The sequence below is a fragment of the Thalassolituus sp. UBA675 genome (assembly GCF_002297765.1).
Lineage (GTDB): Bacteria > Pseudomonadota > Gammaproteobacteria > Pseudomonadales > Oceanobacteraceae > Thalassolituus.
The window spans coordinates 1-57,671 of sequence record NZ_DBNJ01000033.1 but is presented as its reverse complement, the minus strand read 5'-3'; the positions used below and the strand labels follow the sequence as shown (position 1 = coordinate 57,671).

The 57,671-nt window shown below is 52.3% G+C and carries 47 protein-coding genes and 1 tRNA gene (1 of these 48 running past the window's edge); 29 read left to right on the top strand and 19 right to left on the bottom strand.

The window, feature by feature from the left end:
* The 3 genes in view from djlA to B3007_RS15015 are tightly spaced (at most 5 nt apart) and all read right to left on the bottom strand, a layout consistent with a single transcriptional unit that may run on beyond the window.
* Positions 1-840 carry the 5' portion of a co-chaperone DjlA gene (djlA, locus tag B3007_RS15025; RefSeq protein ID WP_301378667.1) on the bottom strand. 3 nt of this gene lie to the left of the window's left edge, so the window shows 840 of its 843 coding nt (coding positions 1-840); its start codon is at positions 838-840; its stop codon lies beyond the left edge, outside the window.
* Positions 837-1,508: an N-acetylmuramate alpha-1-phosphate uridylyltransferase MurU gene (gene murU, locus B3007_RS15020; protein ID WP_349676352.1), complete on the bottom strand. Its 672-nt coding sequence runs from the start codon at positions 1,506-1,508 to the stop codon at positions 837-839. Before murU ends, djlA begins: the two co-directional genes overlap by 4 nt.
* A 5-nt stretch (positions 1,509-1,513) precedes the next feature.
* Positions 1,514-2,530: an aminoglycoside phosphotransferase family protein gene (locus tag B3007_RS15015; protein WP_301378671.1), complete on the bottom strand. Its 1,017-nt coding sequence runs from the start codon at positions 2,528-2,530 to the stop codon at positions 1,514-1,516.
* Positions 2,531-2,637: 107 nt separating this feature from the next.
* On the opposite strand from B3007_RS15015, the gene B3007_RS15010 reads away from it, so the two are divergent.
* The 10 genes from B3007_RS15010 to B3007_RS14965 all read left to right on the top strand — a co-directional run bounded on the left by B3007_RS15010 (position 2,638) and on the right by B3007_RS14965 (position 14,755).
* Positions 2,638-5,100, top strand: a complete 2,463-nt coding sequence (locus B3007_RS15010; protein ID WP_297531134.1) for an LPS-assembly protein LptD — start codon at positions 2,638-2,640, stop codon at positions 5,098-5,100.
* Entirely contained in the window at positions 5,066-6,370 is a 1,305-nt protein-coding gene (locus tag B3007_RS15005; protein WP_301378673.1) for a peptidylprolyl isomerase, read from the top strand. Before B3007_RS15010 ends, B3007_RS15005 begins: the two co-directional genes overlap by 35 nt.
* The gene (gene pdxA, locus B3007_RS15000; RefSeq protein WP_068441642.1) at positions 6,367-7,359 is read left to right on the top strand and encodes a 4-hydroxythreonine-4-phosphate dehydrogenase PdxA; all 993 of its coding nucleotides are present in this window, start codon (positions 6,367-6,369) and stop codon (positions 7,357-7,359) included. The genes B3007_RS15005 and pdxA overlap by 4 nt, the downstream gene beginning before the upstream one ends.
* On the top strand, positions 7,356-8,186 hold the full coding sequence (gene rsmA / locus B3007_RS14995) for a 16S rRNA (adenine(1518)-N(6)/adenine(1519)-N(6))-dimethyltransferase RsmA (protein ID WP_068441639.1): 831 nt from the start codon (positions 7,356-7,358) through the stop codon (positions 8,184-8,186). The genes pdxA and rsmA overlap by 4 nt, the downstream gene beginning before the upstream one ends.
* The gene (apaG, locus tag B3007_RS14990) at positions 8,176-8,553 is read left to right on the top strand and encodes a Co2+/Mg2+ efflux protein ApaG (protein ID WP_068441638.1); all 378 of its coding nucleotides are present in this window, start codon (positions 8,176-8,178) and stop codon (positions 8,551-8,553) included. Before rsmA ends, apaG begins: the two co-directional genes overlap by 11 nt.
* A complete protein-coding gene (locus B3007_RS14985; protein ID WP_068441637.1) occupies positions 8,553-9,368 on the top strand; it encodes a symmetrical bis(5'-nucleosyl)-tetraphosphatase in 816 nt (271 codons plus the stop codon). The genes apaG and B3007_RS14985 overlap by 1 nt, the downstream gene beginning before the upstream one ends.
* Positions 9,369-9,379: 11 nt before the next feature.
* Entirely contained in the window at positions 9,380-9,697 is a 318-nt protein-coding gene (glpE, locus tag B3007_RS14980) for a thiosulfate sulfurtransferase GlpE (protein ID WP_068441635.1), read from the top strand.
* Positions 9,698-10,008: 311 nt separating this feature from the next.
* Positions 10,009-11,931, top strand: coding sequence for a PrkA family serine protein kinase (locus tag B3007_RS14975; protein WP_068441632.1), 1,923 nt, complete (start codon positions 10,009-10,011; stop codon positions 11,929-11,931).
* A gap of 47 nt (positions 11,932-11,978) precedes the next feature.
* Complete coding sequence (locus B3007_RS14970) at positions 11,979-13,253, top strand: YeaH/YhbH family protein (protein ID WP_068441629.1); 1,275 nt, start codon at positions 11,979-11,981, stop codon at positions 13,251-13,253.
* Entirely contained in the window at positions 13,250-14,755 is a 1,506-nt protein-coding gene (locus B3007_RS14965; protein ID WP_273091709.1) for a SpoVR family protein, read from the top strand. The genes B3007_RS14970 and B3007_RS14965 overlap by 4 nt, the downstream gene beginning before the upstream one ends.
* A gap of 34 nt (positions 14,756-14,789) precedes the next feature.
* On the opposite strand, the gene B3007_RS14960 is transcribed toward B3007_RS14965, so the two are convergent.
* The 3 genes from B3007_RS14960 to B3007_RS14950 form a co-directional block, all read right to left on the bottom strand.
* The gene (locus tag B3007_RS14960) at positions 14,790-15,977 is read right to left on the bottom strand and encodes a flagellar assembly protein FlgT (RefSeq protein ID WP_301378679.1); all 1,188 of its coding nucleotides are present in this window, start codon (positions 15,975-15,977) and stop codon (positions 14,790-14,792) included.
* Between the two features lie 11 nt (positions 15,978-15,988).
* Positions 15,989-16,594 (bottom strand): LPP20 family lipoprotein, encoded by a 606-nt coding sequence (locus B3007_RS14955; protein WP_068441647.1) that lies wholly within the window; start codon positions 16,592-16,594, stop codon positions 15,989-15,991.
* 88 nt (positions 16,595-16,682) lie between these two features.
* On the bottom strand, positions 16,683-17,627 hold the full coding sequence (locus B3007_RS14950; protein WP_068441618.1) for a DMT family transporter: 945 nt from the start codon (positions 17,625-17,627) through the stop codon (positions 16,683-16,685).
* A gap of 368 nt (positions 17,628-17,995) precedes the next feature.
* Between B3007_RS14950 and traF the strand changes: the two genes are divergently transcribed.
* On the top strand, positions 17,996-19,609 hold the full coding sequence (traF, locus tag B3007_RS14945) for a conjugal transfer protein TraF (protein ID WP_301378682.1): 1,614 nt from the start codon (positions 17,996-17,998) through the stop codon (positions 19,607-19,609).
* Between the two features lie 69 nt (positions 19,610-19,678).
* A complete protein-coding gene (locus B3007_RS14940; protein ID WP_301378684.1) occupies positions 19,679-20,908 on the top strand; it encodes a multifunctional CCA addition/repair protein in 1,230 nt (409 codons plus the stop codon).
* Here B3007_RS14940 and folK read toward each other — a convergent pair.
* The 3 genes from folK to tsaD are packed head-to-tail and all read right to left on the bottom strand — an operon-like array spanning position 20,877 to position 22,805.
* Positions 20,877-21,404 (bottom strand): 2-amino-4-hydroxy-6-hydroxymethyldihydropteridine diphosphokinase, encoded by a 528-nt coding sequence (folK, locus tag B3007_RS14935; protein ID WP_068441611.1) that lies wholly within the window; start codon positions 21,402-21,404, stop codon positions 20,877-20,879. The genes B3007_RS14940 and folK overlap by 32 nt on opposite strands.
* Positions 21,404-21,757, bottom strand: coding sequence for a dihydroneopterin aldolase (folB, locus tag B3007_RS14930; protein ID WP_068437521.1), 354 nt, complete (start codon positions 21,755-21,757; stop codon positions 21,404-21,406). Before folB ends, folK begins: the two co-directional genes overlap by 1 nt.
* Before the next feature lie 10 nt (positions 21,758-21,767).
* Positions 21,768-22,805 (bottom strand): tRNA (adenosine(37)-N6)-threonylcarbamoyltransferase complex transferase subunit TsaD, encoded by a 1,038-nt coding sequence (tsaD, locus tag B3007_RS14925; protein WP_297531118.1) that lies wholly within the window; start codon positions 22,803-22,805, stop codon positions 21,768-21,770.
* Positions 22,806-23,047: 242 nt separating this feature from the next.
* Here tsaD and rpsU point away from each other — a divergent pair, with 242 nt between their 5' ends.
* From rpsU to B3007_RS14900, 5 genes are all read left to right on the top strand, one after another.
* On the top strand, positions 23,048-23,263 hold the full coding sequence (gene rpsU / locus B3007_RS14920; protein ID WP_068441605.1) for a 30S ribosomal protein S21: 216 nt from the start codon (positions 23,048-23,050) through the stop codon (positions 23,261-23,263).
* Positions 23,264-23,292: 29 nt separating this feature from the next.
* Positions 23,293-23,733 (top strand): GatB/YqeY domain-containing protein, encoded by a 441-nt coding sequence (locus B3007_RS14915; protein WP_068441602.1) that lies wholly within the window; start codon positions 23,293-23,295, stop codon positions 23,731-23,733.
* A gap of 108 nt (positions 23,734-23,841) precedes the next feature.
* Positions 23,842-25,677, top strand: coding sequence for a DNA primase (gene dnaG, locus B3007_RS14910; protein WP_068441600.1), 1,836 nt, complete (start codon positions 23,842-23,844; stop codon positions 25,675-25,677).
* Positions 25,678-25,865: 188 nt separating this feature from the next.
* Positions 25,866-27,680 carry an RNA polymerase sigma factor RpoD gene (rpoD, locus tag B3007_RS14905; RefSeq protein WP_297531114.1) on the top strand — a complete coding sequence of 605 codons (1,815 nt, stop codon included), beginning with the start codon at positions 25,866-25,868 and terminating at the stop codon, positions 27,678-27,680.
* A 427-nt stretch (positions 27,681-28,107) separates the two neighbouring features.
* Positions 28,108-28,184, top strand: a tRNA-Ile gene (locus B3007_RS14900).
* A 437-nt stretch (positions 28,185-28,621) separates the two neighbouring features.
* Here B3007_RS14900 and B3007_RS14895 read toward each other — a convergent pair.
* Positions 28,622-29,929 (bottom strand): MFS transporter, encoded by a 1,308-nt coding sequence (locus B3007_RS14895; RefSeq protein ID WP_301378687.1) that lies wholly within the window; start codon positions 29,927-29,929, stop codon positions 28,622-28,624.
* A gap of 95 nt (positions 29,930-30,024) precedes the next feature.
* Here B3007_RS14895 and B3007_RS14890 point away from each other — a divergent pair, with 95 nt between their 5' ends.
* The 10 genes from B3007_RS14890 (at position 30,025) to B3007_RS14845 (ending at position 42,361) form a co-directional block, all read left to right on the top strand.
* Entirely contained in the window at positions 30,025-30,408 is a 384-nt protein-coding gene (locus B3007_RS14890; RefSeq protein WP_286716653.1) for a BlaI/MecI/CopY family transcriptional regulator, read from the top strand.
* Positions 30,405-31,361, top strand: coding sequence for a M56 family metallopeptidase (locus B3007_RS14885; RefSeq protein ID WP_301378689.1), 957 nt, complete (start codon positions 30,405-30,407; stop codon positions 31,359-31,361). The genes B3007_RS14890 and B3007_RS14885 overlap by 4 nt, the downstream gene beginning before the upstream one ends.
* A gap of 76 nt (positions 31,362-31,437) precedes the next feature.
* Positions 31,438-32,646, top strand: a complete 1,209-nt coding sequence (locus tag B3007_RS14880; protein ID WP_301378691.1) for a TolC family protein — start codon at positions 31,438-31,440, stop codon at positions 32,644-32,646.
* 9 nt (positions 32,647-32,655) lie between these two features.
* Positions 32,656-33,894 (top strand): efflux RND transporter periplasmic adaptor subunit, encoded by a 1,239-nt coding sequence (locus tag B3007_RS14875; RefSeq protein WP_301378692.1) that lies wholly within the window; start codon positions 32,656-32,658, stop codon positions 33,892-33,894.
* 14 nt (positions 33,895-33,908) lie between these two features.
* Positions 33,909-37,016 carry an efflux RND transporter permease subunit gene (locus B3007_RS14870; protein ID WP_301378694.1) on the top strand — a complete coding sequence of 1,036 codons (3,108 nt, stop codon included), beginning with the start codon at positions 33,909-33,911 and terminating at the stop codon, positions 37,014-37,016.
* A 35-nt stretch (positions 37,017-37,051) separates the two neighbouring features.
* A complete protein-coding gene (locus tag B3007_RS14865) occupies positions 37,052-37,699 on the top strand; it encodes a HupE/UreJ family protein (RefSeq protein WP_374047321.1) in 648 nt (215 codons plus the stop codon).
* 12 nt (positions 37,700-37,711) lie between these two features.
* Positions 37,712-38,251 carry a hypothetical protein gene (locus tag B3007_RS14860; protein ID WP_068436985.1) on the top strand — a complete coding sequence of 180 codons (540 nt, stop codon included), beginning with the start codon at positions 37,712-37,714 and terminating at the stop codon, positions 38,249-38,251.
* Positions 38,252-38,273: 22 nt separating this feature from the next.
* Positions 38,274-38,609: a DUF6488 family protein gene (locus B3007_RS14855; protein ID WP_297531050.1), complete on the top strand. Its 336-nt coding sequence runs from the start codon at positions 38,274-38,276 to the stop codon at positions 38,607-38,609.
* Between the two features lie 200 nt (positions 38,610-38,809).
* Positions 38,810-40,150, top strand: a complete 1,341-nt coding sequence (locus B3007_RS14850; protein ID WP_297531048.1) for a hypothetical protein — start codon at positions 38,810-38,812, stop codon at positions 40,148-40,150.
* Between the two features lie 99 nt (positions 40,151-40,249).
* On the top strand, positions 40,250-42,361 hold the full coding sequence (locus B3007_RS14845) for a TonB-dependent receptor (RefSeq protein ID WP_301378697.1): 2,112 nt from the start codon (positions 40,250-40,252) through the stop codon (positions 42,359-42,361).
* A 22-nt stretch (positions 42,362-42,383) separates the two neighbouring features.
* Here B3007_RS14845 and B3007_RS14840 read toward each other — a convergent pair whose 3' ends face one another.
* On the bottom strand, positions 42,384-43,571 hold the full coding sequence (locus B3007_RS14840) for an ABC transporter permease (protein WP_301378700.1): 1,188 nt from the start codon (positions 43,569-43,571) through the stop codon (positions 42,384-42,386).
* The gene (locus B3007_RS14835; protein ID WP_301378703.1) at positions 43,562-44,239 is read right to left on the bottom strand and encodes an ABC transporter ATP-binding protein; all 678 of its coding nucleotides are present in this window, start codon (positions 44,237-44,239) and stop codon (positions 43,562-43,564) included. The genes B3007_RS14840 and B3007_RS14835 overlap by 10 nt, the downstream gene beginning before the upstream one ends.
* A 134-nt stretch (positions 44,240-44,373) precedes the next feature.
* Here B3007_RS14835 and B3007_RS14830 point away from each other — a divergent pair, with 134 nt between their 5' ends.
* Entirely contained in the window at positions 44,374-45,078 is a 705-nt protein-coding gene (locus tag B3007_RS14830; protein ID WP_301378704.1) for a DUF3299 domain-containing protein, read from the top strand.
* A gap of 14 nt (positions 45,079-45,092) precedes the next feature.
* Here the strand turns inward: B3007_RS14830 and B3007_RS14825 are convergent, their stop codons facing one another.
* The 3 genes from B3007_RS14825 to B3007_RS14815 form a co-directional block, all read right to left on the bottom strand.
* Positions 45,093-45,770 (bottom strand): ZrgA family zinc uptake protein, encoded by a 678-nt coding sequence (locus B3007_RS14825; protein WP_301378706.1) that lies wholly within the window; start codon positions 45,768-45,770, stop codon positions 45,093-45,095.
* Positions 45,767-47,032, bottom strand: a complete 1,266-nt coding sequence (zigA, locus tag B3007_RS14820) for a zinc metallochaperone GTPase ZigA (protein WP_301378707.1) — start codon at positions 47,030-47,032, stop codon at positions 45,767-45,769. Before zigA ends, B3007_RS14825 begins: the two co-directional genes overlap by 4 nt.
* Positions 47,033-47,411: 379 nt before the next feature.
* The gene (locus B3007_RS14815) at positions 47,412-48,518 is read right to left on the bottom strand and encodes an AraC family transcriptional regulator (RefSeq protein WP_068434788.1); all 1,107 of its coding nucleotides are present in this window, start codon (positions 48,516-48,518) and stop codon (positions 47,412-47,414) included.
* Positions 48,519-48,725: 207 nt separating this feature from the next.
* Between B3007_RS14815 and B3007_RS14810 the strand changes: the two genes are divergently transcribed.
* Positions 48,726-50,150 (top strand): DUF1254 domain-containing protein, encoded by a 1,425-nt coding sequence (locus tag B3007_RS14810; protein ID WP_301378710.1) that lies wholly within the window; start codon positions 48,726-48,728, stop codon positions 50,148-50,150.
* A 27-nt stretch (positions 50,151-50,177) separates the two neighbouring features.
* On the opposite strand, the gene B3007_RS14805 is transcribed toward B3007_RS14810, so the two are convergent.
* The 4 genes from B3007_RS14805 to B3007_RS14790 form a co-directional block, all read right to left on the bottom strand.
* Positions 50,178-52,010, bottom strand: a complete 1,833-nt coding sequence (locus B3007_RS14805; protein WP_301378712.1) for a sensor domain-containing diguanylate cyclase — start codon at positions 52,008-52,010, stop codon at positions 50,178-50,180.
* A gap of 191 nt (positions 52,011-52,201) precedes the next feature.
* Entirely contained in the window at positions 52,202-55,321 is a 3,120-nt protein-coding gene (locus B3007_RS14800; RefSeq protein ID WP_301378714.1) for an efflux RND transporter permease subunit, read from the bottom strand.
* A complete protein-coding gene (locus B3007_RS14795) occupies positions 55,314-56,855 on the bottom strand; it encodes an efflux RND transporter periplasmic adaptor subunit (RefSeq protein WP_301378716.1) in 1,542 nt (513 codons plus the stop codon). The genes B3007_RS14800 and B3007_RS14795 overlap by 8 nt, the downstream gene beginning before the upstream one ends.
* The coding region (locus B3007_RS14790) for a TolC family protein (RefSeq protein ID WP_301392234.1) at positions 56,845-57,671 on the bottom strand (827 nt) is incomplete at its 5' end. The genes B3007_RS14790 and B3007_RS14795, both read right to left, overlap by 11 nt.

Sequence of the window (57,671 nt, the reverse complement as noted above, 5' to 3'; positions counted from 1 at the left end):
CTTACTGGCTCGCCGGTGCTTACGAATAATCGCATAGGCGCTCTGGATCTCCTGCGCTTTCGACTTAGCACGCTCAAGCTCTGCCGCCGATACTCCACGAGCGACAAGCTTATCAGGGTGGTACTCACTCATCAGGCGGCGGAACGTCTGCTTCAATTCTTCGTCAGAAACATCCGGCGCTAATCCGAGTACATTGAATGCACGCCGTACCTCACGACTCATCATCAATTCAGGACGACGCGGTTGAGATGTCTGTTGCGCGCGCTCCTGAGGCCGCGCTTTTTTCTCCCAGTCTGTCGAACCCTCGCCCCGGCTCAACCACCAGTAAAAACGGAACGGGGGAATGCCAAACGCTCTGCCAACCTGCTTCAGTACCTTGCGCTGCGCACGTTTTACCCGGCCATCTGCACGCGCTACCTTGACCAGTAACGAGAAGAAGACCTCGTGCTGGTTCGGCGGTAATCCAGCTTCCAGCGCTTTCAGATCACGCTCCAGTCGATAACTGCTCTGCTTACCCTCACCAAACAAACGAATGGCCAATGCACGACGGTCACCGGTCATTCCCAAGGCTTCGATCACGGCTTCGGCGGCGGCAATTTCTTTTTCGCTGATGCGACCATCCGCTTTAGCAAGATGCCCCATCACACGGAACAGAGCACTCATATGCTCCTGAGCCATTGGGCCTGCCGGACCACTGCGCGCCTTTTCAGCCAACCTGTCTAACAGGTGTCCGGCAATCGCACCAATCACCAGCCCGAACGGTCCGCCAGACAACAAACCAATGGCTGCACCCGACGCTTTTCCTACCCAGATACGATTGCTATTCGCCAACGGTTTCAATCGTCACCACCGTCTTGGTTAAGTAAATCGTTCTCCAAAGTCTTCAGTCGCTCGGGGGTGCCGACATCGACCCATCGGCCATTCATCAACTGACCTGCAAGCCGGTCCGTCGTCATGGCCTCTCGCAACATGGGTGCTAGTGGATAGGCGCCCGCCGACGCGGATGCCCATAATTCAGGTTTGAGGACGCTGACCCCACTGAACGTCAGTTGCTGCTCATTGACCACCCGCCCGGCCTGCAACGCAAAATCGCCCTTCGGATTATGATCCGGGTTATTGACCAGCCAGAGGCAACCAAGGTCAGTTTCATTCAGCTCATACTGAGCAGCCTCGGTGTAATCCCAGTCGGTCCAGACATCACCATTAATAAGCAGAAAAGGCGCTGCGCCAAGAAGCGGTAATGCCTGATAGACACCACCACCGGTTTCGAGTGCGTCGGCTTCTGCGGAGTAGCGAATAGTCAGCCCCCACGCGCTGCCATCCCCCAGGTGCTGTTCAATCTGTTCTCCCAACCAGGCGTGATTAATCACCACCTCTTTAATACCTGCCGCAGCAAGCTTCTCAAGATGGTGCACGATCAGGGGTTTACCACACAGAGGAATAAGCGGCTTAGGACATGTGTCCGTAAGCGGGGCCATTCTGGTACCTCGACCTGCCGCCAGAATCATTGCCTTCATGACAGGCCTTTCTCCATCGCTGGCAGAAATCGTTCGTCGAGCCACTGACAGAAAGCCGAGAATTCATAATACCGCCCTGCGACTTCGCGCAGATACACGCAGGTATTAGGGATATCCGCCAGATAACCTGCCTTACCATCACGAATATTAAGGCGGGCAAAGATACCCGCAGCTTTGAGGTGTCTCTGCATACCCATAAGGTCAAACGCTCTGGAGAAGGCGTCGTACGGCATATCCAGCACGCCCGCCAATGAGGCTTTCTCGTAGTAGTAGGCGGTCAACTCGTCAACGATCTGGTGTGGCCAACGCACATAGCAGTCACGTAATAGCGACACGAGATCGTAGGTGACAGCCCCCTGAACAGCATCCTGAAAGTCGATAACACCCAGGGCACCATCTGCACAAAGCATCAGATTCCGTGAGTGGTAATCACGATGCACGACCACCTGCGGCTGAGCCAGCGCTGAATCAACCAGAATATCCGTAACATCAGCCATCAGTCTGTGTTCATCGGCCGACAGAGACAGCGAAATCTGACGTTCGCACAGCCAGTCGGTGAACAGAGAAATCTCCTGACGCAGCAGTGCGGCATCATATACTGGCAACTCACCGGCCTTGAGTTTCTGGATGTTGATCAGCTCATCGATAGCGAGTTTGTACAACGCAAGTACGCGTTCATGGTCGGCACCATCGTGAAGCGCCGGCCAAAGCAGTTTATCGCCGAAGTCCTGTAGTAACATGAATCCCTGAGCGATATCTTCGCCTAAAACTGCGGGCACATTCACACCCTGCTCTGACCAGCTGCGAGCGATCGCAATAAACTTAGGGTTATCTTCTTTCTCTGGAGGTGCATCCACACAGATCCAGCTGGAATCGGCGCCCGTCAGTCGAAAATATCGACGAAAACTGGCATCGCCCGAAACTACTGACAATTCTGCGGTCAGATCTTCACCGGTAAGTTGCTGAATCTGATTTACTGCCCAATGCGCAAGGTTGTCCCTTCGCTGATCCATGCTGGCCTCTCGGTGTCAGTCGTTCTAGAATTGGACCCCAGAATTGGCGCCCTGATAAGCCGCTAAAGATAACACACTTCATTCCGGAATCGCGCCTGCTGCCCTACATGACTGACCTGAACCGAACATCTCAGTATCTACTCCTGTACTTTCGCCTGTACCTGCGCCCGCGCTTGCATCTCCCGTGCCTGTATCTATTGCTACCTGCGCTCGCCACCGGCCTGAGCCACCACGCATTGGCCGACTCTGCTGGGCAGTTCAACTATGAAGCCCTCGGCTGGACTCCAAGATCGCAGCTCCCGGCGGAACAGGCTGAAGCGCTCCCGGAGTTCTGCACAGGTGCCTACGTTGTCACCACACCTGTGGCTCTCGATACCGACCGGATTGAAGCAGAAGCCGATCAGGGTACTTTAACCCGTGCCGGTGAAATTGAACTGAACGGCGATGTTGTATTTCAGCGACGCGATCAGCTTCTCAAAGCTGACTACGCGCATTGGTTTCCTGAGCAACAGGTGGCTAATTTCACGGGCAATGTGTCCATTACCTCACCGGGCATGACGCTAGGCGGCGACAACGCTCGTATCGACGACGCACAGGGCGACATAGAACTGAACCACAGCGCCTGGGTCATTGCCGACCGTCACCTGCGAGGAACCGCTGAACAACTGGGATCCCCCCAGGATCAGGTACTGGAAATGAAAGGGGCGACTCTGACCTTCTGCGAACCCGGCCACAACGACTGGGACATCGCAGCCAGCGAACTGCGACTGGATCAGAACGAAGGATTTGGTACGGCGTGGCACACTCGACTCAGGGTCGCCGAGGTACCGATTCTGTACATACCGTATTATCGCTTCCCGATTGATGACCGGCGCCTCACCGGCTTCCTCGACCCGTCACTGTCTGTGAACGGCATGGGTCAGGCGGAAGATATTCAGATTCCTTTTTATCTCAATATCGCACCCAATCTGGATGCCACCATCACCGCCCACCACGTGCTTGACCATGGTTTGTTGTGGGAGAACCAACTACGACACAAAACGGCGCTTTTCGGTGATGGCGAGCTGAATTACGGCATCCTCGCAGACGACGAAGAAACCGGCGAAGAACGTTCTCTGGTGAATTACTCACAAACGGGTCGCTGGGGCCGTCACTGGAGCCACGAATTTCTCTACAATAATGTCAGCGATGAGGACTACTTCTCCGACATGAACCCGAGTGCCTCTGTGTACCGGGCTTCCCACCTGCCTAGAAGGGGCCTGGTTCGCTACGATACAACACCGGTAAAGGCGACTTTCCTGGCTGAGAGCTTCCAGACGACGGACGAAGACATCTCGCTCAGCAACCGTCCGTATCGCCGCCTGCCTCAGGTCGGCCTGACACTCACGCCAACACTAGAGTCAGGTTGGACGCTGAAGCAAACCGTGCAGGCCACCCGCTTTAACCGTGAAAGCTCCGCCGTGATCGACGGTAATCAGCAGACGCTCAGTGGTCGCGCCGCTCTTAACGGTGATCGTTTTCTGTCGGACACCCGCATCGCCTACCCGATGACACAGCCATACGGTTTCTTAACGCCTGCACTGGATTACCGCTATCGCAGCTACCGGCTTTACGATGCAGAGCCTACCGACGACGATGAAACGCCAACGTTCGGAGCACCGCGCGTGACCCTCGACGGCGGCCTCTTCTTTGAACGTGAAACCAGCGCCTTCAACACTGACTACATTCAGACTCTGGAACCTCGCGTGCTGTATGCGTACAGCCCCTACCGGGGCGGTCAGGAAGATATTCCGGCCTTCGATACCAAAGCCACCAGCGTCACCTACTCAAGTTTATTCAACGGCGACCGCTTTACTGGCGGTGACCGCCTGGCCGACCTGAATCAGATCAGCACCGGTGTCACAACACGCTATATACGCGACGATGGTCTGGAGCAGTTCAGGGCTGGCGTAGGTCAGATCTGGTATTTCCGCGATCGTGAAGTGAACATCAACGAGACCGAAAGCGACTACCTTGAGCGCCATACATCCAGCACCCTGGGCGAAGCGGAATGGAACCCAAACAACGACTGGACAGTCTTCTCTTTTCTCGAGTGGGATTCGCATCAGGACTACTTCCGTCAGCAACGCTACGGTGTCCGCTTCCGTGATGAAGCGAATCATATGTTAAGCCTCAGCAATACACGCACCGAGAGCCGCGACCCTGACACTGAAACTAGCTACAATACGCACCAACTTGATGCCAGTGCGTTCTGGTCTCTGAACGATCGTTGGGCGCTATTTGCAAGGCAGCTTCGTGATCTGAAACACTATGAGACGGGAGAACGTCGCCCGGAAGACCCGGTTCTGGAGTCTCTGGCCGGATTCGAATATCAGAATTGTTGCTGGCGAGCACAATTCACCTATCGGGAAAGTTCACCCCGCAGCTCAGGGGAGTTCTCAACCGAAAAACGTTACGGCTTTATGCTGAGCATTCAGTTAAAAGGTCTTACCACACTGGGCAGCGGCACCGACAGCCTCTTGTCTGAAAGCATTTATGGATACTCAAGACGCCAATACCATGACTATTAAGCACCTGATTTTTTCTCTTCTGGCAATGACTGTCAGCGCCTTACTCCATGCAGAGCCTCAGTTGATCGATCGAGTGGTGGCTGTTGTCGATGACGACATCATCATGGAAAGCGAGCTAGAACAACGCATCAAAACGGTGGGTGTTCAGAGTAATCAGAACGAATTACCAGAAGCAGACACCCTGCGCGAACAGGTACTCGAGCGCATGATCACCGAAAGCGTGCAATTGCAGGTGGCGGATCGTGCCGGCATCCGCATCAGTGAGTCGCAGCTGGATGACGCGATGGGACGCATCGCAGCGCAGAACGGTATGAGCCTGGCCGAGTTTCAACAGGCCATGACCAGCGAAGGCGTATCTTTCGCCTATGCCCGTGAACAGATCCGCAATGAAATGCGCATCAGCCGGGTACAGCAGTATCAGGTGGGTGAGCGCATCCAGATTACAGATCAGGACATAGATTACTTTCTGGCCTCTGATATCGGTCGTATCGCCTCGGCCGCAGAATACAAACTTCGCCACATTCTGATTTCAGTTCGTTCTGGTGCCGCACCACAGGAATACAAAGAAGCTGAAAGCAAAGCAGACAAGCTTGTGGCAGCGCTACGCGATGGCGCTGATTTCGGCAAAACTGCCATGGCCGAATCCCAGGGACGTACAGCCTTGAATGGCGGCGACATGGGCTGGCGTAAAGACGCTCAGCTACCATCCATTTTCGCGGACATCGCGCCTGAAATGAGCGTCGGCGATATCTCAGATCCAATCCGCACCGCCAGTGGTTTCCACATTATCAAGCTTGAAGACAAGCGCGGCGGCAACTCTCAGCTGATTCAACAGGCTGAAGTAAGACATATTCTGATTACCCCGAATGAAGTGCGCGATCAGGATCAGGCCCGTGAACTTATTAATCAGATTTATGAGCGCCTGAAGGCCGGTGCAGATTTCGCAGAGCTGGCTCGTGAATACAGTGATGACCCCGGCAGCGGTGCCAGTGGCGGTGACCTTGGTTGGGTCTCTCCCGGCGACATGGTGCCGGAATTTGAGCAAGCGATGGACGTAACACCAACCGGTGAGTTAAGTACGCCAGTGCGCAGTCAGTTTGGCTGGCATGTGCTTCAGGTGACCGACCGTCGTGAAGCCGACATCGGTGAAGAAGTGCAGCGTAACCAGGTGCGCCAGATGCTCTATGGGCGCCGCTTCGAAGAAGAACTTCCTATCTGGCTGCGTAAAATCCGCTCAGAAGCCTACGTCGATATCAAGGAACAGCCGTGAGTCTGCGCCTTGCCGTAACGGCGGGAGAGCCGGCCGGTATCGGGCCGGACCTCTGTGTTCAGATTGCCCAGGCTAAGCTGTCGACCGATCTTGTCGTTATCACAGACCCGGCCGTACTGGCCGACCGCGCAGATTCGCTGGGTCTGCCCCTGACTCTGCATACCTTTGGTGATGCCGGAGCGCAGTCGGGTAATGGTCACCTGACCGTCTTTCCTGTCACGGTCAATGCACCAGTCAGCGCAGGCGTTCTCAACAAAAAGAATGGTGCCTTCGTGCTAGAAACCCTGCGCATCGCAGCGGAAGGATGCCTTGATGGTCGCTGGGATGGCATAGTGACAGCACCGGTTCACAAAGGGGTTATTAACGAATCCGGCGTTCTTTTCAGTGGCCATACTGAGTATTTCCGTGATTACTGCGGCGTTGAAGAAGTCGTTATGATGCTCGCCACAGAAGACCTACGGGTCGCTCTTGTTACCACCCATCTACCGTTAAAAGATGTCGCCGATGCCTGCACTGGTGATCGCATTCAACGTGTCAGCCGGATTCTCAACAACGACCTGCAGCAATTCTTTGGTGTGGCTGCACCGCATATTCTGGTAGCAGGCCTGAACCCGCACGCGGGTGAAGACGGCCACCTGGGTCGCGAAGAAATCGATACCATCATTCCTGCCCTGAATGCACTGCGGGAAGAAGGGCTCAACCTGACAGGCCCTCTGCCTGCAGACACTCTGTTTACCCCCAAGTATCTGGATAACGCCGACGCGGCGCTGGCGATGTATCACGATCAGGGGCTGCCTGTTCTTAAATTTCACGGCTTTGGCCGGGCTGCCAATATCACCTTGGGGCTGCCCATCGTCCGTACCTCTGTTGATCACGGCACCGCGTTAGATCTTGCTGGCACAGGTAAGGCTGACAGCGGTAGCCTGCACACCGCTATTCAGGTCGCCACTCAGATGGCAGCCAACCGCAGAAAGGAAATAACCCAATGAGTAAACACACACCCAAAGCCCATGGCCACAAGGCCCGGAAGCGCTTTGGCCAGAACTTTCTGCACGATCAGCACGTAATCGGAAAAATCGTAAAAGCGATCAGCCCGAAACCGACGGATTGTCTGGTAGAAATCGGGCCAGGGATGGGCGCACTGACTGAGCCGCTGCTGGAAACCTCTGGCAAGCTGGACGTGGTCGAGCTCGACCGCGATCTGATTCCGATTCTGCGTACTAAGTTCTTTAATTATCCGGATTTTCGTATCCACGAAGGCGACGCCCTTAAGTTCGACTTCAATACAATTCTGGAGCCGGGCCAACGCCTGCGTATTGTGGGCAACCTGCCCTATAACATTTCGACGCCGCTGATTTTTCATTTCCTGAGCCACCATAAAATGGTTCAGGACATGCACTTCATGCTGCAGAAAGAAGTCGTCGAGCGACTAGGCGCAGTGCCGGGCAACGGTGACTACGGTCGCCTGAGCATCATGGCGCAGTACTACTGCAAAGTAGAACCTCTGTTTATTGTCGGGCCGGGCGCATTTAACCCGCCACCTAAGGTCGAATCTGCCATTGTGCGCATGGAGCCATACGAAGAGCTGCCGTTTCCGGCAAAAAACCACAAGATACTTGAGCGCGTAGTGCGTGAAGCCTTCAGTATGCGACGCAAAACTATCCGCAATACATTGAAAAATCTCATTGATGCCGCCACCCTTGAAAGTATTGGTATTGATACTGGCCTGCGCCCAGAGAATCTGACACTGGAGCAATACGTCACCATTGCAGACAAGGTTGCAGAGCTACTGAAGGAGTCATCCGATGAAGCTTGAAGACACCGTCAATGTTGAGGTGGAAACCGAATACCTCGAAGAGCAGTCACTGCCAGAAGATGACCGCTTTGTATTCGCTTACCACATCAGCATCACCAACCGCGGTGATCAGGGAGCAACACTGCGGACGCGCCATTGGTTCATCGCCGACGGCAATGCCGATGTTCAGGAAGTAAAAGGTGAAGGCGTTATTGGCGAACAGCCTACCATTGAGCCCGGTGAGACCTATCGCTACTCATCAGGATCAGTCCTGCAGACACGCGTCGGTAGCATGCGCGGCTACTATGTGATGGAAGCGGACGACGGCACCCTGTTTCATGCGACCATCCCTGTATTCACCCTGGCTCTACCCAACGCACTGAACTGATGGCTACCTACGCGATTGGCGATCTGCAGGGCTGTTTCGAGCCGCTACAAAGACTGCTCAGCGAAATACGTTTCGACCGTAATAACGACCACCTGTGGTTTGCAGGCGATCTGGTTAACCGTGGCCCGGAGTCGCTGGAGTGCCTGCGCTTTATTCAGCAGTTAGGGCACAGAGCCACCGTCGTACTCGGCAACCACGACCTGCACATGCTGGCCTGCTACTACAGTGATCGTAAAACCAAGGGCGGCGATACACTGAAACACGTATTCGAGGCACCGGATGCCGGTTTTCTGATGGACTGGCTGCGGCATCAGCCTCTGGTTCATTACGATGCTGCGCGCAATTGGTGCATGAGCCACGCGGGGCTGCCACCTATGTGGTCAGCACGCAAAGCCCGCCGTCTTTCACAGGAAGTTGAATACATTCTTCAGAACGACTGCAAAAACTTCTTTCAGGGCATGTATGGCAACCAGCCAGACCTGTGGGACAAAAGTCTGACAGGCATTGACAGAATACGCCTGATCATCAATTACTTAACACGTATGCGCTTCATTGACCAGGAAGGCCGCCTCGATCTGAAAACCAAAGAAGGTGCCGGGAGTTCACCCCAGGGGTTTATCCCCTGGTTCAGACATCCGCAGAGAAAATCAGCGGATACCCGGCTGGTATTCGGGCACTGGGCCGCTCTGGAGGGAAATGCCGATGTGCGCAATGTATGGGCTCTGGACACAGGCTGTGTCTGGGGTGGCTCCCTCACGGCATTGCGCCTTGAGGATCAACTACGATTCAGCGTGCCCGCGCAGGCTGACAACTAAGAGAGACCCCAATGAACTTTGAACGAATTAATATCGCGGAAGCCAAATCTCTACTCGACGAGCCTGATGTGCGGATTGCCGACATCCGCGATGCCCATAGCTTCAATGATAATCACATTAAGGGCGCAGTAAACGTCGATAACGACAACCTGCCAGAGTTCATGCAGAACACACCGAAAGACGCTCCCCTGATCGTATGCTGTTACCACGGCAACTCAAGCCAGGGCGCCGCTCAGTTCTTTGCTGCTCAGGGCTACACCCGCGTATTCAGCCTCGATGGTGGTTTTGAAATGTGGAAAATGGCCGTTCCTGAATTGTGCGCTCGTTGAGCGCATCTCTCCCGCTTTTCCCATCCGGTAAATATCCCAGGAACACACAGCAGAAGAGGTAGGCTGTTTTTCTGATCTTGTGTGCTTTTATCTGGCTTTTCTGTCAAATCGTGTCTTTGATCACATTGGTCGACCAATAATGCTGCATGCCGGCACAAGCTGTGCATACTGAATATACGACGTCAAAGAAATATAAATTCTCTGGCCAACAACAACGAATAAGGGACATACTGGTCCCAGACATAGCAATTTTTTTACAGGGTTTTATGTAACGGAAACACATATTCGGACAGACCGATAAGGGGTGAACCATGAGCGTATTCAGTCGTTTCCAGGAGCGCTATCGCGACACGCAGGAAGAGGTAATGAGCCTTCAGGACTACCTTGAACTGTGCAAACAGGATCCCACCGTTTATGCCTCCGCGGCAGAAAGAATGCTAATGGCCATTGGTGAGCCAGAAATCATCGACACCTCCCGGGATCTTCGTCTGAGCCGGATATTTTCCAACAAAGTCATCAAGCGCTACCCAGCCTTCTCTGAGTTTTACGGTATGGAAGACGCCGTCGAGAACATTGTCTCCTATTTCCGTCACGCTGCGCAGGGGCTCGAAGAGCGTAAGCAGATCCTGTATCTGTTAGGCCCGGTCGGTGGCGGTAAATCATCTCTCGCCGAACGGCTGAAAGAATTAATTCAACGTATTCCTTTCTACGCCATTAAAGGTTCACCTGTTTTTGAGTCGCCCATGGGGCTGTTTGACCCCAACGAAGATGGGGCGATTCTGGAGGAAGACTACGGCATTCCACGCCGCTATCTTGGCAAGGTTATGTCTCCGTGGGCCGTCAAACGCCTCCACGAATTAGGCGGTGACATCAGTAAGTTTGAAGTCGTAAAACTTTACCCGTCCATTCTCGATCAGACTGGTGTGGCCAAAACCGAACCCGGTGACGAAAACAACCAGGACATTTCATCCCTGGTCGGTAAAGTCGATATCCGCAAGCTGGAAGACTATGCCCAGGATGACCCGGATGCTTACGCCTATTCAGGCGCACTCTGTCGTGCCAACCAGGGGCTGATGGAGTTTGTCGAGATGTTCAAGGCGCCTATTAAGGTGCTCCACCCATTGCTGACAGCGACCCAGGAAGGCAACTATAACGGCACCGAAGGCATGGGAGCGATTCCTTTCGAGGGCGTCATCCTCGCTCACTCAAACGAATCCGAGTGGCAGGCATTCCGGAACAATAAAAACAACGAGGCTTTCCTCGACCGTGTTTATATTGTGAAGGTCCCCTACTGCCTGCGCGTTGATGAAGAAATAAACATCTACAAAAAACTGCTGGAGCATTCGTCACTGGCTGAATCGCCATGCGCACCTGACACCCTGTCGATGTTGGCCCAGTTCACTGTACTTTCGCGCTTAAAAGTCCCCGAGAATTCCAGCGTCTACTCAAAGATGCGAATCTATAACGGCGAGAATCTGAAAGACACGGACCCGAAAGCCAAGTCGATTCAGGAATACAAAGATGGAGCTGGCGTCGATGAGGGTATGAGCGGCATCTCCACCCGCTTTGCTTTCAAAATTCTCTCCAAGGTATTCAATTTCGACTCAACCGAGGTAGCCGCCAACCCAGTGCACCTGATGTATGTCCTTGAGCAGGCGATTGAACAGGAACAATTCCCTGAGGAAACGCAGAATCGCTATCTGAACTACCTGAAGGAATACCTGGCCACCGAGTATGTGAACTTTATCGGTAAAGAAATTCAGACCGCGTACCTCGAGTCGTATGCCGAATATGGTCAGAATATCTTTGATCGTTACGTCACCTATGCCGATTTCTGGATTCAGGATCAGGAATATCGAGACCCGGAAACCGGTGAAATGCTCGACCGAGTATCGATCAATGAAGAACTCGAGAAAATCGAAAAATCCGCAGGCATCAGTAACCCGAAAGATTTCCGCAATGAAATCGTGAACTTCGTACTGCGTGCACGTGCCAACAATAATGGCAATAACCCCAGCTGGCAGTCCTACGAGAAGATGCGCTCCGTTATCGAGAAGAAAATGTTCTCGAATACTGAGGATCTTCTGCCGGTCATATCCTTCTCCGCAAAATCTTCGAACGAAGATCAGAAGAAGCACGACGACTTCGTCGCGCGTATGACCGAGCGCGGCTACACCGAGAAGCAGGTTCGCCTGCTTTCTGAGTGGTATCTGCGCGTTCGTAAGTCACAGTAATTGTCTGCGGGCACCTGTTCGCTGGGTGCCCGCTGAGAGAGGGTTGAATGTCATATATTATTGACCGACGCTTGAACGGAAAGAATAAAAGTATGGTCAACCGCCAGCGTTTCCTACGGCGCTATCGCGGCCATATCAAAGACGCAGTGCAGGATGCCGTAAACCGCCGTTCCATCACAGATATGGATCGCGGCGAGCAGATCAGTATTCCCACCAAAAATACGCACGAACCGCGCATCGGCCATGGACAGGGGGGCCGACAACACCGCGTATACCCAGGCAATAAAGAGTTCAATACCGGCGATGAACTGGAGAAGCCACGAGGTGGAGGCGGTGGCCAGGGTAGCGGACAGGCCAGTAATCAGGGCGAAGGCGAAGAAGACTTCACATTCGCCATTACCCGAGAAGAATTCCTGAATTATCTGTTTGATGATCTGGCACTGCCTAACATGGTGAAGCAGTCTCTTGCGCGCACTAAAAACTTCAAGACCCGTCGCGCTGGCTTTGTCTCTGAAGGCACACCAAACAACCTCTCGGTGGTAAAGTCGATGCGCAACGCCCATGCCCGCCGCATCGGAATGGGCGCTGGTAAGCGTCGCAAGTTAAAAGAACTTGAGGCTGCATTGGCTGATGCAGAAAACCGTGGCGACTCAGGTGCGGTTGCAACACTGAAAGCCGACATCGCTGATCTTCAGCGTCGCCTCAAGAAGATCCCTTTCCTTGACGATATTGACCTGCGCTATCGCAACCAGGTCAAAGTGCCCATGCCTACCAGCAAAGCCGTGATGTTCTGTCTGATGGATGTCTCGGGCTCAATGACGCAGGACGTCAAAGACATGGCTAAGCGTTTCTATCTGCTGCTGTATCTTTTTCTGGAGCGCAATTACGAACAGATTGAGATTGTATTTATCCGCCACCACACCAGTGCCAAAGAGGTAACCGAAGAAGAGTTTTTCTATTCGCGGGAGACAGGCGGCACCATCGTTTCCAGTGCCCTGAAACTGATGAATGAGATCGTAAAATCACGCTACGACGAAAATGAGTGGAATATCTACGCAGCTCAGGCATCGGATGGCGATAACTGGGATGATGACTCCCCTCAGTGCGCTGAAATCCTGCGAAACGAACTTCTGCCAGTAGTTCAGTACTTCTCATACATTGAGATTACGCCGCACAACCATCAGGCGCTTTGGGAAGCCTACCAGCAGGTCGGCAGTGAGTTTAAAAAGAACTTTGCGATGGCTCAGATCCGCGGTCCTGAGGATATATTCCCGGTATTCCGCGAGCTGTTCTCAAAAGAACAGTATGAGGAGGCAATATGAGTAACTACATATCCACCGATTCGGACTGGACCTTTGCACTCCTCGAAGAATACGACAGCGAAATAGCGCGCGTCGCGGCCCACTATCGGCTCGATACTTATCCGAATCAGATCGAAGTTATCAGTGCAGAGCAGATGATGGACGCTTACTCGTCGGTCGGTATGCCAATCGGCTACAACCACTGGTCCTACGGTAAGCAGTTTCTTGCTACTCAGAAAGGTTATCAACGCGGTCAGATGGGGTTGGCGTATGAGATCGTCATTAACTCCAATCCCTGTATTGCCTACCTGATGGAAGAAAACACTCTGCCGATGCAGGCACTGGTGATTGCTCACGCCTGTTATGGGCACAACTCATTCTTTAAAAATAACTACCTCTTCCGCACCTGGACGGATGCGGGCTCCATCATTGATTACCTGGTGTTCGCCAAAAATTATGTACGAAAATGCGAAGAGCGCTACGGTCAGGATGAAGTTGAGCAGGTTCTTGATGCCTGCCATGCTCTGCAGAATTACGGTGTCGATCGCTACCGCCGCCCCAAGCCAATTTCTGCGGCCGAAGAACGGATGCGTCAGGAAGAGCGTGAAGAAATCCGCCAGCAGCAACTGAACGATCTCTGGCGCACCCTTCCAACCAAAAAACAGAACGGAGATGCAGCCCAGAAGAAACGAAAATTCCCGTCAGAGCCGCAAGAAAATATTCTGTACTTTATTGAAAAAAATGCGCCTTTATTACAGCCATGGCAGCGTGAGCTGGTGCGTATCGTTCGTAAAATATCTCAGTACTTTTACCCACAACGTCAGACTCAGGTCATGAACGAAGGCTGGGCTACTTTCTGGCACTACACACTGCTGAACCATCTTTACGACGAGGGAAAAGTTAACGATGGTTTTATGATGGAGTTTCTTACTTCACATACCAACGTGGTGTATCAGCCTGGATTTGATTCACCCTATTTCAGCGGTATTAACCCCTACGCACTGGGCTTTAATATGTTCCAGGACATTAAGCGTATATGCGAAGACCCTACCGATGAAGACCGCGAGTGGTTCCCGGATATTGCAGGAAAAGACTGGCTGGATACTCTGCACTTTGCCATGCGTGACTTTAAAGATGAGAGTTTTATTCAGCAATTCCTGTCACCCAAGCTGATGCGCGACTTTCACTTGTTCTCTATTTACGACGATGAAGCGGCAGATCACTATCGCGTTGATGCGATTCATAACGACAGCGGTTTCCGCCGGTTAAGAGAAACCCTCGCACGCCAGTACGACCTGTCAGTGCGGGAACCGAATATTCAGATCACAAACGTTGATATTGAAGGCGACCGCTCAATCACCCTGAGGCACACGCAGCAGGATGGAATGCCACTCGCCGGAGATACGTACGAAGTGCTGAAGCATATTCACCTGCTCTGGGGCTTTGATGTTCATCTGGAAAGCTGGGATGGCGATAAGATGCTGAAACGGATGAGCTGTCCGTCGATATCAGTAGAACTTTGATTTATTGCACTGACTCAACAGCCGGGACCATCACCTACCAGGCAATCACCATATCATCACGCTGAATCGCTAAGCGCTCTGCAGGGCCGCCCAGCTCAGCAATAACAAACTGTGGCTGCACTTGCTTAACCACGGCTTCGGCGGCCATATCAGTCAGTTCAGTGCGCGGCTCCAGATCCAGGTTGTACAGAGTTCCTGTGCGATACACTTTTAATGTATCCCCCGGCCGTAAACCAGCGGCAGCACTTGCTTCTATGTGTAGACGATTGCCGCGCGCCCTGACTATCCGGGCCATAAAAGGCTGGCAACGCAACATTTCGTCAACATCACCGGCTGCTCGCTTGAGAATATCAGCCACTTCAGTGCCGTAAGACGTCGCCCAGAACTGCGGCGTAGCAAAGCCGGTTTTCTCATTTCGCGGCGCTTCCCACTCACCTTCTGTGCGGTATGAGCGCTGGAACAACATGGCGCCACTGAGCCCGTCATGAACAAACACATCCATGACAAAATCACGCGTCGGCGCAGTAGGAAACCCCATCAACCGACTGGCAAATCCGCTTTTCTGTGGTGTATGCAATGCCAGATCACGAATCACACCGGACACCACATATTGAGCACCAAGCTGCGTCGCCAGCGCCACAGAGGTTGTCAGACGCTGCTGAGCGGTTTCTGCTGACGGCGCACGCCGAGGATCCTGATAGAGGCTGATCCGGGTTGCGTCGAGCGCGTGCACGCCACCACCTGAATTGAGCTCCGCAGCAAGCCAACGCGGCAAGCCCTGTTCAATATTTTCTAATCGCCCCAACGTAGCCTGCTGTGGCTGCGCCAGTCCGAAACCGGCAACGGCCACGGCTTTCCGGTAACTCTGTACGGATGCAGGACACAAGGCCGCTTCGTCGACGTCCGCACGAATTGTGACTTCGTACATGCCGTTCACTGTGTCTTCACGCAGGATCTCAACATCACTGACCTGCGAGCGGGTCGATACGCGTACAGTGTCTGTACTGACGACGCCTTTCTCCATCAACTGCATTCCGCTGATCTGTGCGCCTGCCTGTAAACTGGCCTGATGCAGCGCATCTTCCATCGCCTGCTCTCGTGCATACGACAGTGCTCCTTCAACCGGAGCACGACCAGTCACCTGCACTACTTCGGCCTGAGTATGACCAAACGGGAGTGCCAGCAGTCCGACAAGTAACGAAGATAAACGGAAGCGTTTCATAACAAAATCCCTTACTCGATGAAGTAGAAGCCGCTTTCAGGCACAGAGGCTTCGCCCTGAACACGGTTACGCTGGCTCGCAGCAAACTGCTGAGCATCTCGCCCACCAAGAGGCACCCTGCAATCCACGTTAAAGCGTTGGTTGTCCATCGTCTGCAGGCAGTTACGGAAGCCCTGATCGATGATCATCTCAAGTACGGTTTCTGCACTGCCATCTGGCATCAGGTCAGTAGAAACTACCCGCGCACCATGCATATAGGTTTCTACATAGCTGCGAAACCTGTCGTTCTGTACGACCATATCGCGCACGGTAGTGCTGCCCTGAACCGAGGTACCGTATACCCGCTCGGCCATGGCCCTGTAGGCATCCATTTTGGACGCACGAATGGCCATCAGGCGCTTCTGAACCGACGACTGCTTAGCGGCGTCATCAATAGCGCCGTAGCCGACAACCCGGAGCACCATAGGCGCAACAGGGTCAATTTCCTGTTCGACGGGCTTAAAGAATTGCTCAGGTGGTGCACTGGCATTGCCCTGATCCAGAACCGGTCCGGCACAGGCGGTTAACAATCCTGCAGAGAGCACCAGGGCGCCTGCGGTTACACATTTCAGCTTCATATCTGACTCCATACCAGCAGCAGGTGGATCACCATCCACCCCTGACTTGTTTTGCTATAAGACGGCTATCGGCCGATATGAAGAAAAGTTAAGACGATTGACGCTCACTTTTTTGTACTGACTTTGTAACCGCAGGATAACGACCAGCGACCAGTGCTCTTAACCACCGGTCCGGTGAGCGATGCCATTGGTACACAGCCAGCGATGCGAGCAGTATGGCGGCACCGGCAAAGCTCTCCCACTGCAAGCGTTCACCCCGCAACAGATAACCCCAGAAAATAGCGAGGACAGGTGCAACCAGCGTGATCAGCGTCACTCTTGAAGTCGGGAGCTGCCGCAGAATATAAAAGTAGAGTACAAAGGCGAGCAGCGAACCACAGGTAATCAGATAGCCCAGCGCAGCAAAAGAAATGACATCCTTTTCTTGCGGAATATGCACACCGAAGAAGGGGACCGTACAGAGATACAGCAACCCCGACACCCAAAGCGTGCCGCTCGTCTGAACCATAGGATGAATCCCTGCTCCAACCTGCTTCACCCAGACCGCGCTACCAGCGAAACACAATACCGACACCACACTGCCTACAATGCCGCGCCAGGCCAGACCGTCCATAGAAATGCGTGCCGACACCACCAGCGCCAGTCCCGCCAGCGCCATTACCAGAGCAAACGAACGTACAGGGGTGAGTTCACGCTCACGCAGAACAACATAAGCCAAGGCACCCGACAGCATGGGGGAAAGCCCATAAATCACTGAAATCAATCCCGATGGAATATGTGCAGCCCCCCAGTACACCGACATCATCGCGCCATAGATCCCAAGACTGCCGCCCAGATAACTCTGCAATGCCTGTTTATTGAAGACGAGGCGCTGGCGCATCAACCAGACCAGAGGCAGGGACAGTAAGGCACTGACCCACATACGCAGACTGACGGCCGTAAAAAAATCGAGCCCGTTCTGGCTGAATTGAATTGCCACTGGCGTGGTGGACCAGATCAGTACCACCAGAAGATACGCCACTATAATTTTCATAAGTCACCTATAGCCTACCGGGCTCTACCATGAACCCTGGGTGTGTTTTGGCAACACAGCGACCAGAAACAAAAAAGGCCGCATCAAGTGCGGCCCTTTGAGAATAATCCATTAACAGTCAATCATTCTCCGGCCCCACTATTGTCACAACGGGCAATACGACACACGCGCACGACCATTCGCAGCGCTGCTGGCGCCGCGAACATCTTCGCTGAGAAATGTGTCAGTTGTGAAAACACAGAGTGATTCCGAAAAATTAAATTGCTGTTACGAAAGATTACGCACGACTTTTACGATTCGCAACCGATTTCTGAAATTGCATCTAGTATTAATTGCATCCGTACTCACGTATTCCTGAGGATGCTCACATGTTAAAACGCTCTCTTCTTGGCAGTGCTGTGCTGCTCGCAAGCAGCTACGCCACAGCCACCCCTTTTATGCCGATGGATGCCCGAGGTCTGGCCATGGGTAACACAGGTGTTGCCAGCGCAAAATTAGCGCACGCGCCTGCCTACAACCCATCACTGTTATCGCAGGCAGAAAGCAGCGATGACTTCGCGCTTATTTTCCCGCAGATCGGGGTGAACCTGGCGGACGAAGCAGGCCTCGAGGATGAAGCAACCCGACTCGATGACGACATCATCCCACGCATTGACGCCGCCTTCGAAGAGCGCGGTGCCAGCGATCCGGTGAACTTCAACAAAGCCGTTGAAAATATGACCGCGGCTGCAGAACAGCTGGGTGTTCAGATCGAATCAATGGATGATGTTGATGGTCGTACCAACGCTGAAAAAGCGGCCGACCTACGCGCCGACAACCAGGCGTTTGGTGACAGTATTTCGGCAACGAACACCGAGCTTCAGGAAGTTGAGTCTGCCACTGATGACATGATCGACAGCTTACGTACTATCTCCGGTGACCCTCTACGCGGGCGCTTGGGTATTGGTGGCGCAGTCGCGATTCCGGGTAAAAAACTGGCAGCGGCTGTCAGCTTTAAGGCCGACGTTAACGCCTCAGCTCGCATTCTGTTCAGTGGCAATGACGCCAACCTGCTGGGTGCCTATGTGCCTGCTGCATCCGGTTATCTCGAAGCCTCTAATGGTATTACTGACAGTGTTGACGACCTGGCCGACGAAGTAGAAGGCGGCACCGCAACTACTGCAGATCTGAATAACACAAAGAGTGCCGTTGATGAGGTAAACACCTATACCTCCGACCCAGTGCAGACTGCTGGCGGTAATATCAGTATTTTTGAAAACGGTGAGATCTCGAACGCAGCATCCGATCCATCGTTTGATTCACAGTATGAAATCGTAGCCATTGGCATTGCCGAAGTGGGCCTGAGCCTGTCTCGTGAGTTTATGATCGCCGACAAGCCTGTGGCCATTGGTATTACACCTAAGCTGCAACAGGTAGCGACTTACCACTACGTTGGTCAGGTGGACGAAGAAGACAACGCACCTGACGTTGAACTCGAAGATTCTGAGCGCACGTCTAACCACATCAACCTGGACATCGGTACCTCCTTCTACGTCGATCCACAGGAGCGCCTGCGTGTCGGTATCGTTATTCAGGACCTGATCAGCAAAGACTTCGAATACGCAGAAGTTGCAGTAGACGGTGATGCGGACGGCGAAGTCGCCGCCGGCGGTAAAGTAAGCCTGAAACCGAAACTGCGCGCCGGTGTTGCCTATACCCGTGATTGGTACAATCTAGCCGCAGACCTCGACCTTACCGAAAACGAAGCTCTGGCATTTGAAGATCCAACACAGTACCTGTCAGTCGGTGGTGAAGTCGATCTGGCGGGCTGGGCTCAACTGCGTGCTGGTTTACGAACTAACCTCGCAGGTGAGAGCAATGTTGTTTCACTGGGCGCGGGTGTATCACCTTTCGGTGTTCACTTTGACCTGGCAGCGATGATGGACATTTCTGATCCAGAAAAAGAACTGGGCCTGGCTCTGGAAACTGGCTTCTACTTCTAACGCCAGCGACATCCCGGTACACTCAAAGGCCATCCTATCCGATGGCCTTTTTTATTTTCTGAGTACCTTATGCAGACCTATCTTGTTGGCGGCGCAGTCCGCGATCATCTTCTCAATCGCCCGGTAAAAGACAACGACTGGGTGGTGGTTGGTGCAACACCCGAAGAAATGATCAGCAAGGGTTACGAACAGGTTGGCGCCGATTTTCCGGTATTTCTGCATCCTGATACAAAAGAAGAATACGCACTCGCACGCACCGAGCGGAAAAGCGGAAAAGGTTATCAGGGTTTTGTCTGTGACTTTTCATCGGCCGTAACACTCGAAGAAGACTTACTGCGCCGCGATCTGACCATCAATGCCATGGCCCAGGACAACGACGGCAAAATCATCGACCCTTATAACGGCCAGACAGACCTGCATAACCGGATACTGCGTCATGTTTCTCCCGCCTTTCAGGAAGACCCTCTACGCGTACTACGTGTCGCACGCTTTGCGGCTCGCTTTGCTGCTCTGGGCTTTCGTATTGCCGACGAAACCATGGACCTGATGAAGCAGATGGTCGATGACAACGAACTTGATCATCTGGTCGCTGAACGGGTCTGGACTGAGACCCAGCGATCACTGGGCGAAAACAGTCCTGATACGTATTTCCGTGTACTGCGCGAATGCAGTGCTCTGAAAGTATGGTTTGAAGAACTCGATGCTCTTTTTGGGGTTCCTCAACCTGAAAAGCATCATCCGGAAATTGATACCGGCGAGCATGCGCTACTCTGCTTACAAGCCGCACAGAAACTCAGCGACTCTACTGCTGTGCGCTGGGCTGCTCTGATTCATGACCTGGGTAAAGGCCGCACTCCAGAAAGCGAATGGCCACGCCATTTTGGTCACGAGAAAAAAGGACTTTCACCGGTCAATCAACTCTGCAATCGCCTGAAAGCTCCGAACGACGCTAAAACATTGGCACTGCTAAGCAGCGAATTTCATACGCATGTTCACCGCGCCCTAGAATTGCGACCAGACACTCTGCTGAAATTATTCGATCAGGTCGACGCCTGGCGTCGGCCCGAACGATTTGAGGATTTTCTATTGGTCTGTGTTTCTGACGCGCGCGGCAGAACCGGGCTGGAAGAATGCGATTACCCGCAAGCCGAATACTGCCGTAAAGCGTTAAAAGAAGCGCTGACAATAACGGCGCAGGATATTATTGCAACGGGCATACAGGGGGCGGAAATTCGTCCGGCTCTGGCCAAAGCTCGTGCAGACCACCTTAAAGACTGGAAGTCGACTCTGTCGATTTAACGTCAGCCAGCGTCGCTCCCTCAACAACCACTTTTTCGAGTGGCTGATCACTCACGTGTGACCAGTAATCTTTTAGTGGTGTCTTATTTTTCGGGCAGAGTCCGGTTGGCCATAAATCCAATAATGGGCGCAGTACAAACGCGTAACGCCAGACATCAATGCGCGGAAGCGATATACCATCGATATCGCCACTCAGCTCGTCTACCACCAAAATATCGATATCCAATGCACGGTCTGAATATTTCTTGGCGTCGGGCTGTCGTCCGAATTCTGTTTCAATGGCTTTTAATCGGGTATTTAATTCCGCCACCGTACAATCGGTATGCGCTTCTACCACCAGATTAATAAAAGCCGGGCCACTGAAGCCGACAGCCTCAGAACGATAGCAGGGAGAGACAGCAACGATATTAACGTCATCGGCCAGACGCTTCAGGCCCAGGGGAATATTCTGCTCGGGCGACAGGTTAGCTCCAACCCCTAAAAACACATGCGCCATCAGCTGATACCACGCTCGATAACCAGCCCCACAGCACGTGCCTGTGGCACCACCGCAGGCTTCTCTACACGAATACTTAACCACGGCATGCCAAATTCCTGCAGCAAACCATCGGCCAGACGTTCAAGCAAGGATTCCAATAACTGAAAGTGCTGCTCTCGTACAAAGCGTTCGATATATTCTGTCACCGCCTGGTAGTCCAGCGCGTGCATTAAATCATCGGTCTGAGCAGCCACCCGAATATCCCAGGCCATCTCAAGATCAAATACCAATGGCTGACGTACCTGTTTTTCCCAGTCGTACACACCAATCACAGCGTCGACCTTTAATTCGCTGATAAAGACTTTATCCATAACCAGCTCCTTAATTACCTGACGCCAGAGGTTTAAGTTCTGTCATTGGCCAACGCGGGACACACGACACAGCGATATCCGATACTTCCCCCGCATTCAGACGCTGAGCACCGGCGTACGCAATCATGGCGCCGTTGTCTGTACAGAGTGCAGGCCGTGGATAGTACACGCGCCCTTTCAGCTGCTCAGCAGTCACCTTTAACTGTTCACGCAACATGCGGTTTGCACCAACACCGCCAGCGATAATCAGGCGATTCACACCGGTCTGCTTCATTGCGCGCTTACACTTAATAGCCAGAGTGTCGACCACTGCGGCCTGAAAGCCCGCGGCGATGTCTTTTTTATCCTGCTCAGCAAGAACACCATCAACGGCACAATTAAGGATGGTCGTACGGGTAAAGGTTTTCAGGCCACTGAAACTGAAATCCAGACCCGGGCGGTCTGTCATTGGGCGCGGAAAACTGAAACGGCCTGCATCACCCTCATCGGCCAGCTTACTCAGGGCCGGTCCACCCGGATACGGCAGCCCCATCATCTTAGCGGCTTTATCAAAGGCTTCACCGGCCGCGTCATCGAGCGATTCACCCAACAACTCGTACTCACCAATCCCTTCTACTTTAACGAGCTGAGTGTGGCCACCGGAAACCAGCAGAGCAATAAAAGGAAACTCGGGGACGTCGTCTTCTAACATGGGCGCGAGCAGGTGACCTTCCATATGATGAACACCTACGGCTGGAATACCCAGAGACCAGGCCAGAGAACGCCCCAGACAGGCACCGACAAGCAGCGCACCTACCAGACCGGGTCCACTGGTGTACGCTATGCCTTCCAGATCCTGCAGGGTATGCCCGGCCTCTTCCATGACCTCACGAATCAATGGCAGACCTTTTCTTACGTGGTCACGGGAAGCGAGTTCAGGAACAACACCACCGTACTCAGCATGGACAGCGATCTGTGAATACACTCTGTGCGCCAACAGCCCGCGTTCGGTGTCATACAACGCGACTCCGGTCTCATCACAGGAGGTTTCTAACCCCAATACCAGCATAACTAACCTCTGTTCCGCTCTCTGAAGGCTCAGGCAGACTGCCTGTTCCGACCCTAAACCGCGCATGATACTGCTACCTAACAACACACGCCACTCGCGCGCCACTCACTCATCATGACGCTCTCAGAATCGACAGTAAAAACCCCTTTGCATTCCTCAGGCAAAGTCTATAGAATGCCCGCCCTCTGACTGGGACTACTGTGTCCCCACTATACCGAATTGACAAACATGTAGGTGATTGGATGCCAGCTGTAAAAGTTAAAGAAAACGAGCCGTTTGACGTTGCACTGCGTCGCTTCAAGCGTTCATGTGAAAAAGCAGGCGTACTGTCTGAAGTACGTCGTCGTGAGCACTACGAGAAGCCAACCTGGGTTCGTAAGCGTAAAGCCGCTGCTGCTGTTAAGCGCCACCTGAAGAAGGTTCAGCGCGAACAGCGCAAGATGACTCGCCTGTACTGATACACGCGACATCTGTTGAGGACTGACACATGAGCCTGACCGCAACCGTTAAAGATGCTGTGAAAGCAGCAATGCGTGCGAAAGAAAAAGAGCGCCTCAGCGCACTTCGTCTGATCACCGCAGAATTTAAAAAGGTTGAAGTCGACGAGCGCATCGAAGTTGATGACGCACGAGCTTTACAGATTCTCGACAAAATGTGTAAGCAACGCCGCGACAGCATCAAGCAGTATCAGGATGCTGGTCGTGACGAGCTGGCCGCTGTTGAACAGGCAGAAATCGATGTTATCAGCGAATTTCTGCCAGAAGCGATCAGTGATGAAGAGCTGTCCCAGATGGTCTCAGATGCAATTGCACAGTCCGGTGCTGCAGGCATGCAGGACATGGGTAAAGTGATGGGCATCCTCAAACCCAAAGTGCAGGGCCGTGCCGACATGGGCAAGGTCAGCCAGATGGTGAAGTCCCAGTTCTGATTCATCGCACACGCGTTGATACAGCAAAGCGCCAATAGCCCATGCTACTGGCGCTTTTCGCGTTTCTGAAGATAATAACTTTGAGACTGATTGCGGATACACACCCGAATGGCCGGCCGGATACCCCAGAGCTTTATTGATGAACTTCTCGCCCGCGTCGATGTTATCGACGTGGTCCACAGTCGTGTGAAGCTGAAAAAGACCGGCAAGAACTACTCCGCCTGCTGCCCTTTCCACAACGAAAACACACCCTCGTTCACGGTCAGCCCAGACAAGCAGTTTTATTATTGCTTCGGCTGTGGTGCTTCCGGGACAGCTTTGCGTTTCGTTATGGAATTCGATGGCCTGAGTTTTCCAGATGCTGTTGAAAAACTCGCCGACCAGATGAACATGGCCGTGCCCCGTGAAGCTGCCAGCCAGCGGGAAGTCCAGCAGGAGCAAGAACACCAGTCACTGTTTAAGCGGATGGAAGCTGCCAGCCAGTTTTTTGAGCGACAGCTGCGCGAACATGATAAGCGCGACCGAGCCATTCAATACCTGAAAGGCCGTGGTCTTTCAGGTAAGGCTGCTAAGTTTTTTGGTATCGGCTATGCCCCACCCGGCTGGGATAATCTGCAGGAAGCCCTGGGCACAGACAAAACTGCGGTACGTGAATTAGTCACCAGCGGTATGCTGATTGAAAAAGACGACGGTCGCACGTACGACCGCTTCCGTGATCGTATTATGTTCCCGATCCGGGATGCCCGCGGACGCTACATTGCCTTTGGTGGACGCGTATTAGGTGACGAAAAACCGAAATACCTGAACTCTCCAGAAACGCCGATCTTCCAGAAAAACCGCGAACTTTATGGTCTCTACGAAGCGCGAAAAATACGTCAGAAACTGACTCGTTTCGTGATCGTTGAAGGCTATATGGACGTCGTTGCATTGGCCGAGTTCGGCATTCACTACGCCGTCGCGACACTGGGCACGGCTACCAGCGAGCATCACCTGCGCCGGCTGTTTAAGATCGTCCCTGAAGTTATCTTCTGTTTTGACGGCGACGACGCGGGGCGCACCGCTGCAGCGCGTGCCATGGAAACAGCCCTGCCCGTTCTCAGCGACGGCGTCCAGGCAAGGTTCCTGTTCCTTCCCGATGGTGAAGACCCGGATACCCTGGTCAGGCAGGAAGGGCGGGATGGCTTTGAGAAACGTCTCAATGAGTCTCTGCACCTCCCTGAGTTTCTGTTCGAGCAGCTCAAGCAACAAGTCGATTTTGATACTTTAGATGGCAAGGCCCGCCTCGACAAAATGGCGGCGCCACTGATCGGCAAACTTCCAAAAGGCACACTGAGAAGCCTGATGGAAAAACGTCTTGAAGACATGATAGGGACACGCAGCGCTGCGATGGCCGCGGTGAATGAAACCGCCCCGGAGCCAGAACCCGAGATTGACGACGGCGTCTCCATGCCAGACATCATTACTGAGCCGGTTCCGCCAAGTCATGCACCAGATACCGAAGACCCTCTCGCGCCTATGGTGCACAGAGCGATTTCCAGTCTGGTGCGATTTCCAGGGCTGGCACAGGAGCTGAGCATTCCCGAGACCGAAGCCGAAACTGAATACGAGCGGTTGTTGTTTGAAATCCTCAAGCGGTTACACCAGTCTCCACAGCAGGAAAGCATTGGTCTGTTGATTCAATGGATAGGCAGCCCCTACGAACCTGAACTGAAAGCGCTCGCAGATCACCCGGAAAGCGACCAGATACGCCCGGTTGCTGCCGACGTAAGAGTGGTGCTTGAACGGATGACGGCCCGCAAAGACGACCGCGCCCTTGAAGAACTTGAGGCTAAATTTCACCGTGGCGAAAAGCTGACCCCGGAAGAACGATCTCAACTGCACGAACTCAAGAAACAGCGGAAACAAAGAAACCACAAACGCACGGGTATATATCATCGTCACTGACTTGAAAATTACCCGCTTCAACCCAAACTTACCAACTACGCAGTCACCCCGCTCCGGTCCGCCAGCCACGGGGGAACAATCTCTGCCAAGTCTGGCCTAAACAGTCGTCTAATCACTGGCTTAAGCAGAGGTTAAGCGGTATAATTCGCGGTTTTCTTCCGCCTTAAAATTCGGAACACAGGGCTTCTATGTCGACCAGTACGCAACAATCCCGTCTCAAAGAACTTATCGCCAAAGGTAAAGAGCAGGGTTACCTCACCTATGCACAGGTGAATGACCACCTGCCAGACGATATTGCAAACCCGGATCAGGTTGAAGATATCATCCGTATGATTAATGACATCGGTATTCCTGTGTCAGAAGTTGCCCCGGATGGCGAGTCCCTGTTCATGTCTGAGACAGCCGACGACGCTGCTGCCGAAGAAGCTGCCGCTGCTCTGGCATCTGTTGAATCCGATGTGGGCCGCACAACTGACCCAGTGCGCATGTACATGCGTGAAATGGGTACCGTTGAACTTCTGACCCGTGAAGGCGAAATCGTTATCGCCAAACGCATCGAAGAAGGCATCCGCGAAGTGATGTCTGCACTGGCGTATTTCCCAGGTGCGGTACAGCGCATCATGACGGCCTTCCAAGAAGCCGAAGAAGACCCGAACCGCGTTGGAGATATTTTCAGTGGTTTCATCGACCCGACACCAGACGGTGAGATCACCCCTCCTGGCCCATCTGCAGCTCAGAAAGAAGAAGCTAAAGAAGACAGCGATGATGACGATGATTCTGAAGAAGACAGCGGCATCGACATGGCTGAAGTGGTACGCCGCTTCACCGAAATCAACGACGCTAATATCGCTGTAAACAAAGCCATCGAGAAGCATGGCCGTGCCAGCAAGCAAGCAGAAAAAGCGATTGCTGCTCTGGCTGAACTGTTCGCACCGATCAAGCTGACGCCTAAACACTTCGACGTACTCGTCAGCGATGCGCGTGCAGCACTGGATGCCATCCGTGCTCAGGAACGTCAGATCATGGTTCTTATGACCCGCAAAAGCGGCATGAACCGCAAAGAATTCATCGGTGGATTCCCAGGTAACGAAGTCAACAACGAATGGGTTGAAGAGCTGATTGCAGCCGGCAAACCTTATTCAGACAAACTCGACACCTACAAGCTCGAAATCTTCCGTTGTCAGAAGAAGATCAAAGCTGTCGCCGATAGCGTCGGCCTGAGCATTCCGGAAATTAAAGAAGTTAACCGTCGCGTTTCTATCGGTGAAGCACGTGCCCGCCGCGCTAAGAAAGAAATGGTAGAAGCTAACCTGCGTCTGGTTATCTCGATCGCTAAAAAGTACACCAACCGTGGCCTGCAGTTCCTTGATCTGATTCAGGAAGGCAACATCGGTCTGATGAAAGCCGTAGATAAGTTCGAATACCGCCGTGGTTATAAGTTCTCGACCTACGCCACCTGGTGGATTCGTCAGGCGATTACGCGTTCGATTGCAGACCAGGCACGCACCATACGTATTCCGGTTCACATGATTGAAACCATCAACAAACTGAACCGTATTTCCCGTCAGATGCTTCAGGAAATGGGCCGTGAGCCGACGCCTGAAGAACTGGCAGAACGTATGGAAATGCCAGAAGACAAAATCCGTAAAGTCCTGAAGATCGCTAAAGAGCCGATCTCCATGGAAACGCCAATCGGTGACGATGAAGATTCACACCTCGGTGACTTCATTGAAGACACCCAGTCTTCATCGCCACTGGATACAGCCACCAACGACGGCCTCACAGAAGCCACCCGTTCAGTGCTGTCTGGCCTGACCGCTCGTGAGTCAAAAGTACTGCGTATGCGCTTTGGTATCGACATGAACACTGACCACACCCTTGAGGAAGTGGGTAAGCAGTTCGACGTTACCCGTGAGCGTATCCGTCAGATCGAAGCTAAAGCACTGCGTAAGCTTCGTCACCCGACTCGCTCAGAGCACCTGCGTAGCTTTATCGACGAGTAAGGTAAACCTACTCTGCGATCAGAATAACCCGGCCAATGCCGGGTTATTTTTTGCTCAAATTTCCAGAAAAATCAAAGCACTGGCACTCATCAGTAATGGTGCTTATAATGCTGCGCTAGTCATATCAGATGACTGATCTACATGAGCACCGCACCGAGCTCAATGTAGGTGGGGGATCACACCCCCAAGCGGTTAACATACCGCTGTCTTTGTAGGAGGGGATCTTATCCCCGACACGCTCTGCAAGTGCTGACAAGACGTACCGGTTTGGGCCGGAACAACGCAGTCAAAGCGATGCAGACGAAGTATTTACGAGCCCTGCGAGTGCTGACAAGGCGTACCGCAGATTATCGAAGGAGTGTAGCGAGCCTACATGACTGAGATAATCGAGGAACAACGCAGTCAAAGCGATGCAGGCGAAGTAAATGGGCCTTTAGCTCAGTTGGTTAGAGCATCCGACTCATAATCGGCAGGTCCCCAGTTCAAGTCTGGGAAGGCCCACCATTTTTACTTCTTTATACCCTCTGCTCATCATCGTTAGTCCCCACAGGGGCGCCTGCCGGTTAACTCTGGGAAGGCCCACCATTTTTACTTCGACACCTCCGAGGATGCGAGCATCCGACTCCACTCTTTAGCTCCACAGGTCCCCAGTTCAAGTCTGGGAAGGCCCACCATTTTTACTTCGACTCCCTTAAGGATGCTAGCATCCGACTCAACTCTTTAGCTCCACAGGCCCCTGCCGCAAGTCTGGGAAGGCACACCATTTTACTTCCTAAGTGCCTCTACTCATCATCGTTAGTCCCCACAGGAACGCCTGCTGCAGGAACGCCTGCCGGTTAAGGTCGGGGAAGGCCCAGTTTTTTGGGAGGGTTTCATCATCAGGTATAAATCTGAGATCCTGAAAAATTGTATGATCCTGAACTTTACAATATTTATGATAATTACCTCGGCCACTTCGAATGCAGTGAATCTATAACATACAGGTGGCCGTGCTCCTCTCCATAGCCAAATGCCTCCAGATGCTCATGACCAGCTTCAAGATCATCGTGCCTGTGCGATATCGCACTATTTTCATTTACCGGCCAAAGTTTAGACGCCAATGCCAAGCCGATAACGGAAAGCCCGGCCAATAATAAAAACGCCGAATTCACATCCAGCACGGTTAATAGCCAGCCAGCGAACGGATAGGCCATCATCCAGCCTGCGTGGGAGAGTGAAAAATGTGCTGCGAACAGCGCTGGCCGGTCCGCGATACTGGCTGAACGAACCAGCACCTTGCTGGTTGGGGTCTGCACCAGAGAGCAACCCGCTCCCAGCACGAACCAGATTATCAGTAAGGTGACATAACCTGTGATCAGTGTGCCGAATAATTGTGCAACAATCATCAACCCAAGACCTGTAAGCATTACTCTGCGCTCGGTGACTTTCTCCAAAAGTGTCGGTAATTTCAGTGCCGTGAGCATGGAGCCAAAGCCGAAAGCGGCCAGGGCAAATGCGGTTTGCTGGCCACTCAGAGCAAAATTCCCCTGCACCAGAACCACGGTGTTAACGAACACCATGGCGCCCCCAAGGGCGGTGGTAAAGCTCAGTAACAACAGCCCTCTCAACCGCGGGGTCAGCAGGTAAATACGACCACCTTTAGTAAGTCTATCTGTCCAGGTATTCGCCGCAGAAGCCTGGGCTTTCGGGAGGATAACGGAAAGCACCAGCAGTGCAGATGCCACGAATCCCAGCATGGTGCCGAAAAATAATCCATGCCAGGAGGTAATCAGTAGCAATGCCGCCGCCAGCATGGGACTGATCAGGCTTTCCATGTCATAAGCCAGCCGGGATAAAGACAAGGCCTTGGTGTATTCACGCTCATCCGGCAGCACATCAGGAATCGTTGCCTGAAATAACGGCGTAAATCCGGAGGAACTGCTTTGCAGAACAAAAATAACGACATATATGTGCCAGACCTCGGTGAGGAACGGCAGCGAAAGCGCCGTCAGCGCACGGATAATATCCAGCAGCACCAACACAGGCTTGCGTGGGCGCCCCTGAAACAACGCCGCCAGTAGCGGTGACACAAACACATAGGCCAGCATTTTGATGGTCAGTGCCGTTGCCAGCACAGTGCCTGCATTGCCTCCCGCCAGCTCAAACGCCATCAGACTCAGGGCAACCGTCGCCATGCCTGTGCCCAGCAACGAAATAACCTGCGCCGCAAACAAATGGCGGTACACGCGGTGACGGAGAATGCTCAGCATGGAAACCTCTGCGGTTGACGTTGACTGACAAAAACCGATTGCCGGTCGGTTTTTACTGTGGCAGTGTATGCCTCATCCTGAACGTTGGAAAGACTATGATTCTCGGTGAGTTAGAAAAGCAGGTTCTGAACCATCTTTGGTCAGCGGGTGAAGCTGATGCCAAACAGATCCATGCCGCCTTCAGTGCCGGGCGCAGCAGTTCCCTGAACACCATTCAGAGCACACTGGATCGTTTATACAAAAAGCAGCTGCTCAGCCGAAGTAAACAAGGACATGCCTTTGTCTACCGCACCCGGGTTGATCGGGAAGACCTGATCGCTCAGCTGATCCGTAATATCACCAGCGACCTTGTCAGCCATGACAGCCAGTCGCTGATGGCGGCATTTGTTTCCTTGTCTGCCGATCTGGGCGCCGACGAGCTCGATCGCCTGGAGGCTATGATTCAGAATCACCGTCGCAAGAGCAAACTGCAGCCATGATCAGCGGAAGCTGGGGGTTTATTCTGAACCTGCTGAGTATGGCTGCATTGCTCGGACTGGCCTCAGCTGTCTTTCAGTTATTAACGGCTCCTCTGATTATCCGGGCAAAAAACCGTGTTGACCCGTTGGAGCAAAAATGGCTCATTTTAAGCTGGGCCGTTTTACCCTGGACAATGACTCTGTTGCTGTTTGTTGAGGGCGGAATCGCCTTACCAGACGACCACAACACAGTGCATGGCGCTCTGGGACTTATTCACTGGCACCATGCCGATGAGTTTGTGATCAGCGCCTGGCACAGCTGGTTTCTGAGTGCGGTCGGTTTATGGCTGACGTTGCGTATGGGGCAATTTGCGTATCAGCAATGGCGTGTAAAGCAGCAACTGAAACTTCTGCGTGAGCAGGCAGTGGCGACTTCCGGCTCCACGATCCGCATTTTGCCGACCCGCGACGTTGTCGCCATGGCAGCCGGATATTTCCGCGCTGATATTTACCTGTCGCAAGGTTTGCTCAATCAAACAACGCCAGACCAGCAGGCAATCATCATTGCTCATGAGCAGGCGCATATCCGCCAGTTCGATAACCTGAGTCGCTGGTTATTGATGCTGTTTATTTGCCCACTGCCAGGCTTTGTTCGCACCCCCATTCTGAACTGCTTCACATTAGTGACCGAGCAGCTCGCCGATCGCCGGGTTACCCGCAACGCCGAAGCCGCCGACATCGCAGAAACGCTGGTGAAAATCGCGCGCTTACGCCACCACCTCAACAAGCCAGATCAGGCAGCGTTTGTCGCTGTAGAGCAGCTGCGCGAACGGGTCTGCGAGCTGCTTACCCCATCTCGTCCGTCCGCTCTGAAACTCAGCCTGTTACCACTGGCTATTATGCTTACAGCCACAGCGGTGCTTTCTGCCACCGATGCTTTACACCACTTTTTTGATATTTTCCTCGTCCATTAACGGAGCTGAAATGAAGCTTGTTAACCACGTTATTTCTGCATCCAAAAAACCGATTATCAATCGGTTTTTAATATGCTTGACCCTGTTCATACCCTTCTACGAAAGCGCTTACGCCGAAAATACAGTGAGGCTGTCTGAAGTCGTCGAGCGGGCGTTAAAGGGGCATCCACAGATTGCCATCTGGTCTTATCGGCAGCAGGGCATACAGGCTGAAATAGAAGCGGCTGGAAGCCGGCAACCTGCTCAGCTGGAACTGAGCGTCGAAGATGCATTCGGTACTGACCAGTATGAAGGTACCGATGCCATGCAGACGACCTTGAGTGCCCGCTGGCTGTTAGAAGGTGATCAGATCAGCGCCAGAACAGAACACGCAGCCGCTCAGCAGCGCTTGCTGACAACGAAACAGCGAGTGCAGCTAGCCGATATAACCGCACATACTTCAACACTCTTTATTTCGTTACTCGCCGATCAGGAGCGGCTGCAACTGGCACAGGAAGCGTTAGCCGATGAAAAAGAAATTCTGGCGATCATTCAGCGCCGTGTGAATGCCGGTCGCGCCCAAAATACCGACCTGATACTGGCACGTACCCGTTTGACAGAGCAGGAGTTGGCAGTGGAAGAATTCGGGCACCGGCTGCAGTCGGCGTCACTGCGATTGTCTGCGCAGTGGGGAGCGGCAGAAACCCAGCTTTATGCCGCGGGAAACCTGCTGCTATTTCTGCCGTTGGCAAAAGCCGAAGCTGCCATGAACAAATTGCAGGAAACCCCGTCACTGAACCAGATAAAAGCGGAAGCAGAACTGTTCAGTGCGGAAGGAAAACTCGCGAGTGAAGAAGCGGCAACCCCGTGGTCGGCTGGCGCAGGCCTGCGCCGTTTCGAAAATACAGATGACTATGCCCTGGTCGCCCAGTTCAGCATTCCACTGGGCGCGAATCAGCGCTACGCCGCTCTTCAGCGCTCGGTCAATGTCCGTGAAGAACAGAAGACACTTTCAGCACAGGCGCATTTGCAACAACTGACCATCCAAACCCGCACACTGCTGATGGAACTGGAACACAGCCAGCACGTTATCAATACCCTGACAGAAACCATTCTGCCGACTCTCAATAACGGTCGTCAGCAGGCGCTTAAAGCCTATGAAAACGGGCAGCTGGATTATGTGCAGTGGGATAACACCCGCCAGCAATGGCTGAATGCCCGCAAGCGTTTACTAGACGAAGCGGAAGCACTGCATCAGCAGTGGATTGAATTACAGCGCCTGACCGGCCAGACCATTTATTTCTGAGGCTAAGTTATGACACCCCGTAAAATATTTTCGCACCTGTTACTGGCTTTGCCGTTATTCGCAGGCAGCGCTCTGCCAACACAAATGGTTTATGCCCAGTCGGCGGAAACAGCCGAAGCGGAACCGGAGAAAGGACCTCACCGCGGACGCATGCTGCGCGATGGTGATTTTGCTCTGGAGCTGGCTATTTTCGAAACCGGTGTACCGCCGGAGTTCCGGGTCTGGACCACATTATCCGGCCAGCCAATTGCACCACAGGATGTGCAGCTGAGCGTACGTCTTATTCGTCTTGGCGACGTTGTCGATAATATCGGTTTCCGCGCTGAAGGCGATTACCTGCGTGGCGACATGGAAATTTACGAGCCTCATTCTTTTATTGTCGATATTCAGGTTCAGCATGCTGGCCAGCAATACCAGTGGCGTTACGACAACTTTGAGGGACGTACGAATATTGCCGCGCCGATTGCCGATGCCATGGGAATTACCACCGAAGTCGCGGGGCCTGCCACTCTGCATATTCAGACCCCCGTCTGGGGAAATCTGACGTCAGTGCCGGGTAGTGAACGCAATATCAGCGCGCGTTTTGATGGCGAAATCCGCACCGTACATGTGCGCGAGGGACAGATGGTTGAGGCCGGCAGCGAATTGCTCACCATCGACAGCAACGAGAGCCTGAAAAGCTACAGCGTACGCGCACCAGCCTCTGGCATTGTCAGCCGGATTTATGCCGCTGCCGGAGAACAAAGTGCAGGACGTACTCTGCTGACACTGCAAGACAACCGTACATTGCAGGCTGAACTTGCCGTGTACCCGAAAGACTGGAGTCGTGTAAACGCCGGAGCCCCCGTCACCATCAAGGTACCCGGCACAGAATTGCAGGCTCAGACTGTGCTTAAACATGCGTACCCCTCTGTTCAGTCCGATCAGTCACGTCTATGGCTGGCCACCCTTGATAACGCCGAAGGTTTGTTGGCGGCCGGAATGAAAATCAATGCCCGCATTGAAACCGAAACCCGTGACGTAGCTCTGGCCGTCAAACGCTCTGGCTTACAGGCGTTTCGCGACTTTACAGTGGTCTACGCCAAAGTCGGCGACGAATACGAAGTGCGCATGCTGGAGCTTGGCCAGGCCGCCGGTGAGTGGGTTGAAGTGCTCGGTGGTCTTGAACCCGGCACAGAATACGTCAGCGAAAACAGTTACATCATCAAAGCCGACATCGAGAAGTCCGGCGCGTCACACGACCACTGATACGGGAAATCGCCATGTTGGATTTACTGATAAAACTGGCCATTGCCCGGCGGAATCTGGTGATGGTCGTTGTCGCCATCGTTGCCCTTCTGGGTCTATGGAACTTTAACCGGCTGCCGATTGATGCCGTGCCCGACATCACTAATGTGCAGGTGATGATCAATACCGAAGCGCCCGGCTTTACTCCACTGGAAGTAGAGCAGCGTATTACTTATCCGCTGGAAACCGCACTGGCCGGATTACCTGGGCTGGAATACACCCGTTCGGTATCGCGCTACGGCCTGTCGCAGGTGATCGCTATTTTCAGCGATGACACCGATATTTATTTCGCCCGCCAATTGGTCGGCGAACGCATGGCATCTGCCAGTAGTCGTCTGCCTGGTGGCTTACAGCCAGAAATGGGCCCTATCGCTACTGGTCTGGGTGAAATCTTTATGTTCACCGTGGATGCCGAGCCTGGCGCGGTAAATGCCGATGGGTCTGCCGTCACACCCATGGATCTGCGCAGTGTGCACGACTGGATTATCCGCCCGCAGCTGATGCAGGTGCCGGGCGTGGTGGAAGTAAACCCCATCGGTGGCTACGAGCGGGAAGTCGTGGTGCAGATGCAACCGCAACGCATGCTGGCTGCTGGTATCAGCAGTGCCGATATTGTGGCCGCTATCCGCGCCAACAATGAAAACCGTGGCGCCGGATTTGTTGAGCGAAATGGTGCGCAATGGCTGATGCGGATTCCGGGGCAGGCAATGCAGGCCGACGATATAGCGGCAATTACCATTACCTCTGACAATGGAAAAACGGTGCATATCAGCGACGTGGCCGAGGTGAGCATTGGCCACGGCCTGCGCACCGGCGCCGCGACCCAGAATGGCCGGGAAGTGGTGATGAGTACGGTGTTTATGCTGGTTGGTGAAAACAGCCGCACAGTGGCAAGTAATGTCGGTAAAAAACTGGCCGAGATTAATGCGTCTCTGCCTGAAGGCATTGTGGCAACGGCTGCCTACGACCGCACCGGACTGGTAGAGAAAACCCTGAGTACCGTCACCACCAATCTGGTGGAAGGTGCTTTGCTGGTGATTGTTATTTTGTTCCTGATGCTGGGCAATATCCGCGCGGCCATCCTTACCGCGCTGGTTATTCCTCTGGCAATGCTGATGACCTTTACCGGTATGGTACAGACTCGCGTCAGCGCCAACCTGATGAGTCTGGGCGCGCTTGATTTTGGTCTGCTGGTCGATGGTGCCATCATCATTGTCGAAAACTGCCTGCGTCGTCTGAGCCAGCAGACAGGTCCGCTTGCATTAAAAGAACGTCTGCAACTGGTGTTTGAAGCCACTCGGGAAGTCATCCGCCCGGCATTATTTGGTGTATTTATTATCACCGCCGTGTACGCACCGATTTTCGCCCTCGAAGGGGTCGAAGGCAAAATGTTCCACCCGATGGCCATCACCGTTGTGATTGCTCTGCTGAGTGCGATTCTGCTGTCAGTCACCTTTGTTCCAGCTGCAGTGGCCTTGCTGTTCAAAGGTCCGGTTACGGAAAAGCGCAACCCTCTGGTGTCGGCACTCATGCGCATGTATCAGCCATTATTGGCGCTGGCCCTGCAAGCTAGAGCGCCCATCATTGGGCTGGCGGCAGTGCTGGTTTTACTGAGCATCTGGCAAGCCACCAGGTTAGGCAGCGAGTTTGCCCCGAATCTGGATGAAGGTGATATTGCCATGCATGCACTGCGCATCCCAGGTACGTCTCTCAGTCAGGCCATTGCCCTGCAGGAAACACTGGAAGAACGCATCAAAGCCCTGCCGGAAGTTGAGCGGGTATTTGCCAAAATCGGTACCGCTGACGTCGCCACCGATGCTGTGCCGCCGAGTGTGGCCGATAACTTTATTATTCTGAAACCACGTGACCAGTGGCCAGATCCGAATAAGCCCAAGCAGCAGGTGATCGCCGAACTGGAAGCCCTAGTCAGTGAAATCCCTGGTAATCGTTATGAGTTTTTACAGCCCATTCAGATGCGCTTTAACGAATTACTCGCTGGTGTACGCGCCGAAGTTGCTATCAAGATTTTCGGTGACGATCTGGATGTGTTAACTGGCCTTGGCGCGTCGCTTGAGAAAATTGTTGCTGGTGTCGATGGAGCGGTGGACATTCAGACTGAGCAGGTGACCGGCTTGCCACTGCTGGAATTTATTCCGGATGCTGACGCATTACGCCGTCACGGTATCAGCCGCCAACAGCTGCAGGATCAGCTGGCCACCGCTCTGGGCGGAGAAGTCGCAGGTACCCTGTTTGAAGGAGATCGCCGGGCAGATATAACCGTACGCCTGCCTGAAACCGTACGCGCTGATATCGACGGCCTGAACTATTTACCGGTGACCGTTGCACACGGGCAGGTTGTTCCACTGCAGGAGCTGATCACACTCAGTGAAAACATCGGTGTTAATCAGGTAAACCGCGAAAATGGTAAACGCCGTCTGGTGGTCACCGCCAACGTTCGCGGTCGCGATCTTGGCAGTTTTGTGGAAGCCGTGCGCAATGCTGTTGGTGATGAACTGGATATTCCCGCAGGCTACTGGGTGGAATATGGCGGTACCTATCAGAAGCTGCAGTCCGCGTCACAAAGACTGATGATTGTTGTGCCAGTAACTTTGCTGATGATCGTTGGTTTGCTGGTACTGGCACTGAATTCTGTGCGCGACGCACTGGTCATTTTTACCGGTGTTCCACTGGCCTTAACCGGCGGCGTACTGGCGCTGACCGTGCGTGATATTCCCTTTTCGATTTCTGCGGCCGTAGGATTTATTGCCCTGTCGGGTATCGCCATTCTGAACGCATTAGTGATGGTGTCGTTTATCCGGGAATTACAGCGCTCTGGGCAAAGTCTTGAGCAGGCTATCGTTGAAGGTGCACTGACGCGTCTGCGTCCGGTGATTACCACTGCACTGGTAGCGTCACTGGGTTTTGTCCCGATGGCACTGAACACAGGTATCGGTTCAGAAGTACAACGACCACTGGCAACCGTCGTGATTGGTGGTGTTATTTCTTCTACGATTCTGACCTTGTTTGTGATTCCGGCACTATACCGTCTGGTGCATCGTAGTGAAAAACGAGGGAATGCATGAAATTGTCTATAACACGTCTTGTACTTTTACTCGCCATGTTAACCACAGCGTCCTTCGCTGTGGCCCATGGCGTTGACGACAACACCCGCATCTTCTTACAGCAGAACACCGGCGTTCAGTTTGTGCCGTTCCTGTACATTGGGGCCAAGCACATGATCACGGGTTACGATCATCTGTTGTTTCTGGTCGGGGTGATTTTCTTTCTTTATCGCAGCCGCGAAGTACTGCTGTATGTCAGCCTGTTTACCCTTGGGCACAGCATTACGCTGATGTCCGGGGTGCTGGCCAATATTCAGGTGAATGCTTACCTGATCGACGCCATTATCGGTTTGTCAGTGCTGTATAAGGGCTTTGATAACCTGGGTGGCTTCAAACAGTTACTGGGCTTTCAGCCGGACACCCGTCTGGCAGTGCTGATCTTCGGGTTATTTCATGGCTTTGGTCTGGCGACGAAACTGCAGGAGTTTCATATCCCGGAAGACGGCCTGCTGACCAATCTGATCGCTTTCAATATTGGCGTCGAACTCGGTCAGTTTGCGGCACTGGGGCTGATTCTGATTCTGATATCCGCGTGGCGTCACTCAGCGACGTTCGGGCGTTTCGCTGTGCTGACCAACACGCTTTTAATGGCCTGCGGAGTGATGCTGACGGGTTATCAGCTCACTGGCTATTTTTCTTCCTGAGGACGGTTTTCTATGACAACGCAAAGCACACAACTTCAGACCTCGGCCAAACAACTTTGGCTGGCGACCGCTGCGGCGTTTGTGATTGGTCTTGTTACACTGGTGCTGGTGATTATGCCTGCGGAATACAACATTGACCCTACGGGTGTCGGGTCCGCATTGGGCCTGACCGCGCTGTCGCCTGAAAAACTTGCCGAAGCGGAGACAGAAGCAGCTAAGGCTTCCGCTAAAGCAATGGATGGTATGGCGACGGTAGTTCTACCGCCTGCGAGCGGTAAAGAATTTAAACTGGAAATGACCGCCGGTGAACAGGTCGATTTTGAATGGATCACCGACGGAGATGTCGTATATGTGGATATGCACGGCGAACCATTTGATGATCCTACCGGCTATTTTAAAAGCTATGCTGTGACCACCACCAATGAAATGAAAGGCAGCTTCACCGCCGCTTTTGAAGGCACACATGGTTGGTACTTCCGTAATGACAGTAACGCTGAAGTCACAGTGCAGCTGTTTTATGAAGGCCAATATAAAAATCCAAAAATGATGTAAACCCAATACAGGAGATATGGATATGAAATCGTTACTTATTACCGCCGCAATGTCGCTGGCCGTGTACTCAGGTCAGGCTCTGTCACATGGCTCTCATGGCGTCGTGGATGCTGATGGCGCAAAAATGGCTGCAGCTCGTATGGTTCAGAAAATGACGGTACGTGACTTCGGATTTAAGGCGGGTCAGCTGGCACCGGAATGGCGCAATATCAGCGAGTCTCAGGTTGCCGTTAGAGAGACTGGCGAAGGCTTTTATATCATTGAAGTGACCAAAGCTGAAAGCGAAGACAAGGTCTATGTAAAGGTACTCAGAAACGGTGATGTGAGCAATGTAAGTACTACTTACCCACAACAATAGCGCTTACTCAGACACCACCAGCCTCTTCTGTAACAGGAAGGGGCTCAATGACCGAACCTCGCCCTCCTCAATACCAACAGTATCTCAACATTTAACTTGCCACACTCACTTGTTGATATGTTATATTGTAACCACATAATTTACTGGTGGTGCAGTATACGTCTGTGACCATGACACTTACGGATGAAGGATTTATGACCATGGCTTCGTTTTATGAAAGTGAGCTGAGCAAATCACTATTAGTGCTGGCAATGGCAGGCACCCTGGCGGCTTGTGGTGGTGGCTCAGGCAGTAGCTCAGATAGTGACCACGACGACGATGACCACTCAGAAGAAGAGCATGCAGGAGGTCGCCTGATTTACTCAGTTTCTGACGATTCTGGCCTGAATATGTACGACCAGACCGTAGAGTCTGATGATGCGTATTCGACCGACGTAATTGCAACTTCTACATCCGGCTCCACTCTGGTGCTGGCTAAGAGCGGTCTGACTGCTGCTCTGTTAGACGGTGGTGCTGTTTCTATTGTCGATTCAGGTCTCGAACACCTGGTGGATGAGGACGGTCATACACACGACGTTTCATCGGCCGCAACCACTCTGACGTCGGGAATCACTACAGTCATCACGACTCACGAATACTTCTCTGCCTATGACGGCAGCACAAGCACTGTCCTGAATGCAGAAGATGGGGCTGTCGTAACCACCTGGACGTCTGTTGATTACCCAACACTGGCACTGGCCGGTGGCCACTATCTTACGTTCACCGATATCGACGGCAGTATAACCATCGAAGTTAAGGAGGCTGATGGTGAATCCCTGACCGCCCCTGTCAGCGCTACCTGTAATGGTGATATCACAGCAACCGCTCAGACAGAGCATCTGACTCAGATTTTATGCAGTAATGATTCGTTGCTTTCAGTTATCGCTGCCGAAGGCGAGACCGATACCAGCTTCACGATCACAACAGATACCAGCACAACCGTCGCTGACCTGACCAACTTAACGGCGACCTTCTCGACCTACGACGTTATTGCTGGCTGGAGCACTGAGGCCAATAAGCTGGTGCTATCCAAAGCACACAGTGACCATGTCGATACCGCAGATATCTCTTCAGAATTAGTGGCGGATGGCATTATTACCGTTGCAGCACCAAGCAGTGACGAATCAGAAGCACTTGGCGTGCTCGGTACCAGCGGTCGCTTTCTTGCTCTTTTCTATCACGCCGAAGGCGAAGAGCTGACGATTGAAGGCAGCAGTAAATTCGATCTCGACACGTCAATCAGCTGGTCCGCATCGGATCTTTTACTCGCTGATTCCGAGGCCTTTATCGCAGTGAATCTTGCTGGCAACACATTGTTCTTCATTGATGGCCATGACGGAGAAAGCTACCACCTCCACTCCAGCGCGGAGGGCAGCTCTGACCTGAGTGCACTTGCAAGTGCGGTGCTCGCTCATGCGCAGGACGATCACGATCATGATGAAGACCATGACGATGAGCACGACCATGATGAGGAAGACGGTGAATCAGACCACGACCACTGATCACTGAGCCCACTCCCTCGCATGGAAGCCCGGCCCTCAGGTGCCCGGGCTTTCTTTGTTTTCTGATATTATGCGCGTCTGATTTTTATAGGTTCCGGTATGAATTTTCGTCTTTCTGTTGTGACTCTGAGTCTGCTTGCAGCCACCTCCTATGCAGCCCCTGCCAATGAAAAAACGCTGGATACGATCGTGGTTACGGGCGGTGGTGACCGCTCCGTATATGATACGGCACAGCCTGTTTCTGTGTTAGATACCGACGATATTCATAAAAATGCTGGTGACAATTTAGGCACCCTGCTGGAGTCTCTGCCGGGCGTTGCCAACGCCTCTTTTGGCGCTGGAGTCGGACGTCCGGTGATCCGCGGCATGAGCGGCAGTCGCGTAAAAATCCTGCAGAACGGCACCGACACTTCGGATTTATCGGCCATGAGTTCAGACCACAGCCCCATGGCTGAGCCGAGCGCAGGTGAACAAATTGAAATTGTATATGGGCCATCGACGCTGCTATACGGTGGCGGTGCGATTGGTGGCGTGGTTAACGTGATCGATGGTCGCATCCACGAAATTATTGTTCCGGGCATTCGCGGTCAGGTTTCAGCGAAATACTCTTCTGTCGATGAGGGCCAGCATCTCGAAGGTATGCTCGACCTCGGCAAAGGTAACTGGAATCTGCATCTCGATGGTTTTAGTCGGGATGCTTCTGACTACTCCAGCGGCGAGCAAGGCGATATTCCCACCGGCAATAATTCAGGCGAGATTGAAAACAGCGACACCTCAGGCAGTGGTGGTGCCATTGGTTTGAGCTGGGTCGATAGCCAATATGGTTTTATAGGCGGGTCTGTCAGTACTCTCGAATACGACTACGCAGTGCCAAACCTGGATGAAGAGAGCTTCCGGGTCACACCAGAACAGATCCGCTATGACCTTAAAGGTGCCTGGACACCCATGACAGGCATCATCGAAGAGTGGCGCACCGAAATTACCTTTAATGACTACGAGCATGCCGAAACTGGTCATCGTAATGACGATACTAGTGCACCCTTTGTAGATATCGGTTTATTTGATAAAGAAACCTGGGAGTTTGTTACCCGCATCAAGCATTCGGAAATTGCCGGCTGGCATGGTCATGCTGGAATTCAATACAACCAGCAGGATCTGGAACTTTGTCATGATCACGGCGGCTGCGAAGGTATCCCTTCATTTGACGAATCAGGTGACGATGCAATCGGGTTTAACCTGGCGAATAGCGAGCGTGGTGGAGACCTCTACGGCCACGACACACCAATGCCAATCACCCGCACAGAGCAGGTAGGTATCTTCCTCGTTGAGCACCGTGATACTGGATTTGGCTCACTGGAGTTAGGGGCACGGATAGATCAGGTTACGATCTCTTCCGATCCTTCTTCGATTGATCCTGTATGGCGTCAGGCTGACAGTTATTACGATGACTACACCTTTACGCCAGTCACTTTGTCTGCGGCCAGCACCTGGTTACTGGATGATTATCAGCGTATCGGTTTGAGCCTCGCACGCGCGCAACGAGCACCGGAAGCGCCGGAATTATTCTGGAACGGTGATCACCACGCCACCTTTGCTTTCCAGCTCGACAACCCTGACCTCGACATTGAAACCGCGCATACCATCGACCTGAACTGGATCTGGAAGTCGGATAACAATGAAATCCGCCTGGCCACTTATTACTATCAGTTCGATGACTACATCTATAACGATCTGAAATCAGAGACTGATCCTTTTCACGGTAATGATGTGTACCGCCATGAACAGGAGGACGCCAGCTTCACAGGCGCAGAAGCCAGCTGGTCACATATAGTAACCATGAACTGGTCGTTTGATTTAAGTGCTGATGTCGTTAACGCAAAACTTGACGATGGCCGGCACCTTCCACGTACACCACCAGCGAGTTTTCTGGCCGGTCTTGAGTGGGGAAATCAGAGTTGGGAAGCACGCACTGAATTACGCGCCGTTGCTGAGCAATCAAACACCGCTGACAATGAAACCACGTCTGACGGATATCTGATGCTTAATGCGTCTGTGGGTTATCAGTTTCTGCTCAATAACTCTGAGCTGACGCTGAGACTCGATGGACGCAACCTGACCGACCAGTATGCGGTTAATCATGTATCGTATCTCAAGCGCGCAGCACCACTACCCGGGCGTGACATCCGCTTCGGCGTCCGCTGGGCATTCTGATACATTCGATTCTGACATCAGGTCACGGACGCCGTGCCCTGATGTACATCGCCAACGCCGGGAGTGCTCCGGTCAACAGAGCACTGCCTACGACGATCAAAGACAGTACCAGCGTATTCAGTGTGAAGATATCAGCGCTGATATTAATTCCGAAAGCACCCGCCAGATAGCCCTGCCCTAACGCAAACGCCAGCCAGACAAATAGCAAAGACGCACAAAGACCGGCTAAGGTTATCAGCAGTACCTCCAGCTCACTCAGTAAAAACAGATAAAAAGGAGACGCCCCCGCCATCCTTAATAACTGAATTTCGTGGCGACGTTCGCGCACCGAACTGAGGAGCATAGCACTGAGCCCCAACAAGGCGGATAAGAGAACCAGCACACCAATAAAACGCAGTGTCTGCTCCAGAATGCCCATCATCTGCCATAATTCGCTCAATGCGACGCCTGGCAGAATTGCCATTACAGGTTCGGCCTTATAATTATTGACTGTCCGCTGCAGTGAAAAAACGCCGATACGGGACTTCAGCGCAACCATAAAGGCGGTAATGCTCTCGGGGTCACCCGTGTACTGAGCACTGTTATGAATCGCCTTCAGGCCTTGCAGGCTAACATGCACAGTCTGATCTACTGGCGTGCCGGTGGGCTCTAAAACGCCGGTTACCGTAAAAGGTGAGCCTTTATGTAAATTAAAATCAGCCGATGAAATTCCATGCGACAGTAGTATTTCCGATCCGGGTGAATAGCCAAGCTCGCGAGCGACGGCAGACCCGAGAACCACTTCAAATGCGTCAGAAAATTCCCGACCATCGGCAAAAATCAGTGGATGCTTAGCACCGTAGCTGAAGTAGCGAAAATAATCCTGATTAGTTCCGAGTACCCGATAGCCTTTGTGAGAATCCCCTAGCGAAAGTGGAATCGACCATTTTATTTCGTCAGACGCAGAAATATCTTCATAAGTGGACCACGAAATATTATTGGTCGGCGCCCCCACACGAAATACCGAATACAACAAAAGATTCAGGCTGCCGGTGCGAGCACCAATAATCAGATCGGCTCCGGAGACTGTGCTGGCAAAACTCTCTTTGGTCTGCACACGGATATGTTCAACGCTGATCAACACGCTGATGCTGACAATCAGAGCCAGCAACGTCATAACAACGGACGTTTTTCTATCGATCAGACTCTTGTAGGCAATTTTCAGAAACATGACTTCGCTCCTGCCCGGTTAATATCGGCTAACACATCGGTGCGGTCAAAATCGCAGGCGAGTGTCGGGTCATGGCTGACAAAAATAAGCGTACTTTGGTAGGCATCGCAAAGGTCCATAAGCGTTGCCATAAAGGCTGTACGGTTCTTCTGATCCAGAGCAGACGTTGGCTCATCCGCGATAATAAGGCGTGGAGAGTTAAATAATGCCCGCGCAATAGCGACCCGCTGCTGCTGACCAATACTCAGGCTCTGTCCCGGTAACCGCCAGACAGAATCCGGGAGCTGCAGCTGCTCTAACAGCTCCTGAGCACGGCCGATCCCATTGCGCTTAACCTTTTTACTGAATTCGTTTGCCAACAGGATGTTATCAACCGCATTAAGATAAGGAATCAGATTGAACTGCTGAAAAATATAACCAATATTCCCGGCACGGAAACGATCACGCTGACGCTGGTTTAACTGATCAACCCGCTCGTCCAGAAGTGTAATCTGGCCCGAGGTCGCCGGGAGAATTCCAGCAATCAGATTTAACAAGGTCGATTTTCCTGAACCTGACTCCCCCTGTAAAAATACCTTCTCGCCTGCAGCCACTTCCCACCGGGGGATGTTCAGCAAAATATCGTGATCATGATAAGAAAATATGAGGTCTTGCAGAACAACAGACATGGGACGATCCTGTAGAAAGCAACCAAGAGGTGGATGCCAGGTGCAACGTTGCTATAACATAACACAAGTATATTTAAGCTCAATGTCAGTTGTGATGCTGTACAGCATCAGCTAATTCAATTCAGGTTTTTACGATGAATCCATTATTCAGACTGCTAGGGCTAACCGCCTTCGGCCTCATTTTCAGCGCCTGTACAGAGAACGCCGATCCAGCCGGTACCAATGACAGTACTGCCGATGTCAGTCAACAGAAGACAGAAGTAGCCGGTGTCGAACAGGAACAACCCATCAGGGCCCCAGAACCTCTGCCCGTGCTCCCCAAAGAGTCTTTTACATCGGTTGACTGGACGGACCTTATCCCTGAAATGGATCTGATGGCATTAAAAAATCCACCTGAAGCCTTGATGAATATCGAAGATGGATCGGAAGAAGATGTCATCGGCGGAAAGCTTAATAATAATGAAGGCAGCGGCGTGTATGGAGATAATGAGGACCTCGCGGACTCTGCATTTCAACGTGCACTCGTTTCAACAAATACAGTAAGTGAGATGCAGGGAAAGCACATCAAGCTGCCCGGCTTTATCGTGCCTCTGGATTTCGATGATGATCAGACCATCACCGAATTTTTTCTGGTTCCTTACTTTGGCGCCTGTCTCCATTTGCCGCCCCCGCCACCTAATCAGATCATCTATATCTCACACCCTGATGGTATTCAGGTCGATGCGTTATACGATCCATTCTGGCTTTACGGCACTCTGGATACCGGCATTATTGAAAACACGACAGCGAAGTCGGCCTATCGTATGCGACTCCATCATATAGAGCCTTACTACGAGTAAGGCTCAGAGCACAATCAGAAATGGATAGTATGATCTTTTGCTGTCAGTTCTTTCGTGCCGGTGCTGTCCTCGGTCAACCAGACCGCTTTCAGGACCTTCAGGTCAGGAAACTCGGTCGATAGTTCAACTGCCATAGATTCAGGCAACTGCCCGTCTTCGCACTCGAAGGTATACTCTGCAATAACATCCGATGCTTCGCTATCAGACTGCGGAACTTCAACTCCTGAGCCCGCAACGACCGTACAGTCGGCACCAGTAAACTGGAACAGCGAACTGGCATCATTCAACTTCTTGTGCGCTGCGGCAACCTTAGTACGCTCTTCTTTGTTTTCAGCGACATGCTCAAAACCAATAATATCCGCCGCTGGCGTCTGTAGATAAACCGTCACCATACTGCCTTCTACGGCAACATTCAGGTGGCCTACACCATGAATATGGGCACCATGGTGCTCTCCACCGTGGTGATCATGCCCCTGATGATCGCTCTCCTGATGGTCAGGGTGTTCATCATGGTCATGGCTTTCATGATGCTCATGCTCTTCATGGTGATCATGCGATTCGGCGGCTGCGACGCCTGCACTCATGACCGTCAGCATTGATGCAACCATCAATGCTACGGAGGAAGAAACACGCACCGCAGGAAACAGTGCATAATTATGAATCGCGTGTTTAACAGGTCGTTTCAATGTCATACATTCTCCGTTTCGGGTTCCGGCGATGCCTCAGCGTTCTGCTCATTATCACCGCTTCGGTCCCACGATGGAAATGGATCAGGTAAGGTTTGCCAGTAGCTCTTACCTTCCAGTAGCTCGTCATCGGTCAGCAGGCAGCGATCAAGTGCCTCTGTAACGCTTTCCTGATCCAGATTCTGACCAATAAACACCAGTTCCTGACGCATATCGCCAAACGGCTCAACCCACTGCGCCTTAATCGACTCAAGGTATTCCGGGTCGGTTGGCCAGTACTCTTCAGGTACCGCTTTCCAGAACATTCCGGCGAAGCCGTACCGGGCAATACCCCCCGCCTGACTCCATTGCCCTGCAAACTCCGGTCGCGTCGCCAGCCAGAAATACCCTTTCGAGCGGATCAGTTTTCCGTACTCTTTGGTGTTGTGCAGGAAATGGTGAAACTTCTCAGGGTGAAACGGGCGTCGGGCAGTATAAGTAAAACTTGAGATCCCATACTCTTCCGTTTCTGGGATGTGCTCACCGCGCATTTCCTTTAACCAGCCCGGCGCCTGCTGTGCCCGGTCAAAGTCAAAACTACCGGTGCCGAGTACTTCCCCCACATTAATATCGCCATGCTGGATGGGTACGATGCGCGCACTTGTGTTAAGCGTTCTGATGATCGCCTTCAAACGCTCAACGTCTTCCGCAGGCGCAAGGTCGGTTTTACTGATCAGGATAACGTCAGCAAACTCCACCTGATCGACCAGCAAATCACTGACGCTACGTTCGTCCTCTTCGCCCAGCGACTCGCCCGTTTCGGCCAGGGCTTTGGCCTCGTCGTAGTCGCGTATAAAGTTAACCGCATCCACAACAGTCACCATAGTATCCAGAGTCGCAACATCAGAAAGTGATGTGCCGTCTTCATCAGCGAAAGTAAAGGTTTCGGCGACAGGCAAAGGCTCTGATATACCAGTGGATTCAATCACCAGGTAATCGAACCGACCTTCTTTAGCCAGCTTTCCAACTTCGACCAGCAGGTCTTCACGTAATGTACAGCAGATACAGCCATTGCTCATTTCCACGAGCTTTTCTTCGCTGCGATTCAACGTCACCTCGTTACGGACGATGTTGGAATCGATATTGATTTCACTCATGTCATTGACGATAACCGCAACACGTCGCCCTTCACGATTATTCAGGATATGACTGAGAATCGTTGTTTTGCCTGCTCCCAGAAAACCTGAAAGCACGGTGACGGGAAGTTTTTCTGCGGGGGAAACTTGCATAGGAGGCCTCATCTCTCGGTCACGTCAGGGACGACGTCCAGTATATGTCTTGATAGCTAATGTTACCTTATAACATAACAATGAGACTAATCAAGAGATCCACTACAGGGGCTTCAATTGAGGCAAGTACCGCCCTGCAGTCTATATTCGAGTCAGGTGACAGTATTGTCAGCACCTGCGAGCTTCGAAGGCACATCGTCAGTTAAATGAGGAATAACTCCCACTGACGGGGGAGAGTGATGACCCTACTCGCATTTCGGCGGGTATAGAACACGTCGACGACATTATTTCCGACGTCTTTCAGGCACTCGATAAAGCCTGAATAAATAGGTAATAGAAAAGGAGTGGCTGAAGAATTTCATCCACTCCTTTTATACTCTCAGCGATAATGCTCTGAGCGCATGGCTCTGAATTCGCCCGGTGTCATACGCGTCCACTGTTTAAAGGCACGATAGAAAACGGCGGTATCCTTAAATCCTAGTAAAAAAGCAATATCGTCGAGGGTTAACTCATCGGCCAGTAGATATTCTTTTGCTTTGGTTAATCTCACATCGGCCAGCAACTCCCGGCAGCTCGTGCCTTCATCTGCCAGACGACGCTGCAGCGTTCTGGGCGTTACTGCAAGAATCTCAGCTAACAGTATTTTTGTTGGCTCGCCATAGCTCAGAAGAAGCTCAAGTAATAACCGGCAACGCTGACTCCAGCTCTCTTCGCTCACCTGCTGACGATGAATTACTTCAAGTGCCTGAATATCACGAAAGGCCTGCTCACTTAACGATGGCGATGCATCAAAATCACGAATTTCGTTCGTGCTGGTAAAGGTCACCTGGGTGAACGGCTCTCCAAATTCTGGGCAACAACCAAGCATGCGTTGATACTCTTCAGCAGGTAGTGCATTTGAGTTTGTAAAACGTACCGCTGAAGGTGTCAGTCCATAGCAGTCTAGGATGGCATCGCATGCGGATGAGACAACGCCTTCTATCTGATGACGGCTGACATAAATATCAGGGTGAGGATGAAAAGTAAGTGTTATCTCATCGGCGCCGCGCTCAACCCCCACGCTAAAAACATCTGTTGTAATGGTCAGGTAGCGCTTTAACATGCAGCAATAATCAAACAGAGTCAGATGATTCTGTTTGAAAAAGAATTCCAGGCGAGGGTGTTTACGGCTTGAGAATGGCCCAAGACGTAATCCAAGAGCATCCTCACCTAACCAGTCCGAAATAAGATCCAGGTTACGTCCGACAGACTCCGCCGAGACTCTGCACTGCCCGGCAAAGGAATCCATTAATCCTTCTACCATACGTTTTACGGCAAGATACTCGCTCTCTCTGTTTACACTCTCGAGAAAATCCTCAAGCGCTTGCAAATGGGAAACAACGGTATCTGCAGCAACGGTCGGTTCGACAGCAAAGACAGGTTTTTCAGGTCGGAGGGCGGCCATTGGCATGTCCTGCACTGATTGATAGCTCGCTTCTGTTTCCATGTTGAAATCCTCTTATGTCTCTTAAAAAGCCACCGTCTGCTGTGATGGCTTTATCCGCTACGTTCTCTACAAAGCGTTACAAAACTAGCCTGACTATCCCGCACCTGAATTCAGTTTGTCTCAATTCGTTATACGGATCGCCCGTGTTTGAGCGCTAGGCTGAACAGCACCACTCATTCACCAACTAACAATAATCACAGGTGTCCGATGAACACATCATATTCCGACAAACGGCGCGTTAAGCTGACCAACGCACTTAAATCCGCTCTGTTGTTTGTATTAATTGCTACTAGCCAGTACGCAAAGGCAACGACGACCACTGCCATCGCAATGGAAGGCTATATATACGGTTTCCCTATCGTTTTGATGGACGAAACCCGCAAAGGAATGACAGGTCCTGAGCGTTCCTGCACCTTCGGCGCAGACATTAATACCTTCAAGCACGTCTTCGAGCTGCCCGATCCCGACTTCAAAGCCGTCGTCCGACCCAACGTCGATACTCTTTATTCTTCTGCCATGCTGGACCTCTCAGAAAGTCCGGTTATTCTGACTCTTCCAGAGGTTACAGACAGATACGTACTGATGGCCCTTCTGGATGCATGGTCGAATAACTTTGCCGGAATAGATACAACTGGCGATAACACACTCGCTGGCCAGTACGTGATTACCGGCCCTCAGTGGCGCGGCCAGATTCCGCATAATATGACTCATATATCAGCACCTACCGATCTTGTATGGATCATTGGCCGGACCGAGCTACTGGCAGACAACGATATCGAGGCGGTCAACCGAATTCAGCGACAGTATCGTTTGAAGACTTACCGCAGCCGACGTGGCAGCGATCACAACCAGACTGTAGATTGCCTGAAAGACGACGAGAAAGAGCCCCCCATCGATGTCGTTCTCAAAATGAATGGTGAAGAGTTCTTCACGCGGCTATCCAGTCTGATGCTGGAAAACCCACCTCCCGCCGACCAGAAAGGCATGGAATGGTTACTAGGGCAGATAAACACAGGGCGCTATGCAAAAGGTGACGTCGAAGATTTACCACAACATAAAAAACGCGCGCTTGATGAAGGTATCCGCCTTGGGCAAGGCAGCATCGACGGTGCGAAAAAGCTTCTCGGTATTGGTGGATGGGGGCCGAACCCAAAACTGATTCCGCTAGGAGATTACGGTAAGCGATATTTTATAAGAGCAGTGGTTGCCCAGGTCGGGTTTGGGGCCAATCAGAATAAATACGCTGTCTACCAGAATGCTGAAAGAGATAGCCAGTTGCAGAAAATGCACGGCAATAATGATTACACCTTTACCCTGAAGGCGGATGATATGCCAGATGTCGGGGCCTTCTGGTCGATTACCGCGTACGGTGATGATGGATTCCTGAAAGACAACACGCACGCATCTTCTCTAGGAATCGAGCGTTATGCACTGAGTAGTAATACGCCTTTAGAGCTGGATGAAAATGGTGATACCACTCTTTATATTTCATCTCAGCCACCACAAGGCGTTCCATTGAGTAACTGGCTTCCGGTGCCTACTGATTATTTTCAGTTAACGCTACGTTTCTATGATCCGGGAGAGCAGATACTGAATGCGGAATGGCAAGCGCCTGCGGTAGAAAAACAATAACGTACCTTTCAGCTGGGCTGTACCGTATCAGATACAGATGCGGTCACGGCCCTCATTTTTGGCTTGATACAGTTTTTCGTCAGCACGTTTCAGTAGTGTGTAATACGAATTATCTTTATCCGGCATGGTAACGGCAATGCCGATGCTTATCGTCAGTCTCACTGTTTGGTCTTTCATCACAATAGGCTCTGAACGCATGGCAGTCCATATCTGACGCGACAGTATATGAGCCGCTGAGGCTTCTGTATCTGGCAGCAAAATAACAAACTCCTCGCCACCATACCGGAATGCCATATCCGCCGGACGGTTCAGCACATCCTGTATCCGTAACGCTGTCTGACGCAGTGCCTCATCGCCGAACGCGTGTCCCTGAGAGTCATTAAGATTTTTAAAGTAGTCGAGGTCCAGCATAATCAAGGAGAGGGACTTACCCTCTCTCGCGCCGCGATCATATTCTCGCTCCAGAACTTCATCAAAGTGACGCCTGTTGTACAACCCCGTCAGAGAGTCGGTTGTACTGATTTTCTCCAGGCGAGCATTTGCCTCCCTTAACTCTTGTGTCCGTGCTTTAACCTCCTGGTCCAGGCGCATATTCTGTTCTCGTTCAGTTTCGAGTAACAAGGCCTGAGCATGAGCAGTATCCCGCTGTGCCCGTTCTCGAAGCTCCTTCTCCATAGCCATTCGCACGGATAGAGCAAACGCGAAGAGCAATACCTGCAACAGCTGTCCCAGGGCCAGAGCATTATCCAGTAGCAGACTATTATTAAAGACCCCAAGCTTGCCGAGAATGTACGATGCACTCCCCAGCGTGTACATGAGTCCGGCAACGAAGACTGCAAACGCCGGCGGGTATCCACGACGCATCCTCACAACGACCATGGTCGCGCAAACAAGAAACGTCATCATGGAGAGGAGCAGTGTCGGGTATATCACCTCGGCATATGGCATGTTGAGACTCAGAACAACCATTACCGTCGACGTCGCCGCCAAAGCCGTCGCCGCCAGGTATATCCAGCGGTGGCTCTCGCAGATCTTCACAACTTTAGAAATATAGAGTGCACCAAATACGTTCGAAGTATTAATCAGAGTGCTGACCGCAATGTTGTTCCAGGCCGGCGACTCAGGCCACAGAAACTGGTAACTTCGCCCCCACAGTGTGGCCTGGATAAGCGCCATAGCCAATGACAGGCCACTGAAATAGAGATAACTACGATCCCCGGATGATAGAAAAATCAGTGCGTGATAAAGCCCTAGCATAACCACAGCACCGAAAAACAACCCTTGAATCCAGGCACTGTTTTCCATTGTTTGCCTGAGTACAGCGTCTTCAGAAATGGTCATCGGGACTTCAAGAGATGATCCTGACTGAACTCTCAGATACACAGATCCAGATAAAACTGATGAAGGCAGAGGTACGGTAAACTCCGGCCTCAACAAAACACGCTCAACAAAGCTGAGTCGATCCCCCAAAGGATAAGCAGAGAGCAGGTTCTGATGTTCATCAAGAATAAAAACCTGCACATCGTCGAGCATGGGATAATTAACACTCAACCAGACGGCATCGCCCGGGTTGCTGTAGCGAAAGGTTAGCCAGACGGCCGCATCGGTATAGCCAAACTGAGGTGGGTACTCCCGCACTTTCTCGAACGACTGAGTCACTACATCCTCGAGACCGTAGTTACCCTGTTCATCGAGAAAGTAAGAGACCTCAGGTACTATGCGGCCAAAACCTGGTGATAGCCTGTGCTCGTGCAGCCCTGCTTCTGTGCCCAGCGCCGAGACGCTCAGAAGCACTGCCGACATAAAAGCAGCACCCTGAAATGAAACACTAGATAACAAAAGCGCAATGAGTCCCCGCATTGGCCGCTCCTCAATTTTACAGCTCTCAGTGTATGTAAAATTTCCTGAGCATCCTGTGAAGTTCTGTTAACTTCCGGTGATATTGCATATAAAAGTGTGTGCTTTTAGTCGTTATGTGAGCAACAGCACAGATCCATAACTGACCACATTTGTACGCACGCCGTCAGTTGTGATCCGCACGTCTACGCTATTTAGTGCAGGCTTCGTTTATGAACCAGATAGTACACCGCAGGAACGACCAACAAAGTGAGCACCAGGGCACTGACCATGCCGCCAACCATAGGTGCAGCGATACGGCTCATAATCTCTGAGCCGGTGCCAGTTCCCACCAACACAGGCAGTAGACCAACGATGATAGCGGCGGCCGTCATGGCTTTGGGCCGCACCCGCAGGGCTCCCCCTTCCATAACAGCCTGACGAAGATCCTCAACTGACAGCTCTCTGCCTGCCTTATCTGCCAGCGCCCTACGTTGCTCTAAGCACTGATTCAGAAATACCAGCATGATCACGGATAATTCTGTCGCGACACCCGCCAGTGCGATAAACCCAACACCAGCAGCAACCGACATGTGATATCCAAGCAAGTACATAAGCCAGACGGAACCGACTAATGCTAATGGAAGGCTGGCAATAATAATCGCGACGTCTGAAAAACGACGGAAGTTCATGGCCAGTAACAGAACGATCATTGCCAGAGTCAAAGGGACAATATAAGTCAGCTTTTCTTTCGCCCGCTGCATATATTCGTATTGCCCGGCCCACGTCAGGGAATACCCGGGTGGCATATCAAGCTCTGAATTCAGTCGGTTTCTGGCTCGTTCGATGTAAGTGGCAAAATCAACGTCGCCGACGTCAATGTATGTCCAGCCACTGGGGCGACCATTTTCGCTTTTGATGACAGGAGGGCCGCTCTCCACACGTATATCGGCAATATCCCCTAGCTGGATATGAGCACCTGATTCGGTCACAACCAGCAGCTTCTGCAATGCTTCGGGTGAATCCCGGTAGGATTGCGGATAACGCACATTCACTGGATAACGCTCCAGCCCTTCTACGGTCGTCGTCAGCGTCTGGCCGCCCACAGACGACGCAATAATGTCATGCACATCTGCCATATTCAGACCGTAACGGGCTGCAGCCCAACGATCCGGCTCAATCGTAATATACCGACCGGCGGACACGCGCTCTGAGTACACCGAGCGGGTACCTTCAAGCTCGCCCAGTATTTCCTCAAGCGCCCTACCGATCGACTCAATCTGATTGAGATCCGGGCCAGATACTTTAATGCCTAAAGGCGTTTTAATCCCCGTGGATAACATATCGATCCGGGTTTTAATGGGCATCACCCAGGCATTGGTCAGGCCGGGAAATTTCACCAGCGCATCCAGTTCCGCTTTGAGCTTGTCGGTAGTCATGCCGTCGCGCCACTCACTTTTGGGATGAAGCTGGATAAAGGTTTCAATCATGGTTAACGGGGCCGGATCTGTTGCCGTCTCTGCGCGACCGATTTTTCCGAATACGCTTTTCACCTCAGGTAGGGTAGCGATCAGTTTGTCCGTTTGCTGTAACAGCTCCCGGGCTTTACCCACTGAGATTCCTGCATAGGTCGTCGGCATATACATCAGATCGCCTTCATCCAGCTCCGGCATAAACTCGCTGCCCAGTTTATGCGCCGGCCAGAGTGTCGCCAGTACGATGATGAATGCCGACACAATGACAGCTAGCGGATAACGCAGCACACCTTTCAGTAAGGGTTGGTACATCCCCACGAGAAAACGGTTCACCGGATTGCTCGATTCACTGCGGATTTTTCCGCGCACGAAGTACCCCATCAGCACCGGGACCAGCGTAATCGCAAGCGCGGCACTGGCAGCCATGGCGTAGGTTTTAGTGAATGCCAGTGGCGAGAACATCCGACCTTCCTGTGCCTCCAGGGTAAACACGGGGATAAAACTGACAGTAATAATTAACAGGCTGAAAAATAATGCCGGGCCGACTTCAGAAGCCGAGCGAATAACAATCTCCCAGCGGTTAGCCGCAGTGACTTTCGTACGCTCCATATGCTTATGCATGTTTTCAATCATGACGATAGCACCATCTATCATGGCACCAATGGCAATCGCGATACCGCCTAGCGACATAATATTCGCGTTCAGTCCCTGTAATTTCATCACCAGAAATGCAGCCAGAATGCCCACCGGCAAACTGATTAATGCTACAAATCCCGAGCGGATGTGGAAAAGGAATAACAGGCAGACCAGAATAACAACGATGAATTCTTCGGCGAGTTTTTCCCAGAGATTATCCACCGCGCGGTTAATTAACTCAGAGCGGTCATACACAGGAATAACCTCGACACCATCCGGTAATCCGGGCGCTAATTCATTCAGCCGTGCCTTCACGGCATTAATGGTATCTGCAGCATTTTCACCGTAGCGCATGACCACGATGCCACCGACCACTTCACCCTGGCCATTCAGTTCAGCAATACCACGACGCATCTGCGGGCCCAGTTCAACCCGAGCAACGTCTTTCAGAAGCAGCGGTGTACCGGACTCTGATAAACCCAGCGGAATCTGCTCGATGTCTTCACGACTCTCAAGATAACCGGTTACACGGATCATGTATTCGGCCTCGGCCATTTCGATCACCGAGGCACCGCTTTCCTGATTTGCGCGTTTTACCGCATTACGGACATGCGCGAGAGGAAGGTCAAACGCACGCAAGGCTTCTGGATCAATAACGATCTGATACTGGCGCACCATGCCGCCAAGGCTGGCTACTTCTGAGACGCCTTCAACCGACTGCAACTCGTATTTCAGAAACCAGTCCTGAAGTGTGCGTAGCTGGCTGAGGTCGAGATTGCCCGTCGGGTCTGTCAGAGCATAGATATACACCCAACCAACACCGGTGGCGTCCGGGCCAAGCTGTGGCTTTGCCTGCTCAGGCAGTTCGGGTGCTATTTGCGACAAGTATTCCAACACGCGGGAACGCGCCCAGTACATATCAGTGTCATCATCAAAAATGACATAAACATAAGAGTCACCGAAGAATGAAAAACCACGGACGGTCGTTGCGCCCGGCACCGACATCATGGCGGTACTCAATGGGTAGGTGACCTGGTTTTCAACAACCTCAGGAGACTGGCCGGGATAACTGGTTTTAATAATGACCTGAACATCAGATAAATCAGGGATCGCATCAACGGGCGTATTTTTTACTGACCATAGCCCGGCTCCGGCCAGTATCACAGTCACCAACAGCACCATCAGGCGATTATGGACAGACCAACGAATGACAGCCTCAATCATGGTCAGCTCCTTCGTGAGTTTCCGCAGCGTGACTCCTATCCGTTTCTTTGCTCATGTCGTCGCTTGAGGCTGGGTAAATCTCGGTGACGGCAAATTCACCATTCGAGACTTCAAATACAAAATGGATACTGTCACCAGCATTCAAACCAGAAAGATCAAGCTGGTCGGACAAACTGAAATCCATAGTGGCGGCCGGCCGATTCCATTTTTTAATCGGCCCGCGACTGATGTTGGCAACCCGCGCCTCCTTATCAAGACGGTTAATGACACCATCAGCCATGGCACTGGATGCCTCTGTAGTTGACGGAGCCTTGTGCTCAGACATCACCATTTCATGTTCGAAACGACTTAAATCAGCTTTTTTGGCTGATTCAGAATCGATCATAAAGTGTGCAGAAATAACGACTTCATCACCCACTTCCAGACCACGATGTATTTCAACAGAGTCAGCATCTGAACGACCGGTTTCTACCGGGACTGAGCGGTATTTTCCGGCTCCTGTTTTTAACACCACACGAGTGCCCTCAGCGACGCGGATAACGGCATCACGCGGGATGAGCAAGGTTTCGCTTGCCGAAGCTTTTATCACCACGCTGGCGTACATTCCCGGCCTCAGCATATCTGTAGGGCTGGTCAGGCGAATACGAACCTGAGCTGTGCGGGTCGCTGTATCCATAGCGGGATAGATATAATCGACAACGCCAGTCCATACATTCCCCGGAGACGCCTGGCTGGTTACCTCAACGGATTCGCCACCTTTAATAAAACTCAGATCGTCACTGAAGACATCGGTGGTTATCCAGACCTGCGACGCCTGCGCCAATGTCATGATTTCTGTCCCCGGCACGACGTACATACCCTGACGGACATTTAACTGATCTACGATACCTGATTGCGGTGCCCGCATAGTTAATGTCTGACTGACGCGACGGGTATTTTCGATCTGCCGGATAATGTCATCAGGCACCTGCAACGCCTGCAGTCGTAAGCGAGATGCCGATGCGAGTTGTTGATTTCCGCGACGCAGGGCAAGCAGATATTCTTCCTGTGCATTAACCAGCGTGGGCGAATAAATGTCGTAAAGGGGCGCGCCTTTTTCTACCGGCTCCCCTTCAGATCGCACATGCAGTTTTTCGATCCAGCCTTCGGTGCGTGGATGCATATGAACGACAAAGTCATCGTTATATTCGACATAGCCTGCCGAACGAATCACCGGATTGAGCATTCCAGTCCTGACCCCGGCCGTACGCACACCAAAACTGTGCTCGAGTGCAGGAGCAACACGAACGGTGCCGGCAGCGTCTTCCTTAGCGTCCTCCTCATAGACAGGTACCAGATCCATTCCCATAGGCGACTTGCCCGGCCCATCGCGGCGATAGTCCGGGTCCATCGGAGCAACCCAGTACAGCGGCTCGTTATTTTTTTGAGCATTGCCACCGCCGTCAGAGTGACCACCTGAAAACTGACCAGCACTCCAGAAAACGAAAAGACCGAAGGCAATCCCCGCAGCAAATATCACTGAATTATTTTTCATTGTTAATTTCCCTTGCTGATATAGAGCCTGACGTCGGCGATTCGGTTGATGACAGGGCCGTCGCAGATAAATAACGAATATTCGCCAGTGTGCGGTGCAGGCTGGTTTCTATTTTTAATCGGGCGAGGCGTGTATTAAGTACAGATGTGCGTGCTTTCACTACAGAGGGAAAATCACCACGATCAGAGTGATACGCAGACAACGCAGCAGATGCCTGTTCCTGCACCTGCGGCAATAACTGCTGCTGATAAAAGGTTTTGCGTTCATACAGATAAGCGTATTCAGTGATCGCCGCCGACAGTGCACTTCGCATGCGGCGTAACAGCAAGACCTTCTCCGTGCGCAGCGCTTCCGTATCAGCTACTGCAGCACTAACTTCCCGGTCCTGACGGTTACCGGTAAATAATGGCAGATCGAAAGTCACTCCGACCGACATCAGATCCGCACGGTTATTGCCCATCAGATCATCATCACGGTACCCGTATTTTGCTGTCAGCCCCCAGGCTGGGCGATAAGACTGACGCGCGAGGGCCTCTCCAGTTTCACTCGACTGGATACGACGTTCAAATGCCAGTACCTGTGGATGCTGGATGACGGTTTCTGCGGTGGGGAGCTGATCTGGTGTCGGCCCTTTGGATAACCCGACAAATTGCCCTGACTCAAAAACCTCCCCGGACTCACTCAGCCACTCGCCCAGTTGTTGACGGGTAACCGCTAATGCTTGCCTGAGTTCGGCAAGACGATCTTCAAGGCGAATCAGCTCGACGTTGGCCTCAACCACATCCTGCTGGCGGGCACTGCTGTCCCACAGTTTTG

Bases quoted from the DNA above. Each gene is read 5' to 3' on its own strand.
- B3007_RS14970 (WP_068441629.1), top strand. From the start codon at position 11,979: ATGTCATATATTATTGACCGACGCTTGAACGGAAAGAATAAAAGTATG.
- glpE (WP_068441635.1), top strand. From the start codon at position 9,380: ATGAACTTTGAACGAATTAATATCGCGGAAGCCAAATCTCTACTCGAC.
- B3007_RS14805 (WP_301378712.1), bottom strand. From the start codon at position 52,010: ATGCGGGGACTCATTGCGCTTTTGTTATCTAGTGTTTCATTTCAGGGT.
- B3007_RS14810 (WP_301378710.1), top strand. From the start codon at position 48,726: ATGAACACATCATATTCCGACAAACGGCGCGTTAAGCTGACCAACGCA.
- apaG (WP_068441638.1), top strand. From the start codon at position 8,176: ATGAAGCTTGAAGACACCGTCAATGTTGAGGTGGAAACCGAATACCTC.
- rpoD (WP_297531114.1), top strand. From the start codon at position 25,866: ATGTCGACCAGTACGCAACAATCCCGTCTCAAAGAACTTATCGCCAAA.
- B3007_RS15005 (WP_301378673.1), top strand. From the start codon at position 5,066: ATGGATACTCAAGACGCCAATACCATGACTATTAAGCACCTGATTTTT.
- B3007_RS14975 (WP_068441632.1), top strand. From the start codon at position 10,009: ATGAGCGTATTCAGTCGTTTCCAGGAGCGCTATCGCGACACGCAGGAA.
- folB (WP_068437521.1), bottom strand. From the start codon at position 21,757: ATGGATAAAGTCTTTATCAGCGAATTAAAGGTCGACGCTGTGATTGGT.
- B3007_RS14860 (WP_068436985.1), top strand. From the start codon at position 37,712: ATGACAACGCAAAGCACACAACTTCAGACCTCGGCCAAACAACTTTGG.
- B3007_RS14885 (WP_301378689.1), top strand. From the start codon at position 30,405: ATGATCAGCGGAAGCTGGGGGTTTATTCTGAACCTGCTGAGTATGGCT.
- B3007_RS14825 (WP_301378706.1), bottom strand. From the start codon at position 45,770: ATGACATTGAAACGACCTGTTAAACACGCGATTCATAATTATGCACTG.
- B3007_RS14890 (WP_286716653.1), top strand. From the start codon at position 30,025: ATGATTCTCGGTGAGTTAGAAAAGCAGGTTCTGAACCATCTTTGGTCA.
- B3007_RS14895 (WP_301378687.1), bottom strand. From the start codon at position 29,929: ATGCTGAGCATTCTCCGTCACCGCGTGTACCGCCATTTGTTTGCGGCG.
- B3007_RS14850 (WP_297531048.1), top strand. From the start codon at position 38,810: ATGGCTTCGTTTTATGAAAGTGAGCTGAGCAAATCACTATTAGTGCTG.
- B3007_RS14835 (WP_301378703.1), bottom strand. From the start codon at position 44,239: ATGTCTGTTGTTCTGCAAGACCTCATATTTTCTTATCATGATCACGAT.
- B3007_RS14985 (WP_068441637.1), top strand. From the start codon at position 8,553: ATGGCTACCTACGCGATTGGCGATCTGCAGGGCTGTTTCGAGCCGCTA.
- B3007_RS14800 (WP_301378714.1), bottom strand. From the start codon at position 55,321: ATGATTGAGGCTGTCATTCGTTGGTCTGTCCATAATCGCCTGATGGTG.
- traF (WP_301378682.1), top strand. From the start codon at position 17,996: ATGTTAAAACGCTCTCTTCTTGGCAGTGCTGTGCTGCTCGCAAGCAGC.
- B3007_RS14940 (WP_301378684.1), top strand. From the start codon at position 19,679: ATGCAGACCTATCTTGTTGGCGGCGCAGTCCGCGATCATCTTCTCAAT.
- dnaG (WP_068441600.1), top strand. From the start codon at position 23,842: ATGGCCGGCCGGATACCCCAGAGCTTTATTGATGAACTTCTCGCCCGC.
- tsaD (WP_297531118.1), bottom strand. From the start codon at position 22,805: ATGCTGGTATTGGGGTTAGAAACCTCCTGTGATGAGACCGGAGTCGCG.
- B3007_RS15010 (WP_297531134.1), top strand. From the start codon at position 2,638: ATGACTGACCTGAACCGAACATCTCAGTATCTACTCCTGTACTTTCGC.
- B3007_RS14840 (WP_301378700.1), bottom strand. From the start codon at position 43,571: ATGTTTCTGAAAATTGCCTACAAGAGTCTGATCGATAGAAAAACGTCC.
- B3007_RS14855 (WP_297531050.1), top strand. From the start codon at position 38,274: ATGAAATCGTTACTTATTACCGCCGCAATGTCGCTGGCCGTGTACTCA.
- B3007_RS14830 (WP_301378704.1), top strand. From the start codon at position 44,374: ATGAATCCATTATTCAGACTGCTAGGGCTAACCGCCTTCGGCCTCATT.
- rpsU (WP_068441605.1), top strand. From the start codon at position 23,048: ATGCCAGCTGTAAAAGTTAAAGAAAACGAGCCGTTTGACGTTGCACTG.
- B3007_RS15015 (WP_301378671.1), bottom strand. From the start codon at position 2,530: ATGGATCAGCGAAGGGACAACCTTGCGCATTGGGCAGTAAATCAGATT.
- B3007_RS14915 (WP_068441602.1), top strand. From the start codon at position 23,293: ATGAGCCTGACCGCAACCGTTAAAGATGCTGTGAAAGCAGCAATGCGT.
- B3007_RS14870 (WP_301378694.1), top strand. From the start codon at position 33,909: ATGTTGGATTTACTGATAAAACTGGCCATTGCCCGGCGGAATCTGGTG.
- B3007_RS14955 (WP_068441647.1), bottom strand. From the start codon at position 16,594: ATGAAGCTGAAATGTGTAACCGCAGGCGCCCTGGTGCTCTCTGCAGGA.
- murU (WP_349676352.1), bottom strand. From the start codon at position 1,508: ATGATTCTGGCGGCAGGTCGAGGTACCAGAATGGCCCCGCTTACGGAC.
- zigA (WP_301378707.1), bottom strand. From the start codon at position 47,032: ATGCAAGTTTCCCCCGCAGAAAAACTTCCCGTCACCGTGCTTTCAGGT.
- B3007_RS14865 (WP_374047321.1), top strand. From the start codon at position 37,052: ATGTTAACCACAGCGTCCTTCGCTGTGGCCCATGGCGTTGACGACAAC.
- folK (WP_068441611.1), bottom strand. From the start codon at position 21,404: ATGGCGCATGTGTTTTTAGGGGTTGGAGCTAACCTGTCGCCCGAGCAG.
- rsmA (WP_068441639.1), top strand. From the start codon at position 7,356: ATGAGTAAACACACACCCAAAGCCCATGGCCACAAGGCCCGGAAGCGC.
- B3007_RS14795 (WP_301378716.1), bottom strand. From the start codon at position 56,855: ATGAAAAATAATTCAGTGATATTTGCTGCGGGGATTGCCTTCGGTCTT.
- B3007_RS14965 (WP_273091709.1), top strand. From the start codon at position 13,250: ATGAGTAACTACATATCCACCGATTCGGACTGGACCTTTGCACTCCTC.
- B3007_RS14950 (WP_068441618.1), bottom strand. From the start codon at position 17,627: ATGAAAATTATAGTGGCGTATCTTCTGGTGGTACTGATCTGGTCCACC.
- B3007_RS14815 (WP_068434788.1), bottom strand. From the start codon at position 48,518: ATGGAAACAGAAGCGAGCTATCAATCAGTGCAGGACATGCCAATGGCC.
- B3007_RS14845 (WP_301378697.1), top strand. From the start codon at position 40,250: ATGAATTTTCGTCTTTCTGTTGTGACTCTGAGTCTGCTTGCAGCCACC.
- B3007_RS14875 (WP_301378692.1), top strand. From the start codon at position 32,656: ATGACACCCCGTAAAATATTTTCGCACCTGTTACTGGCTTTGCCGTTA.
- B3007_RS14960 (WP_301378679.1), bottom strand. From the start codon at position 15,977: ATGAAACGCTTCCGTTTATCTTCGTTACTTGTCGGACTGCTGGCACTC.